Origin of the sequence: Pedobacter frigidisoli, assembly GCF_004331675.1 — a bacterium.
GTDB lineage: Bacteria > Bacteroidota > Bacteroidia > Sphingobacteriales > Sphingobacteriaceae > Pedobacter > Pedobacter frigidisoli.
This window is the reverse complement of sequence record NZ_SJSN01000011.1, coordinates 1-57671: the sequence shown is the minus strand read 5'-3', so window position 1 is coordinate 57671 and position 57671 is coordinate 1. Positions and strand designations below refer to the sequence as shown.

The window sequence follows — 57671 nt, the reverse complement described above, 5'->3', positions numbered from 1 at the left end:
TTTTCTAAATTGGGAGCGTACAACTGGTACAGATCTTGGTATTGAGGCAAGATTTTTGGATAATCGTTTAAGCATCGAAACAGGTATTTACAACAAAAAAACTGAACAAGCCATTTTTGAAATTCCCGTTTTAAGTTCTATTGGAACAGCAACAGGATCATTAATTGGCAATCAAGCAGATTTCCAAAACAGAGGATTTGAATTTTTAGCAACATTTACTGATAAAACAAAAAGCGGTTTTGGATATTCAATTAGTGGGAATATTGGAATTAATAACAACAAAGTTATATCTGTAGTAACTGGTTTAAATCCAATTTATGCAGGCGGTGCTGGAATAGCGAATGGTGCGTTAGCAACACGTACAATTCAAGGTGGTGCAATTGGAGAGTTCTTCGGTTACGATGTAGCTGGAATCTTTCAAAATACTGCTGAAGTTGCTGCATCAGCCCAAAAAACAGCTAAGCCAGGTGATTTTAGATACACAGATCAAAACGGTGATGGAATTATTGATGGTAAAGACCGTATTGTTCTAGGTAATCCTAATCCTAAATTCAGTTATGGTTTAAATACTTCATTCAACTACAAGAACTTCGATATGTCATTAGACATCCAAGGAGTTGCTGGTGTGGATGTATTCAATGCAAATGTTGCGTATCGCTTTGGTAATGAAAATTTTAGTAAAGATTTTTACGATAACAGATGGCATGGAGCTGGCACTTCAACCACCTATCCTTCGGCTGCTGTAGGCTCAACTGCAAATGCTGCCCCTAATTCATTTTATGTTGAAGACGGTTCATACATTCGTTTAAGAAATATTCAATTGGGATATGCTTTACCATCAATGTTAATGAGCAAATGGAAGATGCAAAGAATAAGAGTTTTTGTTGATGCGCAAAATGCCGTGAATCTTTTTGGTTATAAAGGCTTTACTCCTGAAATTGGAGGATCACCAACAAATGCTGGAATCGATGCAAGCGTTTATCCTTTATCAGCTACTTATAGATTAGGTCTCCAAGTTACTTTCTAATAAACATAGCCATGAAATTAAATTATAAAAATAATTATATACAAAAGATTGGACTTGTCGCTCTGTGCACAAGTCTATTCACACTGCCTGCATGTAAAAAAAGTTTTTTAGATGTAGATCCCCAAGCACAGCAACCCGCCATTACATTTTGGAAAACTCAAGATGATGCAACTAAAGCTGTTAATTCAATCTATGGTATACTGCGAGCCAATGATAACACAGGATTTCCGGCGATAGCAATAGAAAGTGTTGGTGGTGATGACGCCGAAAAAGGCAGTGATCCAAATGATGCGAGTTATTACAACAGTTATGATGATTTTAGTGTCTCATCTACAGAAGGTCAGCTACAAGGATTTTGGAATGGCCAGTACAAAAACATTAATTTATGTAACCAAGTTTTAGATAATATACCTGCAATTAGTATGGATGCAGGCTTAAAAGCTAGATATCTTGCAGAAGCTAAATTTGTTCGTGCTTACTCTTACTTTCGATTAGTTAGAGCCTATGGCGATGTACCTTTACGTTTAAATGTTCCTAAGGATGCTTCAGAATTTAATATCCCTAGAACACCTAAAGCACAAGTTTATGCTGCCATTGAGAAAGATTTAGATGATGCTGCCGCCGTATTGCCTCAAACTTATCCAGCAGCAGATTTAGGTAGAGCTACAAAAGGCGCAGCCCTTGCATTACATGCTAAAGTGGCTATGTATCAACAAAAATGGACTGATGTTCTTAGCCTAACGAACACTGTGATGACGATGGGTTACAGTCTATTTCCTAATTACGAGCAAAGCTTTCGCCTAAATAATGAGAATAATGTGGAATCAATATTTGAAATCCAATGTGAAATTATTCCAACTATTGATGGTTCAGCTACATCTCAGTATAGCCAAATACAAGGCGTCAGGGGTACAGTAGGTGGTTATGGACTGAATGTTCCTACCGCTGCTTTAGCTGCAGCATACGAGCCTGGCGATGTAAGAAGAGATGCAACTATTATCTTTAGAGGAGAAACTACGCCGCAAGGTGATGCCATTCCTGTTACGGTGCCAAATCCGATGTACAGCCAAAAACCATATGTACCTTTTAATTTGATTAATTCAAGCTACAACCAAGGTGCTCAACAAAACGTACGAGTTATTCGTTATGCAGAGGTTTTGTTAATGAATGCTGAAGCAGCAAACGAACAAGGAAATCCAACTTTAGCCAAGACTTCACTAAATCTTGTGCGAGCCCGTGCAAGAGGAGGTGTTGCTGGAGTTCTTCCTGATGTTACATCAACAGACAAGGAAGTAATTCGTCAAGCTATTTGGAAAGAAAGATTTGTCGAATTAGCAATGGAGTATGATCGTTACTTCGATGTTATTCGCCAAGGTCGTGGAACCGCAGTATTTGGTCCTAAAGGCTGGAAAGCTGGCAAAAATGAAGTTTGGCCAATTCCTTCAAACGAAATTGATAAAAGCGCAGGAACTTTAACTCAAAACCCAGGTTATTAATCGCTTAATTTTAAGATAAATGAAAACAAAATATTTTATATTAATAGCAATGGCAACCTTGGGGTTATCATCATGCCAAAAAGAATTTGATCCGAATAGCTATGCTCCACCATTAAACATTGGAGGATACACCAATTCGAAACAAATCGCCACAAGTAATTTAGTTGCCTACTGGGCATTCGATGGCAGCTTAATCGATAGCATATCGAACACTGCTGGTGTGAACACAGGAACAAGCTTCATTACAGGTATAAAGGGACAGTCTTTACAAGGTGGAATTGATAAGTACGCTTTAAGTGCTCCATCTACTAAGGTTACAAGTTTAAAGAGTTTTACATTAACAGAATGGGTAAATACAGCTGCCCCAACTACTGGAATTATTGGGCTTTTCAGTCTTTCTAATAAATCTCAGTTTTGGGGTAATTTAGAAGTATTTATCGAAAATGGTAGCACTAACGACAATGCAACTATAAAAGTCGTGTTTATAAATAATGGAACTGGCGACAAAACCTACAATGTTAGTAATGTGGCTAACTTTTTTGGTAAATGGAATGCGTTTTCTGTTTCTTATGACGAAACAACCTCAATGGTAAAAGTATACGTAAATGGCTCTAGACTAAGCGCTGGAAAACTAGATGGAATAACTGGACCTTTGAATTTTGTTAATTCTGGAAATTTAGTTTTTGGTACAGTTCAATTTATGACAACACCAAGTCAAACAACAAGCCATTCAAAAGAGCCTTGGGCAAATTTCTTGACTGGTCAATTAGATGAAGTCAAAATTTACAATAAAGCCTTAACTGATGATGAGGTTGGTTTCTTAGCCAAATTAGAAGGAAGAGGAAAATAAATAGCCTAATCCAAATAAGCAAATAAAAGGGTTGCCATACGGCAGCCCTTTTTAATCAACAAAAAAATGAAATCAATCTACTCCTATATTTTAATCCTTTCAGTTTTCTTTGGCTGTAAGAAAACAGATAATCCAGCTCCTGTTGATCCAACTCTACCTACAACAACTACCTACACTTTCTCCGATTTAAAAGTAAATGGCACTTTTAGTGGCTTTACCTATTATGGCTTAAACAATATTCCCATTGTTAAAATCACTTTTTCCTCTCCAATTAATCTCACTTCCGTTAGCGGAAACGTTACCTTAACTGATGTTGCTGGCACTTCAGTAGCATTTACTCCAACCCTAGAGAATAACGATAATACAGTTGTAATTACGCCATCGGTCTTGCAACCTATTACAAAATATATTTTAACCGTTAATACGGGATTACTTTCAAAAACCGGCAATAAATTACAAACCAGTATTGCTGTAAACTTAATAACAGCGGTAGACGATACCGACAAATTCGCCCGCATTACCGATGATGAACTTTTAACACTCGTTCAAAAACAAACCTTTAAATATTTTTGGGATTTTGGTCACCCGACAAGTGGTTTGGCTAGAGAAAGAAATACATCTGGCAATACCGTTACTTCTGGTGGTTCGGGCTTTGGAATCATGGCTTTGGTTACTGGTGTGAGTCGTAATTTTATTAGCAGAGCTGATGGACTTGCCCGCATACAAAAAATCGTAGCTTTCTTAAAAACCGCCGAACGTTTCCACGGCGCTTACCCACATTGGTTGGATGGAAACACTGGAAAAGTAATTCCTTTTAGCACCAAAGATAACGGCGGTGACTTAGTTGAAACTTCTTATCTAATGGCAGGTTTGATTACCGCTCGACAGTATTTTAATGGTGCAGATGCCAATGAAACTGCATTAAGAAATGACATTAATAACATTTACAACGGCGTAGAATGGAGCTGGTATCGCAAAGACAATAGTTCTACGCTTTACTGGCATTGGAGTCCGAATTATAACTGGGATATGAATTTGCCAGTTAAGGGTTGGAATGAATGTTTGGTTACCTATGTAATGGCGGCGGCATCCCCTACTTATTCCATACCGAAATCAGTTTACGATACGGGTTGGGCACAAAACGGGGCAATGAAAAATGGCAATACTTATTACGGAGTTCAACTTCCTTTAGGTCCAGCGAGTGGTGGTCCTTTGTTCTTGGCTCATTATTCTTTCATGGGTATTAATCCGACGGGCTTAACAGATGCTTACGCCAATTACGAAACGCAAACAAAGGCACATACCTTAATTAATTACAATTACTGCAAAGCAAATCCATTAGGCTATTATGGCTACAGCGAAAATTGCTGGGGTTTAACAGCTAGCGATATTCAAAATGGATACACGGCGAGTTCGCCAACAAATGATGTGGGTACCATTGCACCAACTGCTGCGCTTTCCTCAATTGCCTACACGCCAACGGAATCGATGCAAGCATTAAGATATTTTTATTACAAACTAGGAAATAAAACTTGGGGAGAGTATGGTTTTTACGATGCATTTTCTTTAAAAGACCAATGGTTCGCCTCTTCTACCCTAGCAATTGATCAAGGACCAATTGTGGTAATGGTTGAAAACTATAGATCAAAATTAATTTGGAACCTATTTATGAGTGCGCCAGAAGTAAAAGCAGGCATGAAAAACTTAGGTTTCAGTAGTCCCAACCTTTAAATATTACGCATCCCTAAATGAAATTTACATTCCACCACATATTCATTATTTCTTTTATCTTAATCTCCTTTTCATCTTGTACGCAAAAGGAAAGCAAAGTTTATAATCCCGATCTAGCGATTAAAAAGAACCTATCGGATGATGAACTTTTAGATTTGGTTCAGAAACAAACTTTTCAATATTTCTGGGATGGCGCAGAGCCCACTTCTGGTGCAGCCAGAGAACGCTTTCATGTTGATGAAATTTACCCTGACAATGATAAAAGTACGGTTGCAACAGGAGCTACCGGCTTTGGATTGATGGCGATTTTAAGCGGAATTGATAGAGGTTATGTAACCAAGAAAGAAGGCTTTGATCGTTTAAATAAAATCTTAGATTTCTTGGCTAAAGCAGATCGCTTTCATGGCGCTTGGTCGCATTGGATTTACGGCGAAACTGGAAAAGTAAAACCTTTTGGTAAAAAAGATAATGGTGGAGATTTGGTTGAAACTTCATTCGTTGCGCAGGCATTAATTTGTATCGAAGCTTATTACAAAAATGGAACTTCTGAAGAAAAAGCCTTAGCAAAAAAAGCCGATGGACTTTGGAAAGGAATAGACTTTAGTTGGTATCGCAACGGCGGACAAAACGTACTTTATTGGCATTGGTCTCCAGAATATAAGTGGGAAATGAACTTTCCTGTTAAAGGTTACAATGAATGTTTGATTATGTACGTTTTGGCGGCATCCTCTCCTACTCATACCATTCCTGCAGAGGTTTACCATGAGGGTTGGGGCAGAAGCGGTGGCATCAAAGCCAATTTTGAAGTATATGGTCATCCTTTTACAATGGATTATCAAGGTCAAAAAAATGCTGTGGGACCATTATTTTGGGCACATTATTCTTATTTGGGATTAAATCCGAAAGGTTTAAAAGATCAGTATGCGAATTATTGGGAAAACAATGTGAATCATACTTTAGCCATTCACGATTATTGTGTAGCTAACCCTAAAAAATTTAAAGGTTACGGAGAAAACAACTGGGGTTTGACAGCTAGTTATTCTGTAAAAGGTTATGCAGCACACAATCCACAAGAAGACTTCGGAGTGATCTCCCCCACCGCAGCCATTTCATCCATTCCCTATACCCCAAAAGAATCCATGAAAGTGATTCGCCATTTATATGAAGATTTGGGCGATAAAGTTTGGGGAAAATATGGTTTTTACGATGCTTTTTCTGAAACTGATAACTGGTATCCAAAAAGATATTTGGGGATAGATCAAGGACCAATGGTGGTGATGATCCAAAATTATAGATCAGGTTTATTATGGAAATTATTTATGAGTAATCCAGATGTGCAAAAAGGATTAACAAAGCTGGGATTTGAAAGCCCAGAAATAAAAAAGTAAGGGAGCCACAGATTCGCAGATTAAAAATTCTAATCATGTATAATATAAATAATCTGCGAATCTGCGGCCAATAATAAAACAACAATATGATAAAAACCATACTTACTCTTCTCTTACTAACATCGTTTCTGGCCGTATTTGCGCAAAAGCAGAAAACGTATTGCAACCCTATTAACGTTGATTATGGTTACACGCCTTTCGAATCGTTTACCGAATGGGGAAAACACCGTGCTACTGCCGATCCTGTTATCGTAAACTATAAAGGCGAATTTCTGTTGTTTAGCACCAATCAATGGGGATATTGGCACAGTTCTGATATGCTGAATTGGAAATTCATAGAACGTAAATTTCTTCGCCCTTGGAACAAAACCAAAGATGAACTTTGTGCACCAGCTGTAGGAATTATTGGCGATACGGTTGTTGTTTTTGGAAGTACGTATACCAAAAATTTTACCCTTTGGGGAAGCACCGATCCATTGGGCAATAAATGGTTTCCGTTAGTTGATTCATTGAAAATTGGTGGTTGGGATCCTGCATTTTTTACCGATGATGACGGCAAATTCTACATGTACAATGGCAGTAGCAACAATTATCCGATGTATGGTGTAGAGTTAGATCGTAAGACTTTTAAACCAAAAGGAACACGTACGCCTATGTATTTGCTGCAAAGTTGGAGATACGGATGGCAGCGTTTTGGAGAATATATGGATGATACTTTTCTAGATCCTTTTTCGGAAGGTGCTTGGATGACCAAACATAATGGTAAATATTATTTCCAATATGGCGCTCCAGGAACCGAATTTAGCGGTTATTCTGATGGTGTGGTCGTCGGTACTAAACCTTTATTTTACGATAGTCCATCAACGCCACAATCTGATCCTTTGAGTTATAAAGGCGGAGGATTTTCTCGTGGTGCGGGTCATGGAGCAACTTTTCAGGATAACAACCAAAATTATTGGCATATCTCTACGAGTATTATTTGCGTAAAAAACACTTGGGAGCGCAGAATGGGAATCTGGCCTACGGGTTTTGATAAAGATGATGTAATGTGGACCAATACAGCTTTTGGCGATTATCCACTTTATCTTCCAGCAGAGCGAAAGGAAAATGGACCCGCAGGACCAGGTTGGATGTTGATCAATTACAAAAAACCAGTAACCGTTTCCTCAACATTAGGTAGTTTTAACGCCAACAATGCGGTTGATGAAAGCATAAAAACCTATTGGAGCGCCAAAACTGCGAGCAATGGCGAATGGATCCAGACTGATTTGGGAAGTTTAGCTACTGTAAATGCGATTCAGATTAATTATGCAGATCAAGATGCTGAATTTATTGGGAAGCAGATTGGCATTTATCATCAATATAAAATCCTTTCCTCAATTGATGGTAAAAAATGGACAACCTTGGTGGATAAAAGTCAGAACAAAACCGATGTTCCTCACGATTATATCGAACTCGAAAACCCAGTCAAAACGAGATTCATCAAAATGGTTAACATCCACATGCCTACCGGAAAATTTGCTATCAGTGGCTTACGTGTTTTTGGGAATGGAAATGGAGAAAAACCATCAACAGTAAAAAACTTAATTGTGCTTAGAACCGAGAAAGATAAACGCAGTGCTTACATCAAATGGCAACCTGTAGATAATGCTTTTGCCTACAATTTATATTATGGTACGGCGCCTGATAAATTATATAACTGCATTATGATTCATGATTTTAACGAACATTGGTTTAAAGCGATGGACAGCCAAAAAGCTTATTATTTTTCCATTGAAGCGATAAATGAAAATGGCGTTTCAGCTAAAACTGAAGTGAAAAAAGTAGATTAAATTTTAAAAGAATAAAACACACATATAATGAAAAGAGCGAAAATCCTTATTGTTTTTTTAACATCCTTAGCGCTGAACATTTCGGCGCAAACCAAAAAACCGGTTTCGGCCGAAGAGGCGAAGATGAATACTTTCATCACTAACCTGATGGCCAAAATGACTGTCGATGAAAAAATCGGTCAGCTAAACTTGCCTAGTTCGGGTGATATTACCACCGGACAGGCAAACAGCAGCGATATTGGCAAAAAAATCAAAGATGGCCAAGTTGGTGGTTTGTTCAATATTAAAGGTGTTGATAAAATTAAAGCGGTACAGAAGGTAGCCGTTGAAAATAGCAGATTGAAAATTCCATTGCTTTTTGGTATGGATGTAATTCATGGGTACAACACTGTTTTCCCAATCCCTTTAGGTATGAGTGCTACTTGGGATATGGCTGCCGTTCAAAAATCGGCAAGAGTGGCTGCAATTGAGGCCAGTGCCAGCGGCATCAATTGGACTTTCTCTCCGATGGTTGATATTTCTCGCGATCCACGTTGGGGAAGAATTTCTGAAGGAAGTGGCGAAGATGCTTATTTAGGATCGCAAATCGCAGCTGCCATGGTGAAAGGTTATCAAGGTAAATTGCAAGCCAATAACGAAATTTTAGCCTGCGTAAAACACTACGCTTTATACGGAGCTGCTGAAGCGGGTAGAGATTACAACACTACCGACATGAGTAAGGTGCGCATGTATAACGAATATTTCCCGCCTTACAAAGCAGCTGTAGATGCTGGGGCAGCCAGTATCATGGCATCCTTTAATGAGGTGGATGGTATCCCTGCGACAGGCAGTAAATGGTTAATGACAGAGGTTTTGCGTAACCAATGGGGCTTTAAGGGTTTTGTGGTAACAGATTACACCGGAATTCCTGAGATGATTGCTCATGGGATGGGTGATTTACAAACTGTTTCTGCCTTGGCGATGAATGCTGGTGTAGATATGGACATGGTTGGCGAGGGTTTCTTAGGAACATTGAAAAAGTCATTAGCAGAGAAAAAAGTAAGTATCAGTGAAATTAACCGAGCTTGCCGTTTAATTCTTCAAGCAAAATATAAATTGGGTTTATTTACTGATCCATATAAATTTTGCGATCCAACTAGAGCAGAGAAAGAAGTTTTTAGTCCAGAAAACCGCCAAATTGCAAGAGAAATTTCTGCAGAGAGTTTTGTATTATTAAAAAACAACAACAATATTCTTCCTCTTAAAAAATCTGGAACAATTGGTTTGATCGGTCCATTGGCAGATAATACAGCCAATATGTATGGCACTTGGAGCGTTGCAGCATTGTTCGATCAATCGGTTACGGTGTTACAAGGTTTAAAAAATGCTTTGGGTAACGATGCTAAAATTTTAACCGCTCGTGGCTCAAACTTTTTAGCTGATTCAGTCGCCGAACACCGTTATGTAAACGTTCACAATCCTACCTACAAACGCGATCCAAGAACTGAAGAAGAAATGATTAAGGAAGCTTTAAAAGTTGCCGAAAAATCGGATGTGATTGTAGCAACCATGGGCGAAGGTTCTGAATTTACGGGCGAAGCAAGTAGTGTTACTGATATTCAAATTCCTGAAACCCAGAAAAACCTGTTGAAAGCTTTGGCTAAAACTGGCAAACCAATCGTTTTGGTATTATTTACAGGTCGTCCATTGGCTTTAAAATGGGAAGAGGAAAATATTCCAGCCATATTAAATGTTTGGTTTCCTGGCAGTGAGGCAGGAAATTCCATTGCCGATGTGCTTTTTGGTAAAGTAAATCCATCAGGTAAATTAAGTGCGACTTTCCCTCAAAACGTTGGTCAGGTGCCACTTTATTATGCACACAAAAACACTGGTCGCCCATTGGCTGAAGGCAAATGGTTCGAGAAGTTCCGTTCTAATTATTTAGATGTGAGCAACGATCCATTATATCCATTTGGTTTCGGTTTAAGTTATACCACTTTCAATTACAGCGATGTGAAATTGAGCTCGAATACTTTAACAAAAGGCAAAACCATAACTGCATCCGTTACTTTGAGCAATACAGGCAAATATGATGGTAAAGAGGTGGTTCAATTGTACATTCGCGATTTGGTTGGCAGCATTACTCGTCCTGTTAAAGAGTTAAAAGGGTTCCAAAAAGTAAGTCTGAAAGCTGGAGAAATCAAAACGATCTCTTTTAATATTTCCGATAATGACCTTAATTTTTACAATTCAGATTTAAAATTTGTTGCTGAGCCTGGAGATTTCCAAGTATTTATTGGTACAAATTCAAGGGATGTAAAAACTGCTGCATTCACATTAAAATAATCGAGGTTAGGTTCGATTATAAACCCTGTACTATTGTAAAATAGGCAGGGTTTTCTATTTTTGTTGTATGAATAAAATATTTCTAACCATTTGTATTCTCTTTTCTGCATTATTTTTAAATGCCCAAGATTTAAAAAAGTATGATCGAGGAAGTTTCATTAAGGGTAAGGATTCAATTTATTATAGAGTTTTATTTCCCGAAAATTTCAATCCTGCCGAAAAATATCCAATTGTTTTCTTCTTACATGGAAGTGGCGAGAGGGGAAATGACAATGAAAAACAATTGGCTCATGGGGGTAAATTATTTTTAAAGGCCGATGTGCGCAAAAATTTCCCAGCTATTGTTGTTTTCCCTCAATGTCCTGAAAATGATTTTTGGGCAAACATTAATATTACCAACGATGAAAAAGGCAAGCGAAAAATAAGTTTTGTTGAGGGCGGAAAGCCAACCAAAATTATGCATGCCGTGCAAGGAATGGTAAAAGATTTCCTCAAAAAACCTTTCGTTAATAAAGAGCAGGTTTATATTGGTGGCTTATCTATGGGCGGAATGGGTACTTACGAGTTGTTGAGAAGACAACGCAAAACATTTGCCGCCGCTTTTGCCATCTGTGGTGGCGATAATACCAATAACATTAAAAAATATCAAACGATACCGCTATGGATATTTCAGGGTGCAAAAGATGATATCGTTGATCCTGCTTTTTCGATGGCGATTGCCGAAAGATTAAAAACTGTTGGTGATGAAGTGAAGTTTACGCTTTACCCTAATGCAAACCATAATAGTTGGGATAGCGCATTTGCCGAGCCAGAGTTATTGCCTTGGTTGTTTAGCCACAATAAGAACTAGTTAAGTCACTTTCGGTAAATTTAAAGAATAGATCTAAATTTAATTTGAAAAGCAAGGGCTGGTAATAATCGGTTACGATAGCCCTGCCATTCGCTTTACTCACCCGAAGAAAAATCGGGCTCGTGCTCGCTGCTGTCAGGTTTAATTTACTTCGGTTAACCCAAGTAAATTAGCCCCGACATAAATGGAAAGCCCGCATTCCGATTCTTCATCGGGAGAGGACTTGAAATGTTGGCGGGACAGCTACAACCGATGAGCATTGGTTTTGCGCTCCAAAAAATTTAATGATCATTTCAAAAAATGTGTTCTCTAAATTTTAAGACAACAAAAAAGGCTCGTAGAAAAATCTGCGAGCCTTTGCTATAAATATTCAATTTCAATTATTCAGCCATATTGTGATACACAGCTTGTACATCATCATCTTCCTCCAATTTATCAAGCAACTTTAAAACGTCTGCAGCTTGTTCTTCGGTAACCTCATGATGCGATAATGCTATACGCTCCAGTTTTGAGCTCGTTAGTTCTATTCCTTTTTCCTCCAAAGCTTTCTGTAAAGAGCCAAAATTTTCGAAAGTGCCTTGTGCTACTGCTACATCATTGCCCTCTTCATCTGCCTCTACATATAATTCTTCCAAACCTGCATCGATTAGTTCAAATTCAAGCTCTTCTAAATCTAGGCCCTCAGCCGGCTTAAATCTGAAAATAGATTTGCGGTTGAAGATAAAATCCAGCGAGCCTGTTTTACCTAAAGATCCATCGGTTTTATTGAAATAACTACGCACATTTGCTACGGTACGATTGGTGTTATCGGTAGCCGTTTCTATTAAAATGGCAACACCATGCGGCGCATAACCTTCGTACACAATCTCTTCATAACCAGCCATAGATTTATCAGAAGCACGCTTGATTGCCGCCTCTACCCTATCCTTAGGCATATTTACTGCTTTGGCATTTTGCATTGCAGTACGTAAACGAGAGTTGGTTTCTGGATGAGGTCCGGCGTCTTTAACTGCCATTACAATATCCTTACCTATACGCGTAAACTGAACGGCCATTTTCGCCCAACGCTTAAATTTTCTTTCTTTTCTAAATTCGAATGCTCTTCCCATTTTTAGTAGTAATTGTATCCTCCCCCAACCCCTCCAAAGGAAGAGAGCGCAAAATGATCCTCCTACCCTTTGGGGAGGCTGGGAGGGGATTTATTTCTTTAAATTATTTAACATGTCAATTGTGAGTTTCGATAAATCGAACTCTGGTTTCCAGTTCCAATCTTTTGCTGCCGTACTATCATCAATAGAACGCGGCCAGCTGTTTGCAATTTGCTGACGAGGATCAGTTTCGGATGTGTAAGATAACGTAAAATCTGGAATATGTTTCCTGATTTCTGCTGCCAGAACTTCTGGTGTAAAGCTTACGCCGCCAAAATTATAACTGCTGCGAACTGTAATTTTATCGGCCGGAGCATCCATCAATTCTATCGTCCCACGGATGGCATCATCCATATACATCATGGGCAATTCAGTGCCTGCATTTAAGAAACTTTGATAACTTCCTTTTTTTAATGCATCGTGAAAAATGTGAATAGCATAATCTGTTGTTCCACCTCCTGGAGCAGCTTTCCAACTGATTAATCCAGGGTAACGGATACTGCGTACATCCAATCCGTATTTTTGATTATAATACTCGCACCAACGTTCTCCAGCTAACTTACTAATTCCATAAACCGTATTCGGGTCCATTACACAATACTGCGAGTTATTATCCTTTGGAGAATTCGGTCCGAAAACAGCAATAGAACTTGGCCAGTAAACCTTTGCCGTTTTATATTCTAAGGCTAAATCCAAAACGTTTAGCAAACCATTCATATTTAAATCCCAAGCTAACTTTGGATTTTGCTCTCCAGTTGCTGATAACAATGCGGCTAAAAGATAAACCTGCGTAGGTTTATACTTCTTAAATATGCCGTTAATCATCTCCTTATCTAGAACATTAACAAATTCAAAAGGTGCCGAATTTTTAATGTCGTAATCGGGCCTACGAATATCGCATGCAACAACATGATCATCACCATATATTTTACGTAACATGGTAACCAATTCGGTACCAATTTGCCCATTTGAGCCCAATACAACAATATTTTCCTGCATAATTTCTTTAGAGATTGAGCAAAGGTAAAAAAATGAGGTAAAAAGGCATATAAAATATTTTCACTCCAATAAAAATGTGTTGCGTTAATTTTTATGCTGAGTACAAATACGCTTAAATTTTAGCAAAACTTTTATCGGGTCAAAGTCAAGAACAAATAATTCATTACATTTACCTTACTCATCCGCATAACCAAATAAATAATGACTCCCCAAGAGCCTGAAAAATCTATCGATTTACTTAATCTCCTAAAACAAGGCGACAAGCGGGCTTACGAAAAAATTTATTTTGCCTATAGTAAAGAACTGCTTTATGCCGCCTATAAAAAAACTGGTGATAAAATTATTGCGGAGGAATTGGTTCAAAATATTTTCATCTCCCTTTGGGAAAAGCGAATGACTTTGGAGATTAATAACCTCCAGGCTTATTTATTCGGTGCCTTAAAGCTGAGTGTAATTAATCACATCCGCAGTTTGGTAATGGAGAATAAATATATGGCCTATCAAACGCTTACCTACTCCGAAGATCATCAAGATACCGCAAACCTTGTCGATCTCCATGATCTATCTTCCATTATAGAAAAAGGAATTAATTCGTTACCCGAAAAAACGCAAGAGGTTTTTAGGTTAAGTCGTTACCAGCATCAATCTACCAAAGATATTTCAACTGAACTCAATCTCTCCGAAAAAGCTGTTGAATACCATATCACCAGATCAATTAAAAGAATAAAAGAATATATTAAAAATTTTTATATATTTTTTTAACTGATAATCAATTACTTAACATATTTATTCAATTAATTGTAATTAGGCTTTAGGGTTTCGCCTAGGTTGTGTTACTTGTATATTATAAGCCAAATATTTTATTATGAATCAAAAATCATTTCACGATTTACTAGCCCGTTATCAAGATGGTAATTGTACTGAAGCAGAAAAGCTTTGGGTAGATAAATGGTATCATAACTTAAATCATAAAAACTTCGTAGATCTTTCTTCAACTGATCTTGAAGAAATGCAAGACAACATTTGGCTTAAAATAAATGGCGAAAAAACAGTCACTCAATCTGCTCTAAAAATTAAAAAACTTTGGCCGAAATTGGCTATCGCAGCATCAATAGCTGTGGCATTTTTTATCGGCGGTTTATACCTTACAAACTATAACCGAGCCGAACAATCTTTTCTTGATGACAACAGCGAGCTAAGTTTTATTGAGAAAACCAACGATACCGATCGTCCAATGATTATTTCGTTGAGTGACGAAAGTAAAATCACATTAAATCCAAATGCAAGTATTACATATCCTCAGGTTTTTGCTTCAAATGAAAGAAAGGTTTTTTTAAACGGAAACGCATTTTTCTCAGTAAGCAAAAATCCTAAGAGGCCCTTTTATGTTTACAATAAACACTTGGTGATTCGGGTTTTAGGAACAAGTTTCTTCGTAAAGGAATGTGCAAATGCCCAACCTGCACAGGTAGCAGTGAGAACGGGCAAGGTTCAAGTAAACGAGAATGAGAAGACAACTATTTTTTCTTTGTCAGATAAAAAAAATGCTCAGCCTATTTTACTCACACCAAACCAAAAAGGTGTGTTTGCCAATCATAACTTAAAGAAAACGCTGGTAGAAAAACCTGTTCCACTGGCTGTTGCTTACAATATTCCAAGTAACATCTCCTACAACTTTAAGGCGGAGAATTTAAAGGAAATTTTTAGTGTTTTATCCGAAGCTTATGGCATTGAGATAAAAGTGCAAAATGAGCAGATTTCAGCTTACACCTTTACAGGAGATTTAAGTAAAAAGGGGCTATATGAGCAGCTAGATCTTATCTGTGGATCAATATCAAGCAAATATTACATACAAGGAACCAGCATTATGGTTTCGAATAACAACTAACCAAAATATATAAAATTATGAAGAAAAACCTGACCTCTTACAGCCCGTAATCGCGGCTCAATTTTCCATAATATTTTTCTAAAAAACAAAGCCGACAATGTGGGGCATTGCCGGCGAGTTAAATACAATAGAATGTATTCATGGTATTTCTATGTCCAATAAATCCAATCATTTAATGAACAATAACCAAATTTATGAAAAAAAATCAACTTATTTCGCTGGCTATATATGCAATGAGAGTTTCGATTTACCAAATACTTGCAATAATAATTTTTACTTGTGGTGCATTTGCCAAAAATGTCGATGCCCAAGATTTCTTGAATAAACCAATTTCGATCAAAGCTGATCAAACCGATATTAAAACCATTATAGAAAAAACGGAAATGCTGGCAAACGTGAAGTTTGTTTATAGTCCGCAATTAATTAATTCTGATAGAAAAGTTTCTATCAATGTAGTTAACCAAAAACTTAAATACTTTCTTGAGAATTCGCTAAAACGTTATGACGTGGGATATAGGATAGTTAAAGATCAAATTCTGCTCTATTCTATACCCGCTAATAACAATTTAGAACTTTTAAAAGCCTTTGATGGCACCGTTACAGGAAAAGTAACTGATAGCAAAGGTGAAGCAATTCCTGGAGTATCCATCACCGTTAAGGGAAAAACAATCGGTACCACAACCGATGTAAATGGAAATTTCTCTCTTAAAGGCTTAACCGTAGATAGTCGTGTTTTAGTAGTCAGATTTGTGGGCTTCATTTCAAAAGAAGTAAATTTATCTCCTGGCAATGCCGATGAAAACTTAACCATAAGCCTTTCTGAAGATAATCTTCAGCTGGAAAGTGTAATGGTTACGGGTGGTAATCCGAAGAAAAAATTGGAAAGTAGCGTTGCGTTAACATCGGTAAGCAATAAAGACATTACCAACCGGGCGCCATTAAATAGTACCGATTTACTTAAAGCCATTCCTGGATTAACCGTTGAAAGTACAGGTGGCGATGGTCCGGGTAATGTATGGGTGCGTGGATTTCCGCAACAAGGTGGTTATATTTTCTTAGGGATTCAAGAAGATGGCTTGCCGCTTTTACCTACAGGATTTAACACCAATCCATCTATCGATCAATACTATAAAACAGATTTAACGATCCAAAATATCGAAGCTGTAAGAGGTGGTAATGCATCTATCATCCAATCGAACACGCCTGGTGCGGTTGTAAACAATATCAGTTATGTTGGTGCAGATAAGCAATACGGTCAGGTTAAGTTTACTACTGGTTTTTCTCAGGGGCTATATCGCTTTGATGGAAATACTGGTGGAAAAATAAATGATCTAATTAAATACAACATTGGTGGTTTCTACCGTACAGATAATGGTGTTGTAGATCAAGGTTTTAAACCAGCCAACCAAGGTGGACAAATTAAAGGCAACATGACTTTTAATTTCAAAAACAACAAAGGTTTTATTCGTGTGTATGGTAAGTATCTGAATGACAAGGTTCAGTTTCTGTTAACCAGTTACTATCCTTATGATGGAACAGGCAAGCCTACAACTTATCGCGATTACGATATGGCATCGCAGTCTGTTGTTCCACTACAAACAGAGTGGAGTTATAACGATCCTGCAACTGGCAACCACAATTTTAGCTTAACAGATGGTATCCATACCAAATTAGGATCTGGTGGTTTCCAATTCAATTATTTAACAGATGGCGGATGGCAAATTGTAAATAATTTCCGCTACCAAAATACGCATACAAACTCTACCTATACTGTACCAAGCGGAATTACAGCCAGAACTGCTGCAACACCTTATTACTACCCTGGGGGTACAGTAGCTCCATTTGTTGCAGGTGATTATGTAATTACTTCCTCAGCCAATGGACAAATCAATAGCGATGTTCAAATTGTAGATTACCTCGATTTGAAAAAAACAATTAAAAATCATAGCCTAGGCATTGGTGGTGGAATTCATCAATATAATCGTGATGATTTACGTTATGCTTTCCGCTCATTCTCGGAGTTTAAGGAACATCCAAGCATTATTCTTCAATCGCCAACTGCTTCAGAAAGAACTGTTCAAACCAAAAATACCTTTATTGGCGATACCAGAACTTTATCGCTTTATGCCACTGATGAGATTAAGTTAACTGAAAAATGGCGTTTGGATATTGGTGCAAGGATTGATAATCAAAATGTTAAAGGCGATAGACCATATTATGCACTGAATACAAATGGAACTGTAAACACAACTGCGGCTGCAACGGCTACAATTTTAGGTTATACACCTTATGATGAAACGCTAACCAACTGGGCCGCATCATTAGGAGCAAATTATAAAATAAACAGTACTTCTAGCATGTTTGCTCGTATAACCAAAGCTTATAATGCACCAAATATTGGAGATTATAACGCAGCAGCATACAATTCGGCGAACATTAAGAAACGCCCAGTTTATTTAGCTGAAGTTGGTTTTAAATATGCTAAAAACAACTTGGCAATTTTCGCTTCGGGAAGTTACTCAGCAATCAAAAACACATCGTTAACCATCAATGTGCCTACAACTGCAGCTGGCACACAGGCATTGGTTGCTTTCGGTTCTACCCGTACATTTAGCGCTGAATATGAGGTTTCTTATAAAATAGCTAAACCACTAAGCTTGCGTTTAACTGGAACATTACAAGATTCTAAATACACAGATTATGAAGCTAATACGAGCGGCAATGCAGCGGTAGTGGCAGAATTTGGAGACCGTACATACAGCTTTACGGGCAATAGAACGGAAAGGGTTCCTGTTTTAAATACAGAGCTTGGTGCAAACTACGATTATAAAAACTTTAATTTATATGTGGCGGCTAACTATGTTGGCAGTCGTTTCACTTCTCCAAGTGATAGCTATAAACTTCCAGCTTATGTAGTAATGAAAGCTGGTGCAGGCTATAACTTCACAAAGAAACTATCTATAAGATTTTGGGCAGACAACCTGTTAGATGCAAAAGTGTTAACCGAGGGTGATGTTCGCGGAGATCAATTCAGGAATTTCGCAACAGTTACTCCAGGTCAATTAATGATTGGCAGAACTTTACTTCAACGTACTTTCTGGGGATCATTAGCTTATTCATTTTAACAATAAAGCCGGGGTTTAAACTCCGGCTTTTTAATTCAACCATCATGACAACCAGAAGATCATTTTTACAAAAAGCAGGTTTAGCAGGCGCTGCCGCTTTTATAAGTCCATCAATCATTACATCCGCACTAGCACATTCTCCCAAAGTTTCTAAAATAGGAATTGGATTATTTACCCTAAGAGAACAATTAACCGCCGATGTTAAGGCAACCATAGAGCATGTTGCCAAAATTGGTTACAATCAGGTAGAAACCTACTATGGCTATCCAGGAAAATATGAAGTGAAAGGCTTTTGGGGATTAGAAGCCAGAGATTTCAATGCCTTGCTTAAAGCCAATAACCTTACCTCGCCAAGCGGCCACTACAACGTAACAGAATTTCTTTCAACCGGAGATGATAAGGTTTTAAAAAGCCACATTGAGGTAGCCACAAGCGTTGGTCAAAAATACTTTGTAATTCCTGCCCTACCGACTGATATCAGGACAAATGGCACCTTCGATGACTATAAAAAAATGGCCGCAAGATTTAATACCGTAGCAGAACTTTGTAAAAAGTCGGGTTTAAAACTGGCTTACCATAACCATAACTTCGAATTTAAAGATCAAGGCAAAGGCATCACAGGTTATGAAATTTTATTATCAGAAACTGATACCAAACTTGTCGGTTTCGAGCTTGATATTTTTTGGGCAGTAAATGCAGGCTTAAATCCAGTTGATATGTTTAAGAAAAACCCTGGTCGCTATAAAATGTTTCATGTTAAGGATATGGATAAACAAGATAAGGCTATTTTTACAGAAGTTGGATCTGGAAGGATTGATTTCAAGAGCATTTTCGCCGCCTCTAAAACAGCTGGTTTAGATTATATTTTTACTGAACAAGATCTGATTACCAAAGAGCCTTTCGAAAGCATCACTGAAAGTTATAACTACGTAAAAAATCAACTTATTTAAAAGAAAAAATCTTATCTTTCTTATCCAATTAAGAGCAGGCCACTTATTTATTACTAAATGTACTTTTTACACGAAGTATTTGAAGAAGAAAAATCAATTTTAAACGTATTTAAGACGCATAAAAACACTTTATTTAGAATAATTCTATGTAGTAACAATCGCATTGCAGACCATATTTTAGACATTCAAATTTGATTTTTACGCCATAATTTTTCTAATATTACAATTCAACGCATATTAACCAAATCAAAATAATCATAAAAAACGATGCACAGAAGAGAAGCACTGAGAAACGTTGCATTTTTGCTTGGAGGAGCAATATCCGCCAGCACAATGGGCGTTTTATTTGAAAGTTTTACGCTCCCTGAAAACGAAAAAAACTTCGTATCATTTGCTGTTGGCGATGAAAAGATTTTTGCAGAATTTGCCGATGTTATTGTTCCAACCACCAAATCATCTGCTGGTGCTAAAGCTGCAGGGCTTGGTAAGTTTATCCCGATGATGATGCAAGATTGCTATCCAGCAACTTTGCAAACCTCATTTGCTCAGGGTTTCAAAGACTTACAAGCTAAATCAATGAAAGATTTTGGCAAAAACTATTTGGCATTAACTCCAGCCGATAGAACAAAATTAATGATCGATTTAAGAGCGATGGCGATTGCTCAGAAAGAAACAAAATCCGAAGAAAATAAAGATTTAGTTTACTTTTTCACCACGGCAAGAGATTTAACTTTATTAGGCTATTACGCATCAGAAATTGGTTGTACCAAAGCCCGTGAATATGTTCTTGTTCCAGGAAGATATGACGGCAATGCCAAGTTAAAACCTGGTCAAAAATCTTGGGCAACCTAATTTCAAAATCAACTACAAAACATCATGAATTTAAATACCAATTTAAAAGAAGAAAATACTTACGATGCTATTGTAATAGGATCGGGAATTAGTGGTGGCTGGGCTGCGAAAGAATTAACAGAAAAAGGCTTGCGTGTGCTTATGCTCGAGAGAGGAATGAATATTGAGCACATTACTGGTTACGAAACCGCAATGAAAAGCCCTTGGGAGTTTAAGCATGCTGGTAAACTTACCGAAGAGCAAAAACGTACTCACCCTGTTCAAAAAAGAGATTATCCATATCAAGAAGCCAATGAAAAATGGTGGGTAAATGATTTGGAATGTCCATATACCGAAGATAAACGCTTTGACTGGTATCGTGGTTTTCACGTGGGTGGAAAGTCGCTAATGTGGGGCCGCCAAAGCTACCGTTTTAGCGATCATAACTTTGAAGATAACAAAAAGGACGGTCATGGAAATGATTGGCCAATTCGTTACGCTGAACTTTCTCCATGGTACGATTACGCAGAAAAATTTGCGGGCATCAGCGGATCTAAAGAAAACTGGCCACTTTGTCCGGATGGAGAATTCTTACCGCCTATGGACATGAACATTGTTGAAAAATCGGTTAAGAAACGGATTGAAGAACATTACAAAAGAGAACGCATCATGATGATTGGTCGTGTGGCCAATCTTACTGTTCCACATAAAGGCCGCGGCAATTGCCAATATAGAAATTTGTGCAGCAGAGGCTGTCCTTTTGGTGCTTATTTCAGTACACAATCTTCTACCCTACCTGCTGCAATGGCAACCAAGAGGTTAACGGTTAGGCCATACTCTATCGTAAATCATATCATCTACGATAAAGACACCAAAAAAGCAAAAGGTGTGATGGTAATTGATGCAGAAACAAACAAAGAAATGGAGTTTTACGCCAAGATTGTTTTCGTAAACGGTTCAACTCTAGGTTCAACTTTCGTTTTGTTAAATTCAACTTCAGAAGCTCATCCAAACGGATTAGGTAATGGAAGTGGTCAATTAGGTCATAACCTAATGGATCATCATTTCCGTTGTGGAGCAAATGGAGAAGCAGAGGGATTTGAGGATAAATATACTTATGGTCGTCGTGCAAACGGAATATATATCCCTCGTTATCAAAATATTAATAATGATAAACGCGATTATCTCCGCGGATTTGGTTATCAGGGCAGCGCTAGCAGAAGCAACTGGCAGAGTGATGTAGCCGAACTTTCATTTGGAGCTGGTTTAAAAGAAAAAATGACCAAACCAGGTAAGTGGAGCATGGGCTTAGGTGGTTTTGGAGAAATGTTGCCTTACTACGAAAACAGGGTTTACATCGATAAAACCAAAAAAGACAAATGGGGTCAACCGGTATTGGCAATTGATTGTGAATACAAGGAGAATGAGAAAAAAATGCGTGTTGATATGATGAATGATGCGGCTGAAATGTTAGAGGCTGCTGGCTTGAAAAATATCAAAACGTTTGATAATGGCTGCTATCCGGGTATGGCCATCCACGAGCAAGGAACAGCAAGAATGGGTAACGATCCCAAAACTTCTGTCCTTAATAAATGGAACCAGATGCACGAGGTGAGTAATGTTTTTGTAACTGATGGATCTTGTATGCCATCAATCGCTTGCCAAAACCCATCGTTAACATTTATGGCATTAACAGCCCGTGCATGCGACTATGCAGTAAAAGAATTAAAGAAGAAGAACATCTAGACGAGGTAAAAGGCGTAGGGTTTAAGGTATCAGGGAAATCGCCCTATGCTCTACGCCTTACGCCTCACACCTTTTATAAAAATGAGAAGAAAATTAAGAATGGGCATGATTGGCGGCGGAAAAGACGCTTTCATAGGTGCCGTACATCGCCTTGCCGCCAATATGGATGGATTAATCGAACTTACAGCTGGAGCTTTAAGTGTAAATCCTGTAGTCGGCTACGAATCGGGCAAAATGCTTTTCCTGCCAGATAGCAGAATCTATAAAACCTATGAGGAAATGCTCACCAAAGAAAGTGAGTTATCTGCCGATGAAAGAATAGATTTCGTAACCATTGTAACACCCAATTTTGCACACTTTGCACCAGCAATGATGGCTTTAGATCTTGGCTTTAATGTGGTTATCGAAAAACCAATGACATTAACCTTAGAGGAAGCGAAGCAGTTAAAAGCCAAGGTTGATGAAACTGGTTTAACACTTTGTTTAACGCACACTTACTCGGGTTATCCAATGGTTAAGCAAGCCAAACAAATGGTTAGCGAGGGCGCTTTGGGAGCAATCAGAAAAATCATCGTAGAATATCCTCAAGGCTGGTTAAGTACCTTATCAGAACGCGAAGGAAATGCGCAAGCCGCATGGCGCACAGATCCTGCTAAAACTGGTAAAAGTGGAAGCATGGGTGATATTGGTACTCATGCAGCGCATTTAGCTGAATATATTTCTGGATTAAAAATCACTAAAATTTGCGCCGATTTAAACATCGTTGTCCCTGGAAGAGCCATTGATGATGATGGTAATGTTCTTTTGAAATTTGATAATGGATCTAACGGTATATTAATTGCATCGCAAATTGCTGCAGGAGAAGAAAATGCATTAAAAATCAAGGTTTATGGCGAAAAAGGTGGCATGGAATGGCACCAGATGGAACCCAATACCTTAATCGTAAAATGGTCTAACGCTCCTGCCCAGATATACAGAACTGGAAACGGCTACATGGGAAGTTTCGCTCAACACAATTCTAGAACACCAGGCGGTCATCCCGAGGGATATTTAGAAGCCTTTGCAAATATTTACAAAAACTTTGCGTTAACAGTTGATGCAAAGCTAAATAATGAGCAACCCACACCTGAAATGTTAGATTTTCCAGGAACGGCAGATGGAATTAGAGGAATGGCGTTTATTGAAAATGTCGTGGCATCTAGCAATTCTGATCAAAAATGGACCGATTATAAAATTTAAGAATAACAATGACTACAATAAAAGGACCAGCGGTTTTTCTAGCCCAGTTTATTAGTGATGAAGCACCGTTTAATTCATTAGATAGCATTTGCGAATGGGCGGCTGGTTTAGGGTTTAAAGGTATTCAAATGCCAACTCTAGATAGTAGATTTATTGATTTAAAAAAAGCTGCAGAAAACAAAACCTATGCCGATGAATTAAAGGGTAAAATTGCCGCTTACGGATTAGAAATTACTGAATTATCTACGCATCTTCAAGGTCAGTTAGTTGCTGTTCATCCCGCTTATGATGATTTATTTGATGCATTTGCACCAAAAGAACTACATAAAAACCCTAAAGCAAGAACTGAATGGGCCGTACAACAAATGAAGTATGCGGCAAAAGCTTCTCAAAACTTGGGGCTAAATGCGCATGCTACTTTTAGTGGATCATTATTGTGGCAATATTTTCATCCATGGCCGCAACGCCCTGCTGGCTTAGTAGAAGAGGGTTTTGCAGAGTTAGCAAAACGTTGGACACCAATCCTTAATGAGTTTGATAATTGCGGAGTTGATGTTTGCTACGAAATACATCCCGGAGAAGATTTATTTGATGGCGAAACTTATGAAATGTTCCTCGCTGCAGTAAATAATCATCCTCGGGCATGCTTATTGTATGATCCTTCTCACTTTGTACTGCAACAATTAGATTACATCCAATACATCGATATTTACCACGAAAGGATAAAAGCTTTCCATGTAAAGGATGCAGAATTTAATCCAACAGGTAAACAAGGCACATTTGGTGGTTACCAAAGTTGGGCAAATAGAGCGGGTAGATATCGTTCCCCTGGAGATGGACAAGTTGATTTTAAAACCATTTTTAGTAAATTGGCTCAGTATGATTTTAAAGGTTGGGCCGTTATGGAATGGGAGTGCTGCATTAAAAATCAAGAAGATGGTGCTCGTGAGGGTGCAGAATTCATTAAGAAAAACATCATCAATGTAACTGATAAGGCATTTGATGATTTTGCAGCATCAGGTAGTGATAGCGCTTTCAATAAAAAAATATTAGGTTTACAAGATTAACAAAACAACACACACACATGAAAACCTGCATAAGCAACAACTAATAAATAAAACAGCTTATGCAAGCTTGAATACCAATAAAAACAATAAACACACATGAAAAAAACATTTTTAATTTTAGGCGCTGTAGTCATTTTTATGGCGTCGTTTACAAAAGCAGATTTAGGGAAAAAGAAAACGGTTATTGCTACGGCAACAGTTACAAACCACGCTTTGCAAATGAGCGCAGGTGAAAAATTGATCAACAAATCTGATTGTATCGGTTGCCACAATAAGGTTAATAAAATTATCGGCCCAGCATACATGGATATCGCAAAAAAATATCCTGCAACTGAAAAAAACATCAACATGTTATCAGATAAGATTATTAAAGGTGGAACTGGCGTTTGGGGCACTATGCCAATGACTGCTCATGCATCCTTAAAGCCAACTGATGCAAAATTAATGGTAAAATATATCCTTTCATTGAAAAAGAAATAGTCAAACCAAATCAGCAAATCGATTTACTAATATGAAAACAGAGCAAGACAATAAGACCGCGAGTAACCGCCGTGATTTTATCAAGACTACAGCTATTGCAGCAGCTGCGTTTATGATTGTGCCACGCCACGTTTTAGGCGGACCGGGCTATTTAGCGCCAAGCGATCGTTTACTTGTTGCAGGTATAGGCGTTGGTGGAAAAGGCCAAAGCGATTTAGATATGTTTAACAAAAGCGGAAAGGCAGATATTGCCTTTCTATGTGATGTAGATGATCGCCGTGCAGCCAATAGTATCAAGGCTTTTCCTAAAGCAAAATATTATAAAGATTGGCGTGAAATGTTAGATAAGGAGCACAAAAACTTCGATGCTGTTTCTGTTTCAACTCCCGATCATAATCATGCAATCCAAGCTTTGGCGGCTATGCAGTTAGGTAAACATGTTTATGTTCAAAAGCCATTAACACATGATATTTACGAAGCTCGTATTTTAACAGCGGCTGCAAAAAAATATAAAGTAGTAACCCAAATGGGTAATCAAGGTGCATCAAACGATGGACCTCGCCAAATGAAAGAATGGTACGAAGCTGGATTAATCGGCGATGTACATACTGTTTACGCTTGGACAAATCGCCCGGTTTGGCCACAAGGTATTCCTTGGCCTACGAAAAAGGCAGATATTCCAAAGGAATTAGATTGGAACTTGTGGTTAGGTACCGCTCCAGAAAAAGATTTCGTGGATAAATTAGTTCCTTTTAACTGGCGTGGCTGGTGGGATTATGGAACTGGCGCATTAGGCGATATGGGTTGCCACTTAATTGAGGCACCTTTTAGCGTTTTAAATTTAAAATATGCTAAAGAAGTTGAGGCTAGCGTTGGCTCTGTTTATGTAGATGAATTTAAACGTGGATATTTCCCGGAGAGTTGTCCTCCATCTAGTCACGTTACCTTAAAATTTCCTAAAACGAATAAAACTAAAGGAGATGTTACCTTACATTGGATGGACGGTGGTATTCAACCAGAACGCCCTGAAGAATTAGAAGCAAACGAAACTTTTGGTGATGGTGGAAATGGTACATTATTCATCGGTACTAAAGGTAAAATGATGTCTGAAACTTATAGTGCAAATCCGAAATTATTGCCTTTAAGTAGAAACAAGGATATTAAAGTAGCACCAAAATATGCCCGTGTTCCTGATGGTGCAAACGGCCACTATAAACAATGGGTAGAAGCTGCAATTGCTGGTTATGGCAAACAAGAAGTAAGCTCTCCATTCGAAATTGCTGGTCCGCTGACAGAAGCTTTATTAATGGCCAACTTGGCGATTAGAAGTTTCGACATCCAAAAAACAGTTGGTGGCAAAACTACTTATCCTGGCAGATATTCAAAAATGCTTTGGGATAACGACAATATGAAAGTGACCAATTTCGATGAAGCCAACCAGTTCGTAAAACGCGAATACCGTAAGGGCTGGAATAATTTAACGCTTTAATTAATAACCATATTCGTCATTGCGAGGCACGAAGCAATCCTACAACGGCTAAAAGATTTAAATGTCTTTACTCTAGCATTAGGATATTTCCGTTCCTCACAATGATCTTAAATAAAAAAAAATGAAAAAAATCTTCCTTTCTGCATGCATCCTACTTGCAGTAACACAAATATCAAAAGCACAAAAAGGCTTCAAGCCATTATTCGATGGCAAAACCACAACCGGATGGCATACTTACAACAAAACGACAACTGGTAGCGGTTGGCAAGTTCAAGATGGTGCTTTACACCTAGATTTAGTTGCCAAAGGAAAAGATGGCGGAGGTGATTTAATTACCGATAAGGAATATGGCGATTTCCATTTAAAATACGATTGGAAAGTTGCTCCAAAAGCAAATAGTGGATTAATTTTCTACGTAAATGAAGCTCCAAAATATGGCGCTACCTATTCTACAGGATTGGAAATGCAGGTGATTGATAATGATGGCCATCCAGATGGAAAAATTCAAAAACACCGTGCTGGAGATTTATATGATTTGGTAAAAAGCTCATCAGAGCCAGTTAAACCTGTTGGCGAATGGAACAAAGCAGAAATTATCAGCAAAAAAGGTAAATTAACACTAATTTTAAATGGTGTAACCGTCGTTAAAACTACCCTTTGGGATGAAAGCTGGAAAACAATTGTTGCCGGAAGTAAATTTGCTACCTGGAAAGATTGGGGAACATTTAAAACTGGTAAAATCGCCTTACAAGATCACGGCGATGAAGTTTGGTACAAAAATATTTCCATTAAAGAACTATAATTTAATGGAAGATGGAAGAGGTATGATGGTTGATGTTATTAAAACATCAGCCGTTTTACAACTTTAATTTTACATCCCATAATACCTAAACCATTTTATATAATTAACTAGCCAAATGAATAGCACTACTCGCTTTAAACTTTCTGCCATGATGTTCCTAGAATTTTTTATCTGGGGCGCTTGGTTTGTAACAATGGGAACATTCCTGGGAAAAAACTTATTATCCGATGATGTTCAAATAGGCTCAGCTTATAGTACACAATCGCTGGGCGCTATAATCGCCCCTTTTATTATTGGGCTAATTGCAGATAAATTTTTCTCCGCTCAAAAGGTACTGGGTATCTTACACCTTGTTGGCGGAGTATTACTTTGGGTGGCAGGAACGTCATTAAATTTTGATGCTTTTTTCCCATTTATTTTGGGTTATATGATTGCATTTATGCCTACCCTCGCCCTAGTTAATTCAATTTCGTTTAAACAATTAAAAGATCCAGGGAAAGAATTTCCATCTATAAGAGTTTTTGGAACTATTGGATGGATAGTTGCAGGCTTGTTAATTGGATGGTTAAATTGGGAGCAATCAGGAAATCTAATTTTAACTTTCAAGACTGCATCAATAGCATCAATTATCTTAGGCGTATTTAGTTTTTTTCTGCCAAATACCCCTCCAATCAAAAAAGGAGAAAAAACTTCGATTGGTGATATCCTAGGATTAGATGCCATTGGTTTGCTTAAAAACAAATCTTATTTATTATTTTTTATTGCATCAGTAGCTATATGTATTCCATTAGCCTTTTACTATAACTTTACTAATCCATTTTTAAATGAGGTAGGTATGAAAAAAGCTGCTGGAGTTCAATCTTTAGGTCAGGTTTCCGAAACACTTTTCATGATATTAATGCCTTTATTTTTTGCTAGACTAGGCGTTAAGAAAATGCTTGCTATTGGAATGATTGCTTGGGTTGTAAGATACTTATTCTTCGCTTTTGGTAACGCAGAAAGTAATTATTGGATGCTTATTGGTGGAATCGTTTTACATGGAATTTGCTATGATTTTTTCTTTGTTACTGGCCAAATCTATACAGATAGGCTTGCAGGAGAAAAATTTAAAAGTGCAGCTCAAGGATTTATTACGCTTGCAACTTACGGGGTTGGAATGTTAATAGGATCTATCATTTCAGGTATGGTTGTTAATAAATATTCGTTAGACGGGGCACATAATTGGTATGCAATATGGCTCATACCAGCTGGTATTGCGGCAGTAGTAGCTTTATTATTTATTTTATTTTTCAGAGATAAAAACAAACCAGAGGTAGAACCAAAAATAGTTTAGATAAACAACACTAATAGATAAGCAGGACCTCAAGAGCCTGCTTATCTGCTTAAAATAAAGAATATGTTATCAAGAAGAAGTTTTATATTAAGTAGTAGCATGGCTGCAGCAGCAGCACTTTTAATCCCGTCTTTCGCCTGTATGGGAGATAAAAAGAATGTTGGCTTGCAGTTATGGTCGTTAAGAGATGAACTGCCTAAAGATGTAAAAGGAACAATTGAAAAAGTAGCAAAGGCCGGTTTTACTCAGGTAGAGCCTTATGGATTTTCTATAAAAGATCAATATTGGGGCTTAAATCCTATAGAATTTAAAAAGCTTTTAGATGATAATAGTCTTTATGCACCAAGTGGACATTACAGTTTAACCAATTATTTAGCTAACGGAGACACAGCAGAATTAGAAGAGGCAATTGTTGCAGCCAAAGTATTGGGAAGCGAATATATTACCATTCCATGGCTAGATCCAAGTATTAGAAAAAATGCAGATGATTACATGGAACTGGTAAAGAAAATAAACCAAGCTGGCAAAATGTGTAAAGATGCAGGTATAAGATTGGCCTATCATAACCACGATTTTGAGTTCGAAAAACAGGGCGATACCACTGGTTACGAAATTTTGTTAAAAGGCACTGATAAAAACCTGGTTGATTTTGAATTGGATTTATATTGGGTGGTGCGCTCTGGAAATGATCCGATAAAGCTATTTAAAGAAAACGCAGGACGTTTTACCATGTGGCATGTTAAGGATATGGATAAAAAAGACCCTATATTAAATGCCGAGGTGGGAACAGGCTCAATAAACTTCAAAACTATTTTCGCTGATGCTAAACTATCAGGAATGAAATATTTCTTTGTTGAGCATGAAACCAATTACAAGCCAAACCCAATGGAATCGGTGGCGGCAAGTTGCGCATACATAAAAAAGAACTTGTTTAATTTTAGTATATGAACTCTAGAAGAACTTTTATAAAACAGGCTGGCTTAGCGGCTGGTGCTGCAGTACTAATTCCATCATTTGCTTTCGATAAGGCTACCAAAAATGTTGGCTTACAATTATATACACTGCGTGATGAATTGCCAAAGGATGTAAAAGGAGTAATTGAAAAGGTAGCTCAAGCGGGATATAAAGAAGTGGAGACCTACGGTTTCTCTGATGGGAAATTCTGGAATCTATCGACTAAAGAATTTAAGGCTTTACTAGATGCCAATGGCTTGAAAGCACCAAGTGGGCATTATGGAATGGATGAATTTTCTAAAACTGGTAAAACCGATAAACTAAAAGCAGATATTGAATCTTGTGCGGCACTTGGCGGTAAATATTTCACTATTGCAGGTGCGCATGTAGACATGAGCAAGGGTGCTGATGGCTTCAAAAAAACTGCTGATGATTTTAATAAGGTGGCAGAAATTGCGAAAGCATCAGGACTAAAGTTTGCCTACCACAACCACGATTTTGAGTTCAAAAACTTAGGCGATACAACAGGTTATGAAGTTTATTTAAAAGAAACCGATAAAAAATTAGTGAACTTCGAAATGGATATTTACTGGGTTGTTCGTTCTGGAAATGATCCATTAGCATTAATTAAAAAATACCCAGGTCGTTTTCCAATGTGGCATGTTAAGGATATGGATAAAGCAAAGCCAGAATTAAATACCGAAGTTGGCAAAGGATCAATCGATTTTAAGGCCATTTTTGCCGAAGCTAAACTATCTGGTATGCAGCACTTCTTTGTAGAACATGAAAGCAATTATTACCCAAATCCAATTGGTTCAATTAAAACCAGTTGCGATTATATTAAAGCGAATTTGATATAAGTTTTCCCGCAGATTAAAATGATTCAGGCTAAAATCTGCCTCAATCACTTCAATCTGTGGGATAAATCACTTTATTATTAGTAATTTATCTCTTAAGAAAATCCTTAATTCAACTTTCCAGCCAACACACAAGTGTTTTTAAAACGTTTTGTATTTCCATTCAAATCGAAAACATCAAACAGAACAACATAAATTCCAATAGCTGCTTTTTGCCCATCATCATTTAAACCATCCCAAGTTAAGGCTCCATTTGTACCGATGGTTTGATTTTTAAGCAACTTTCTAACCAATCTTCCCTTATCGTTATATACGTTAACATTTGCCAGGCTAGCGTTTTCAGCAACCTGATATTCCAAAGTCATCAAATCCTCAAAATTATCTCCATCAGGAGAAAATGTCTTCGATAATAAGCGAGCATAATTTTCACCGCCATTTAGTTCTTGAGAATTCTTGTAAGTTGGTGATGCATAACCAACCGTTGCAGCAGCCGATTTAAAGTTACCCGATTCATTAGCGCCTACAGAGAAAGAAACACGCTCCAAAGAAATTCCATCTTCATCTTGAATTAATGGATGATGAATCTTTGCGTTGTAGTCTAACCTATCCAAGATCTGATTATTGCTCAATAGAATTACCGAGCCCTTATCATTATTGTAAGCTGGCAAACTGCTTAATTGAACAAATTGATTCGGAAATTTAGCTTGGTAATTCTGTTTGATATTGGCTTGATTTATAGTAATCACCCAGTAAGTACTGGGCGCAATCATCAATTTTACTGCAGAAACGTTTTTAATGCTTGCCGGTTCCCCAGCGGTATTTGCATTTGCGAGTTGCAATTCTTTCAAATCGATTTCATGGCCAGAGTTATTGTAAATCTCTACAAAATCCACTCCACCAGTTTTTGGATTAAACAAAACTTCAGAAATAAGAATATCGCCCCTATTGATAATTTGGTAAGCGAAAGTAGCCATTCGACTTTCATTTCGAATGCCATTCATTGAGCGGTTTATTGGGATGGATGAGCACACAATACCTATCCTTTTTTCGGTTATCGAATGAGGATTTAAAATAATGGATGCAATTTTAATGGGTAACAATAGGGATATAAGCGTAATTTTTACCATATTTGGGCTTATATCAAATGTTTAATAAATATAATAATTAAAATTTAAAATGAAAGTAGCAGTTGTAGGTGCAACCGGTTTGGTTGGTACCGTAATGTTAAAAGTATTGGAGGAAAGAAATTTCCCTTTAACAGAGTTAATTCCCGTGGCATCAGAAAAGAGTGTTGGTAAGGAAATTACTTTTAAGGGTAAGAAGTTCCCAATCGTTAGCATGGATACTGCAATTGGCATGAGACCAGACATCGCTTTGTTTTCTGCTGGTGGAAATACTTCATTAGAGCATGCACCACGTTTCAAAGAAGCCGGAACAACGGTTATCGATAACTCTTCTGCGTGGAGAATGGATCCTAATGTTAAGCTAATCGTTCCGGAAGTAAATGCTCACGAACTTTCTATTGATAATAAAATTATTGCAAACCCAAACTGTTCTACCATTCAAATGGTGGTGGTTTTAAAACCTTTGCACGATAAATATAAAATTAAACGTGTGGTGGTTTCTACGTATCAATCGGTTACCGGAACAGGTGTTAAGGCTGTAGAGCAGTTGATGAACGAGCGTAAAGGTATTGATGGCCCTAAAGCTTATCCTTATGAAATTGATCTTAATGTTCTTCCTCATATCGATGTTTTTATGGAAAACGGATATACTAAAGAGGAGATGAAAATGGTTAATGAAACCAATAAAATCATGAGTGATAACAGCATTAAGGTTACCGCAACTACTGTTCGTATTCCTGTGATGGGTGGCCACTCAGAATCGGTTAATATCGAGTTTGAAAACGATTTCGATTTAGCCGAAGTTCGTAGCATTTTAGAAAAGGCGCCAGGAATTATCGTTGTAGATGATGTTGCGAACCTTAAATATCCAATGCCGAAAGACGCACATGAAAAAGATGAGGTTTTTGTTGGTCGAATTCGTAGAGATGAATCACATGCAAGAGCGCTAAACCTTTGGATTGTAGCCGATAATTTGCGTAAGGGCGCCGCAACTAATGCGGTTCAAATTGCAGAATACTTAATTCAGAAAGAATTAGTTTAAGAGAAATAAAAATTAAAACCTGTGAATCTCAAAACTCACAGGTTTTTTTATGCGCTCCAATTATGAAAAATATTCCAATCGCCTTAATTTATTCTAGGTTACTTATTGGTTTTGGAATTATTTTGCTAAGTGTAATCGATGCAAATCATTATTCGTTTTGGGCAATTACACTATTGTCGATTGGCTTGTTAACCGATGTTTTCGATGGAATAATAGCAAGAAGGTTAAATATTTCCTCAGAGATATTAAGGCGCCTAGATTCAAGCATTGACCAGGTTTTTTTCATATCCGTAACTGTTGCCACCTATATTCAATGTCCCGATTTTTTTAAGGCAAACCTAATGAAGCTAGCGGTGCTTATTGGTGCCGAAGTGCTCATTTATTTTGTTAGTTATCTAAAGTTTAAAAAAGAAATTGCCACTCATTCTATCGGGGCAAAAATATGGACGCTAATTTTATTTGCTACGCTAGTAGAAATCATGGTTCACTGTAAATCTTTGGTCCTATTCGAGCTTTGCTTGTGGGTTGGCTTAGCAACTAGGTTGGAGATTATAGCCATTACACTTGTTCTTAAAAAGTGGACAAACGATGTTCCAACAATTTATCATGCAGTTAAACTAAGGCAAGGTAAAGAGATTAAACGCAATAAACTTTTTAATGGATAATGCTTACACAAACGGTTTCTCTTTAATCAATAATCTTTTTTTTGAGAAAGCAGTTTGAGTAGCTTTTAGGTTATACCCGCCCCGCTCCCGCTTCTGCCAATGAAGAATTGGCATCTCGCTTTGATCGGGTTTAGGTGGCTTAGATACAACTTCAAACTGCATAAATAAACCCGACTGGCAGCGGTATCCTGATTTAAGCATCTGTCTTTATTTATTATCAGGTATGCTTGCCTGTTGCACAGGTTTTCTATCAGGATTTAGCAAAAGGCGGGACTATCGAAACCCAAGAAGCACAGGTTTCGCTTTCCAAATAAAATAGCTATATCTATTTATTATTGGGTATGGGTTTTCAAATAATTTTATCTTTGTTTATCATCAAGAGATAAAAATCTATGCGTTCAAAAATATTTTCCCTATTCGTTCTAATCATTGTTTCAAATATTGTTAATGCTCAAACCAGAATCCAAAACCTCGAAAAAGCGTTTAACAATCTATTAAATGATGAACAGGCAAAACATGCCATTACATCGCTTTGCATTTTGGATGCCAATACTGGCAAAACGCTATTTGCGAAAAATGAGCAAATTGGTTTAGCTACCGCTTCTACCTTAAAAACCATTACTGCCGCAACTGCATTTAGCATTTTGGGCAAGGATTTTCGATTTCAAACTACGCTAGCTTATACAGGAACTATTACAGGCGACGGAACCTTGAAAGGAAATCTCATCATTATGGGAAGCGGCGATCCGACATTGGGTTCCTGGCGGTATCAAAACAAAGAAAATGCAGTTTTAACGCAGTGGGTTGCGGCTATAAAATCAGCAGGAATTAAAAAAATTGAGGGCACTATAATTGGCGATGATAGAATTTTCGGAACACAAACAACGCCAGAAGGCTGGGTTTGGCAGGATATTGGGAACTATTACGGTGCCGGAACCTCGGGCTTAGCTTGGCGGGAAAATCAATTCGATATTCATTTACGTCCGGGTTCTAGCACAGCTGATGGCGTGAAAATTGTAAAAACCGTTCCAGAAACCCCTTATGTGCAAATTGTGAATGAACTTAAAACAGGAAGTTCTGGAACTGGCGACAGAAGTTATGCCTTTCTTCCACCCTATAGCAATGTTGCGTATCTGCGAGGAAGTTGGGGAATGGGAATTAGTAAAACGGGTATTTCTGTTGCACTCCCCGATCCTGCTTTTGATTGTGCCTATCGTTTACAGGATACTTTAAAAAGATTAGGTATTCAAACCAATCTCCAAGTTACTACAACCAGATTAATGGCATTAAACAATCAACCAATTCCTACAGTTACTCAAAAAATAAGCACCATCAGTTCTCCTCCCTTAAGTGAAATAACTTATTGGTTTTTAAAAAAGAGCATCAATTTATATGGCGAAACCCTGCTAAAAACTATTGCGTTAAAATCTGGGAAACCAGCTACAACTTCAAAAGGTGCCGAAACTGAAATAGATTTTTGGGCAGCTAAAGGAATTGACAAATCAGCCTTGAACATTATTGATGGAAGCGGACTTTCGCCCGGCGATAGAATTACAACTTCGGCTATGGCCAATATTTTGTTTCAAGTACAAAAGGAAAACTGGTTTGCCGATTATTATAAAGCATTACCTGAATATAATGGAATGAAGATAAAAAGCGGCACCATAAACGATGTTTCTGCTTTTGCAGGTTATCACACTGATTCGGCAGGGAATAAATATGTAATTGTTATCAATATTAATAATTATAGCGGCAGCGGAATAAACAAAAAGCTATTTAAGGTGTTAGATGAACTTAAATAACTATTTAAATTATGCCATATTTTATTAAAAATCTTCAAACTGTAGATGGTTTGATTTCAAATTTATACGGAAATGTTTCAGTTGAAGAAATGACCAAAACGATTGTTTATCATTTGGGACGTCAAGGCTACAAAGTTATAGATCAAGGATTTGGTAATTTAATTCTGGAAAAGGGAAGTAGAATCAAACGCCTTTTACTTGGAGCCTTTGTTACTTATTACAAATTTAGTGTAACCATGACACCGAGTGGTGAAAACGAGCTTATGGTAAATATTTTTCAACAAACTAGTGGCTTTTCTGGAGGTTTGATTGGCATGAACCAAGTAAAAACAGAATTGGCAAGATTAAACTTTGTGTTTGCTAATATTTGATTTTCGCTTGAACAAATATGCTAAGATTCTGTTTGCGTTTACGATGGAAGCGGCATCCTCCGATTTTTCTTCGGAGATACAGTGTACAGCGTGTTAAAACGCCCAAATCCTATTTAAAAACTTTATTTAACTCAAAGGCCTAACCTGCAGATTAATTCCTGCTCCACTTAGCGCACTTTTCACATCAATCATGGCTTCGGTTCGTACTTCGCCTGCAATTGATAAATCGGCAACCCAGATTAAAGTTCTGATGCCAATTGCATACTCTCCAAAATCATAGCTGCCAATGCTCCTAATTGCATAAATGAAATCTGATGCAGAGATTACCAGTAAATCGTAAAGGGTAATATTCCTCACAAAAGAGATGAAGAAAACAACTGAAGCAATTACCCATAAATAGCGCTGCAAGCGATGTTGCAATTCTTTATAGTTGATAAAATCGGAAAACCTGCTTGATTGATAAGCCTCAGTTTGTAAATAAATTGCCTCCAAAACAATGGTGCAGAAAACTTTTAGGGTAATGCCTAACATTAAACATTGAATGGCACTTACACCAAAAATTTTGGCCAAAGATAGTCTTCCCGTAAAGTTAAAAATTAACAATAAAGAAACCTGAACGATGGTAAAAACCACCAATGCTTTTGTAGCTGGCGATGTTAAACACCTTATCACCGTTATTGCATTAATGAACAATCTTAATGAAAATAGTTTTTCCTAAAAATTATGAAAGCCAAACCAAAATTCATTGGTATTAAACTCCATCCATATCCAAATAAAATAATGATATAGAATATGCTTAGTAAAAAGAAAATGGTTATCAAAAAACCTTTTATACGCATTCCTAAATAGAGAATACTCCTAAATAATAGCATTGCAGCCAATATGAACAGAATAAGTATCCCAGATTTTTCAATGCCGAATTTGGTTATTAGCCAGAAAATCTCTGGCAAAAGAATAACAATATAATTTAAACAAAAGCCAAAAAATAATTTAAAATACGAGTATGGAAAATTTTTAAGGAAATTTAAGCTCGTATCATTAAAATCTCTCTCCCGATAAATTAAAAATGCATGAGATATTGCAATAAACGAAGAGATCAAAAGTAGCAAACGCAAATCATTCTGCAAATCGATAAACAAAAAAAATACACTCCAGATTAACACCCATGATAAAGCTTTAGTTAACAGATAACCCAGTTTTGCTTGATTAAAAATCATCAAAGTATAAAGTAGAAAAATAGGTTTACTGATTCTCTTAAACAGTAGTACAGTAAGTGGCTTTTCATCTACACTATATAACTTATTAATTTGATACACATACAGTACTGCACTAACATAAGCTAATAAAAAAACGAAGAGTAAAATGCAAGCGGAAATTAAATAATAATGAAATATTAGCCCTATTACTGCAGCATAAATAGTATAAATCAAAATTGGAGTAAATACTTGTAACTGAACCAAAAACCAACTTTTTAACTGAATGTTTTTACTATAAGTATTTACACTATAATATAAAAACTGATGATTAGGTTGGGTAAATTGAAAAATAAAATACTGCCAGCTTTTATAGGTATATATTAGGCAGATGAGCAAGTAGCATATCATTATGAGTGGATTGCTAACCAAACCTATTGTAAAAAAGAATTGCCAAAAATCAATCTCCTCTGATCGTACAGTACCTAAAGTATTGATAAAAAAACAATAGCTTATAAGCATGATAAAGATGAAAGCAAGCATACCTGCATGCGAGCGGTAAAAACCAAAAACAAAAATCTTTCTTAAAATAGAATTTAGAGCAGAATTCATTACATTTCAATTTTTAAGCTATTATCCTGAAGCAACGCCACTTTAAATAATATCCTTTTAACATCAACTTGCTGATGTGAAGAGAGAAAGAAACTTGTATTATCTGCAAGGTGTTTTTCTTCAATCCATTTATATAGCACCTCCAGCGATTCTACATCAATTGTATTTAAGGGTTCATCAAGCAAAATTAATTTTGGTTTACCTAAGAAAGCAAGAACTAATGATAGTTTCTTTAACATTCCACTGGAGTAAGTGCCTAATGGATTGTTAATATAGGCCTGCATATTCATTTCGGATATATATTTCTCCTCCTGGTGTCTTTCCGCAGCCTTGGCAGCAGCAAAAAGTTTTATCATTTCATATCCCGTTAAAAAATCAGGGTAAACAGGCTCTGCATCAGCAAAATTTACAAGCTTTCGATATGCAACACCATCTTTTTTTAAATTGAGTTCATCCAAAAAAATACTGCCTTTAAATGAAAAAAAACCTGCAATTGATTTTAGTAAAGTACTTTTACCTGAACCGTTAGCGCCTTTTATCCAATACACGCCCCGCTCTATTGTCAAATTATCAATTTTTAAGATTAGGTGACTCCCATAAGATTTCGCGAAAGAATTGAATTTCAGCATTATGAATTATTTAACTTAAGACTATTTGAGATTAAAAATGTTACCATCAAAAAAATAATCGGTTGTAACCCTTTCGAGCTGTTTTTATTTAAATTAGATTTAAAATCAAAATGATGCGATTTACTTTACGCCCTTTCCACCTCAACGATGTTAATGCTTTGGTGAAATATGCCAACAATTTCAACATCGCTAAAAACCTCACCAATAAGTTTCCATTTCCATATCAGGATGAAGATGGTGAAGCTTTTATCGAATTGGCGCTAAGTCACCGGCCCTTACAAATCAAGGCCATTGTTATTAATGATGAAGTTGTAGGTTCAATTGGTGTTCATCCCCTGTCAGATATTTATTCAAGGAGTGCTGAAATGGGTTACTGGATTGCAGAGCCTTTTTGGGGCAAAGGAATTGTTCCATTAGCGGTAAAGGAAATGCTGAAGTATGGCTTTGAGACATTTGACATTGAGCGCATTTTTGCAAGAACTTCTCATGTAAACCTTGCATCGCAACAGGTATTAAAAAAAATCGGGTTTATTTTAGAAGCTGAATTAAAAGGAACTATCTTTAAATATGATGAATATTTCGATGAGTTGATTTTCAGTTTCAGGAAGCATCAATTAAATTTATAATATGCCAAATAAACTATTATTTATCGCCTTAATATTTCCCCTCTTTTTATCAGCCCAGATTAAAGTTGATTTAACAATTCATATTCCGAAGAAAACTTCGGATAGTTTATTTATATCTGGAAATTTCAACGATTGGAATCCAAACAATAACACTTTCAATTTGAAGCAAAAGGATAGCTTAACTTATTTTATTTCGATGAATTTACCACAAGGCAATCAAGAATTTAAAATTACCCGTGGAAGCTGGGATAAAGCAGAATCTAAAATTGATGGCAAACCTATTGCAAACAGAACGATAAATTTGAATGTTGATACCACAATGAATATCGATGTAGCAAATTGGAATGATAATTTTAAACAAGTAAAAGAAGAATATCACTTCGGCGACCATGTTCATGTTGTTGATTCTGCGTTCTTTATGCCACAATTGAACAAACATCGCCAGGTTTGGATTTATTTACCAAAGGATTATTCAAAATTGAAAAAGAAATATCCTGTAATTTATATGCAGGATGGTCAGAACTTATTTCACGCAAACCCGCCACGAGCTGATGAATGGGCCGTTGACACGGTTATGGATAGTTTGATTCGCGAGGGTTCGAAAGAGATGATTATTGTTGGAATTGACCATGGTGGAAAAGACAGATTGAAAGAGTATAATCCATACGACAGTCAATACGGTAAAGGCGAGGGAAAAGCTTATGTACAATTTTTAGTTGAAACATTGAAACCATATATCGACTCAAGATACAGAACATTAAAAGATGTCAAAAATACGTCGATTGCAGGTAGTTCTATGGGTGGATTAATTTCCATGTACGCCATTGCAGAATACCCAAAAGTATTTGGCTCGGCTGGAGTTTTTAGTCCAGCGTTTTGGTTAGCGCCGAAAATTTATGATGAGGTTACGGCAAGATTAACAAGCTTGAAAAACAGCAAGGTGTTCTTTGTTGCTGGAGATAAGGAAGGGGCGGCAATGGTTCGTGATATGAAAAAGGTTTATGATATTTTGAATCCGGATGGCAAGAATAAAAATATAGTGCTGTTAGAGAAAGAAGATGGCAAGCATACTGAATGGTTTTGGCATCGGGAATTTGTGCCTTTTTATAAGTTTATAGCCAAATAGTTTACCGTTGACTGAAGTCAACGGTAATGAAATGGAGATTACTCGGGTTCATTACCGTCAGTTTCAACTGACGGAACATGAAATTGTAAGTTTAAATCCAAAAACATTGAATTATTTTGAGTTTGATGATTTTCGTCCCAAGCATTACAATACCTGAGTTATATAAACCCGATTGCTGTGGAAACCAAAAGCTTTTTCTGCTTTTGTTGTAACAAAAAGCGGGACTGCTTTAGCCGAAAAACCACTGCAATTGATTTCCAAAACATCAATATTAATTTAAAATTAAGAACTGATTAAACCTAAATTACTATCGTAACATTAACGCCTTAAACACTTTATTTATTTAAAAAATATACTAACTTTGATGTTACGCTTAGTAATTGTACTTTATACACTAAGCAGTTAAAAAAATCAACAAAAATCAAATAAAATGAGCATAATTGTTAATGTCCATGCCAGACAAATTCTCGATTCGAGAGGCAATCCAACACTAGAAGTAGAAGTAGTAACAGAAGCAGGCGCTTTTGGGCGTGCAGCTGTACCAAGTGGTGCATCTACTGGCCAACACGAGGCTGTTGAATTACGCGATGGAGATAAATCTACATATTTAGGTAAAGGTGTATTAAAAGCTGTAGAAAATGTAAATACTAAAATTGCTGATGCATTAAGAGGTATTGATGTTTTTGAACAAAATACGATTGATAAAATAATGTTAGACATAGATGGTACCGAAAACAAAGGTAATTTAGGTGCTAATGCTATTTTAGGTGTTTCTTTGGCTGCTTCAAAAGCTGCTGCAGATGAAATCGGTCAACCTTTATACCGCTACATTGGTGGTGTAAATGCAAATACTTTACCGATTCCGATGATGAATATTATTAACGGCGGTTCTCACTCTGATGCGCCGATTGCGTTCCAGGAATTTATGATTATGCCGGTTGGTGCTCCATCTTTCTCTGAAGCATTACGTTGGGGAACAGAAGTTTTCCATACTTTAAAAGGCATTCTACATGATAGAGGTTTAACTACAACTGTTGGTGATGAAGGTGGATTTGCTCCTACTTTTGATGGTACTGAAGATGCGATTGAAACAGTTTTAAAAGCAATTGAAAAAGCAGGTTACAAACCAGGTTCTGATATTTATTTAGCTTTGGATTGTGCGTCATCTGAGTTTTACAAAGATGGTAAATACGATTATACCAAATTTGAGGGTGATAAAGGCGCAATTCGCACTAGCGAAGAACAAGCTCAATATTTAGCTGATTTATCTGTAAAATATCCAATTATTTCTATTGAGGATGGTATGGATGAAAACGACTGGACGGGTTGGAAAGCTTTAACTGATAAAGTTGGCGATAAAGTACAATTGGTTGGTGATGATTTATTTGTAACGAATGTTACGCGTTTGCAACGTGGTATTGATGAGGCAATTGCGAATTCAATTTTGGTAAAAGTTAACCAAATCGGTTCTTTAACTGAAACAATCAACGCTGTTTCATTAGCACAAACGAATGGCTATACGTCTGTAATGAGTCACCGTTCCGGCGAAACTGAAGATGTAACCATTGCTGATTTAGCTGTTGCATTAAACTGCGGACAGATTAAAACCGGTTCTGCATCTCGTTCTGATAGAATAGCAAAATACAATCAGTTGTTACGTATTGAAGAAGAATTGGGTGAAAACGCTCGTTTCATCGGTAAAAACTTCAAATACGCAAAAAAATAAACCCCTAAATCCCCTAAAGGGGACTTAAGGAAATGCCGTAAAGCCCCTTTAGGGGTTTGGGGTGTTAAGAAGTTGAAAAACTTATTTGTAGAACATCCGGAGATTTTAAATCTTCGGATGTTTTTTTATACATTTACGTCGTTGCGAAGTACAAAGCAATCTTACTCAACAGATTTCTTCGTGCCTCGCAATGACGATTTTTCGAGAAAATTATGACACGTTTAATAGACCTTTTCCGCAATAAATATTTCCTTGCAACGGTTGCTTTTGCGCTGTGGATGTTATTTTTCGATAAAAACGATATGATGTCGCAATACGAATACCGCAGTCAGGCGAATAAGTTGCAAGAAGAAAAGGAATATTTCGAAAAAGAAACCGCTCAGGTTAAAAACGATTTAAACGAACTGAACACCAATCTAAATACAGCAGAAAAGTTTGCTCGTGAAAAATATTTCATGAAAAAAGATAACGAAGATGTTTTTGTTATTATTCGTGAGGAGAAGAAAGATTAAACCAGGATTTTGGAACAGGATTTTTAGGATTTAAGGATAAGGTAGGATTAAGGAGCAGATAAAATTCATAATTGGTTTTTAGATTTAATAATAAAGCATTTTAATTCGCAGTTTGGTTTTTTTAGTTAACCAATTCAAACAATTAACCACCTCTCTATGCTCCACATTTTATATATCATCGCCATTACTGCCGAAGCCATGACTGCTGCACTTTCTGCTGGCCGTAGAGATATGGATTGGGTTGGTGTTTGTATTATCGCTTGGGTTACTGCCCTCGGCGGCGGAACGGTTAGAAACGTACTTTTTGGTCATTACCCAATGAGCTGGGTTGAGCATCCTGAATATTTAATTATTACTGCCGGAGCTGCTTTACTAGCTGCTTTTATTGCCTCTGTTATGACCAAGTTGAAAAGGCTATTTCTTTATCTTGATGCAATGGGCTTAGTGGTATTTACGATTATCGGCTGCCAAGTTGCACAGCAAATTCATCTGCCTTACCTCATCGTATTATTTAGCGGAATGATTACAGGTTGTGCTGGCGGTGTTTTACGTGATGTACTCTGTAATGAAGTTCCATTCTTATTCCGCAAGGAGATTTATGCCAGTGCAGCCATTGTAACAGGAGCTGTTTATATTGGCGTTGAACATTTCCACGGAAGTGAATTAATGGCCACCGTAATAGCCGCTGTTGTTGGTTTAACCATTAGATTATTATCTATAAAATACGAATGGCAAATGCCGAAGTTTGTTTATAAGGATGAGTGGCACTAAAGGATGGAAAATGGATGAGGGAAAATGAATCAATAAGCACAAATTTTACGCACTAAACATTGTCCATCTTACATATTTACATCTTACATTACAACTCTCCATTTCTCTTCCGTAAAAACCATTCCACGCTAAGCAAAACCAAAATCAATCCGAATAACCATTTGATATTAATAAGCTCATCGAATTTACGGTCTTCGTAGCTAATGGTTTTGATGTTTTCGTTTTTCAGGATTTCATCAGCAATTTTTAGCAAATCTGCAGGCATGAAAAGTTTGCCGCTGCTTTGTTTAGAAATGGTATTCAGCAGTTGATGATTGGCTGTAGTCTGTTGATATTCTGCAACTAGCGCATTTACATAGAAACTACCAGTGGCAGTAAATTTCTTGCCTCCCAAAGTTGTGTTAGCTACATAAGAATAATTACCTGCAGGCATTGAACCGGCATCTAACTGATAACTATTTTCAGTTTTGGAAAACACATAATTAAAGACTTTCCCTGCATCATTTTTTACTTGTAAGTTAACTTCCGATTCATTTACAGGTTGATAGCTTTCGTTATAAAGTGTTCCATTAAATTGAATAGATTCATTTTCATCATAAGCAGATTTGGAAGTAAAAACCTTGAATCTTCTTTTATCATCCTTTACAGACAGATATTGAACGGTTTTGGAAATCAAATCATTTAAACTCGATTGTTGGTTTTCATTCTCAGCTTCAGATAATTTCCAACGCCACAAACCCTCTCCCATTAAATAACCAGCTTTTACACCGTTATCATTTGTGAAAAATAACAATGGTTGTTGCGTACTTACTTTCCCAACACGTTGATTAAAAACCGGGGTTGCACTTGCATTAACGGTTAACCTGCCGAAAGGCGTTAGTAAAGGGTCGAAAGTAGAGAACTGTTTTTTATCTTCTTCTGATAAGTTGAAACTCGTAAATCCACTCGCTAAATCAGGATAAACCTCTTGAATAGAACCATTAGCTGAACTTAAATTAACTTGATTTTGAATTTGATTAAAAGCACTCACATTACTTTGCGCACCCAAAACATACCAAATGGGTTTCTTTAAAGTCATTACTTTCTGTAAAAAAGTAGTCGAAATATTTTGAACATCGGGTAACTGATACAAAACAATTAAATCAAATTTAGAGGGGTCTGTTGAGTTTAAATCATCAGCCAAAGCCAGTTTCGCTTCATAATGTTTGTTAAGGGAAATGGCTTCCTTTAACACCGCCAAATCTGGATGTGGAGCCGCTGCCGCTAACAATACTTTTTGCCTGCCATCAATTACTTCGACATAAAGAGTTTGAACATTATTCTTGGTGGTAATTTCATTTGGGAGCACACCAAGCTGAACGGTATATTTCTGAACGCCAATTTTACCCGCGTGTAATTTCACAGGAACGGTTTTCACAAAAGAATTTCCATTAATTGCGATGTTTTGCTGCTCAACTTTCGCTCCATTTTGGTTAACTGTTAATGAGGTGTTTTCTCTATCACTTTGGAAAGCTTGAATCTGAACTTCAATGGTAAAATCATCATCCAAATAAACGATGTTATTGTAGTTTACATTTGAAATAAGTACATCTCGTTTCGGAATACTATCACCCAAAGCAATGCTATATACTGGTGCATTGATTTGGTTGATGCCGTATAAAGGATTGCCACCGTGATTGAAAATTCCATCCGTGGCTAAAACAATTGCGCCAACGTTTCTATTCGTGTATTCATCTCTAATCTTTTGGAAAAAGGCAGAAGCATCTGTTAGCTTTCCTTGATTTTTGAAATCAAATCCGTCGCCAACAGAATCACCGAAATTGTAGGTTTTTACTTCGTATTTATCTGATAGTTTTTCCTGTAATTTTTTAAGATTCTGCTCGTACAATTTTTGGTCGAAACCAGCAGCCTTAACCTGACCAACTGAAAGGGAATTATCTTGACCGATGATGATAACAGGTTTATCTAAAGTATAATTTAGGGTTTTTATTAATGGCCCAAATATCAGCCAGGCAATAGCCGTGACAGCAATTATCCGGATGGCAGTTAATCCATAAAGTAACTTTTTATCGAGATTTTTATTACTGCGATAAAGCAACCACGCATATAAAATACCCAATGCAAGGCAACCCAGAAAATACAAAATAGAAGTACCAGCAAAAAAGCCATTCATATTTTATAAAGATGCTAATTTTGTTATTAACCGCAAAGGCCGCAAAGTAAATACGCAAAGAAAGGATAAGGTTTGGCAATTAACGAACGAGTGAAAAAAGATAGATATAAAAGGCACACACATATTTTTTAAAATCCAACCTAGCGTTCTTTGCGACTTAGTGCTTAGAAAATCTTGGCGACCTTTGCGGTTAAATCGATAATTTATTTAGCTTTAACCAAACCAAATTTTATGAAATTAATCTGTTTAACGTTTTTATTATCCCTTAGCATCATGGCCAATGCACAAAACAATTTCAAGGCAACTCAAATTAAATTCGAGCGAGTAGAAAAAGCTTATGCGGAGAAATGGGAAACTTTACAAAAATTCATCAAAGCAGCTGGTTACGACAATGATTTTTCGATGGTAATAAATGCCTATAAAACTGAGGGTAAGTTGGAGGTTTGGTTGAAATCTAAATCAGACAAAAAATATTCTTTATTCAGAACTTACGATTTTTGTGCACATTCGGGCACATTAGGTCCGAAAGTGATGGAGGGCGATGGACAAACACCCGAGGGATTTTATTTTATCAATGTTTTCAATCCGATGAGTAGTTTTCTTTTATCGCTTGGTGTTAATTATCCAAACTCAGTTGACTCTGCCAGAACAGGAAAAGACAGAAAAACCGGTGGAGACATTTACATCCATGGCAAGTGTGTAACGGTTGGTTGCATTCCGCTAACGGATGAAAAGATTAAGGAAGTTTACGTTTTAGGTGTGGAGGCTAGAAATGCTGGTCAGGATAAAATTCCTGTTTACATTTATCCATTTAAAATGACAGATGGAAATATGAAAAAATATGCAGCTCAATTTCCTGCACAGATTAACTTTTGGAAAACTTTACAGCCGGGCTATTTGGCTTTTGAGAAGAATAAAACTGCCCTAAATATTAAGGAAGTTAAAGGAAAATATGTTCTGAAATAAAAAACCTACTAGACTTTTAGAACTAGCAGGTTTTCGCTTTTATCTTTGGTCTTTAAGCTTTAAGCTTAAATTATAGCATTCCGCCGCAAACCGATAAAGTTTGTCCGGTAACATAAGCGCTCATATCTGAAGCTAAGAACACACAAACATTGGCAATATCTTCTGTTTCGCCGGCACGCTTAAGTGGGATATCTTTTTCCCAACCCGCAACCACGGCAGGGTCTAAAACTTCAGTCATTTCGGTACGGATGAAACCCGGAGCAACCACGTTAGCACGAATATTTCTCGAGCCTAATTCCTTAGCTACAGACTTTGTGAAACCAATAATACCAGCTTTTGATGCGGCGTAATTTGCTTGTCCTGCGTTACCCGTAACACCAACCACCGAGCTCATGTTAATGAAAACACCTTTACGGGCTTTCATCATTACTTTAGATGCAGCTTTAGTCACGTTGAATACAGATTTCAAGTTGATGTTAATTACGTCATCCCAATTTTCTTCACTCATGCGCATCAACAGACCATCTTTGGTAATACCTGCGTTATTTACAACGATATCTATCGTTCCGAAATCGGCAACAATATCATTGATTAATTGCTCTGCCTGGTCGAATTTTGATGCATCAGAACGGTAACCTTTAACCTTTGTTCCAAAGCTTTGCAATTCTTGCTCTAAGGCCTCGCCTTTTTCTACTGATGATAAATATGTAAAAGCAACGTTAGCACCTTGCTCCGCAAATTTTTCAGCTATTTTACGACCAATACCTTTCGATGCGCCGGTAATTAATGCTGTTTTTCCTTCTAGTAATTTCATAACCCCTAAATCCCCTAAAGGGGACTTCTATATAATGTATAAAAATTTAAACTGTTGTAAAGTTAATATTAATTGTGAATGTTTAACACGATGGGTTTTATTCCCCCTTCAGGGAGGTTAGGGGGTTGGCTCCTGCTGACTCAAGCAATGGAAACTTCCCAATCCCCAAATAATATCTACAGAGTTAATCCCAATCACTTTTCTATCCGGAAAACAACCTTGAATAATATCTAAAGCTTTTTGGTCGTTCACATCATTAAAAATTGGAACAATTACAGCAGCGTTAGCGATATAAAAGTTAGCATAAGATGCAGGTAAACGCGTATCTTCATGAATTACCGGCGATGGCATTGGCAACTCCACAATATTAAGTGAGCGACCGTCTTTCAGTTTCATCGCTTTCAAAGCTTCCAAATTCTCTTGCAGCAGAATATAGTTTTCATCCAATGGATTGCTTTCTACAACCGTTAAAACAGTATCTTCATTTACAAAGCGAGTAATATCATCAATGTGACCGTCAGTATCATCGCCTACGATTCCGTCTCCCAACCATAAAACCTGCTCTTGTCCGTAATATTCAAGCAAGTATTTTTCAATCTGCTCTTTCGTTAAATGTGGATTACGATTTTTGTTCAATAAACAAGCTGTTGTGGTTAAAATCGTTCCAGCTCCATTAAATTCTACCGAACCGCCTTCCATCACTATATCAGGTGTAAATAAAGGCAAGTCAAAAGCCTTTGCAATTTTCGTCGGAACTACATCATCCAAATCAAACGGCGGATATTTTCCGCCCCAAGCATTATATCCCCAATCAACAATTGCTTTTTCATTTCCTTTCAGCAAAAATGCAGGACCGTGGTCTCTACACCATGCATCGTTAGTTTCGTTGAAATAAAATTCAATTTGCGATAAATCAGCATCAACTTTTGTTAATTCAGAAACAGCAAAAGCTTTCATTTCTTCATCCTTAACATTGATTCGCACCTTTTCGCCCTCGGCCACAGCTTTAATAAATCGGCAATAAGGCTCATAAATGGTTTCGATTTTATCAGGCCAGCTTGCTTCTTTATGTGGCCAACTTAACCAGGTTGCTTCATGTTTTGCCCATTCGGCAGGGAAAGCATAGCCTTGTTGATTTGGAGAGTAATCGAATTGATTAATATTTAAATGTTCTTTAGGAGGAAAATTTGACATTTGTGTATTGTTATTTTTAGTTTTCGTCATTGCGAGGCACGAAGCAATCTATTTTCACTTATCGAATAAGATTGCTTCGTGCCTCGCAATGACGATCGCTTATGAAGTTTTTCGCTTTAAGCTTTGGTCTTTAACCTTTCGACAACTAATCGTTATCTATATATCTTTTTGTAATCGGCTGGTAAGAATCAATTCTTCTATCTCTTAAAAACGGCCAATGTTTACGCATAAAATCGCTTTGGTCTAAGTCTAACTCCACAACTTCTGTTTCTTCCTTATCGTGAGATGCTAAATAAAGCAACTTGCCTTGTGCATTCGTAGCGAAACTTCCGCCCCAGAATTTCATAGCGCCATCTTGCTCAAAGCCAACCCGATTTACACTTACAACCGGAACGCCGTTAGCAACCGAATGCGAGCGTTGAATCGTTTGCCAAGCATCGTACTGGTCTTTGTTAGTTTCTTCAACTTGCGTAGTATCCCAACCAATTGCCGTTGGATAAAACATGATATCTGCACCCATCAAAGCGGTAATTCGCGATGCTTCTGGGTACCATTGGTCCCAACAAATTAAGATGCCGATTTTAGCAAACTTCGTTTCGAAAACCTTATAACCTAAATCGCCGGGCGTGAAATAGAATTTTTCATAGAAAGCTGGGTCATCAGGAATATGCATCTTGCGATACTTACCCAAATATGAACCATCGGCATCTAAAACAGCAGTAGTGTTGTGGTATAAACCTTCAGCACGTTTTTCAAATAAAGAGGCGATAATTACTACACCCAATTCCTTTGCCACCACTTGCAAAGCATCTGTAGATGGACCAGGAATTTTTTCAGCTAGATCGAAATTATCGTAATCCTCAACATCGCAGAAATACAACGAAGTAAAAAGCTCTTGCAAACACACAATTTGTGCTCCTTTTGCCGCCGCTTCTCTTACTTTTACAATCGCTTTCTCTAAATTTTCCTGCTTATCTTTAGTACAAGTCATTTGTACCAAGCCAACTTTTACTTTCTTCATGTTTTTCAAAATGATTGAATTAATGAATTTTGAATGAGTGAATGATTTTGTACGTTTCGCAAATCCAATCATTCAAAATTAATGCGCAAAGTTACTATTTTGTTTAAAAGTAGAACGGCATAATTATGTAATTGTTTTTTGGAAAGCAATTGAAGTGTTTCTGATTAGTTGTCAGTCGGGCTATCCGTTTTAGCTCCGATAGAAAAAATCGGAGGCTGCCACTTCTATCCCGTTTAGGTGGGAAATCCTTTGCAAATATTTTGGGTTGCAGAGTTTATTAATTTGGCTAAAGTCGATGGAAATTTATTTATGATCAAGCAGTTAAAGCAGCCTGCAATGAGCGAACAGCAGATTGCCCTATCGCATTTCATTGCCGTTTAGCTTCAGCCAACGGAACAAAAAAAAGCCCCGATTTTCATCGAGACTTCCACTATTAAATTCAAACTAGGGATTAATATTATCCCTTTTTGGTTTCGGTTTCGTTTCTACAATTTCCGCAATGGCAACCACTTCTTTACGTTTTTCGGGGTCCATTAGTTCCATTAATTTCAGACCTAATAACCCATCCATTGCCGAACCACCATTATTTCCATTGCCACCAATCAACACATCAGGAATTAATTTTACATTACCTTTTGATAACTCTTCAGTGATTTTATAACGGGTGAAGTTTTCTCCACCTAAAGCCTTTACAGCAAGTTCGTAAGCTTCGGCAGTAGATTTACCAACAGCTAGAATTTTACCAGCCTCGGCACTACCCGTTAGCGTAATTTGTTCTGCCTCTGCCGATGCCCTTAATTTAATCGCCTCAGAATCTGCTTGTGCTCTTGCTTTGGTCGATTCTGCTTCTGCGTGAGCCCTCATTTTTGTAGCCTCAGCTTCTGCACCAACTGCCAATTTTACACCAGCTGCATCGCCTTCTGATTTTTTAACCGTTGCACTTGCAGTACGTTCTGCAATCTCCACACTCTGTTGTGCTTTCACAATATCCTTTTGCATATCGGCGATAGCAGTTTCTTTCTCCATCCCCTGACGTGTTTCCTGCGCCTGTTTCTGGGTTTCGTAAGTTATCTTTTGCTCTTCCGCAATTTTACGGTCGGTTAAGGTTTTCATTAACGATTCTGGCGGAACAATATCACCAATTAAAGTATCAACCGCATTTACATTATATTCATCAAGCACTTTGCGAATATGTTCTTTTGCCGATTCCTGACGTTCTTTACGGGTGCTTAAAAAAGCAATTACATCACTTCCTTGTGCCGAGTTACGGAAATAGTTACCGATTGTTGGCTCTAGAACCTGCGAAACCAAATTCACCATGTTACCAAACCGGGCAATTACTTTTGGTGCCTCAGTTGTTGGAACGTGAATAATCTGCGCCACATCCAAGTTGAAAGGGAAACCATCTTTCGAACGAACCGTAATCGTAGATAGGTTTTTATCCAGATTATGTGCCTCGCTTCGAGCCGATGCCCAATTTAAAACCAGATTGGTTGTTGGCACCAATTCCACTTTCATAATGTATTTGTTAATGGCGTATTTACCTGGACCAAGTGGCTCCAGCCAAACACCTTTCGAACCTTTGCCAACGATGTTACCGTGTTTAAAATCGGCACCAGTTAAATCATTCCCATCAGTACCAATAAATGAAATAACCACACCAACATAACCAATTGCAATCTCCGTCATCGGGATTTCTTCTAACTGAATGGCCCAAGGATTAAGGTTATAAGAACCAGCCAAAATTACCTGAGGCTGCAAACCACGATTACCACCATTTTTGATAAAGTTATCGAAGTTTTGGAAGTTGTTATGCCCTTCAACCAGTTTACCGGCAATTTGATTTGCTTCAATCGGTAAACCATCCAAAGTCGTTACAATACCAACCATGCTTTCCTGAATACGAATCATATCGGTAACCGAAACCTGAAATAACATGATATTGATACGATAAGAGCCCGAAGTGATGTAGGAAGTCTGTCGGCCTCGCTGACCGCCGTTATCCAGAAACTTCACGGCATCCTGAAAGTTATCCGATTCTACCCTTTGTCCGAGAATATTTCCCGTCGGGATTTCAGCCCCGTCTTTGGCCATAATCAACCCAATTTTACCCTCTGGAATGATGGTAAACTGTTCCATGGTTACGCTATACTGCCAAAACCACATCCCGAAATATAGTCCTGGAGCTAAGGTTTTACCTTGGAAACCAGCTTCGCCTTTTACGGCAATAATTCGCCCATCAGGCAACTCCTTGTCTGAACCAAAGAGCACGAATTTTTTGGTAATCAACCCGATTCTATCTTCGGGGACGATAACCATCCCAAATAAGAAACGTAAAATATATTTGTATAAAACTACGCACAACAGTGCCACTAAAACCCACCAGTAACTAGAAATGAGCGCTTCCATAATATTATGTATTTTCTGTTTTTTTAACTTAATAAACCATTTATTAAGCATGATATTGATAGCAAATGAAGTGCTTTGTTACGAGATTTAACACCTATTTTCAATATATATTTTCATCGATTTTAAGGCCTCAAGGATGATTTGAGTTTGATTTAAGCAGAAATACCAACTGCACTTGACATTTTCTGAAATGACTAATTAAACGCAATAAAAAGCACCAAAACTAACGTTTTAGGTTTCCACATAAATACGCTGCAATAAATAAACAATATTTGTTAATAAGTCTGGAAAAGATGTCCTGTTTCGGACCTAGACACTTGGCTCAAAAATGATACATGTTTAGGGTTATAAGATAGGTGTTGAGATGAGCAGCGCATTCTGTTTATTAAACCCGATTGAATGGCTGCCAATTTTTTTTCTAATTGGCAGGAAGAAAAGCGGGACTGATACAGCCCAAAAGTGCAGAACCTTGATTTTCAAAAAATTAAACCAGATGGGTTTTCTTGAACAAATGCCTGAGGGATTTTGCAAGTTAATTATACTCCTATCTCTTCTCTATATTCTTGTTGTAACTCAAACAAACATTTAGCACATAAACAGCCATCGTACAATTCGGAGATGTATTGCACTTCATTGATGCTAAGTTGCACCACACTACATTGGCATTTGGTATAAGAGTTTGCCTTGCATTCAATAGCCGTTCCGCATCTTTCGCAGGGAATGATTTCGTGTTTGCTATGTTTGTGAGTGTTCATTGGTTCGTTGGTCATTAGTTCATTGGTGTTTGGCGCACTACACTAATGAAATATTGAGCTAAGAAACAAAAGTATAAACAAAAAATAAGGTTTTGAGCGTTTGCCCAAAACCTTACCTATTTTATTGCTTTGCAATGTTCATTGGTTCATTAATCATTAGTTCATTGGGAAATGGCGCTTTAGAAACTAATGAACCATTGTCTAATGAACTATTGAACCAATTTTTAACCTGAACAGCTAATACAACCTTCTTCCATTGAACAAACTGGTCCGTCAACGATTTCTTCTGCAACTTGGTCTTGTGTCATTTCAGCTGGAATAACTGCTTCAATGGCTTTACCACCTTGGTTTTCTACAGTAAATTTAACAGCTTGCGATGCTGCCTGAGTACGCAGGTAATACATACCTGTTTTCAAACCTTTCTCCCATGCGTAAAAGTGCATTGAAGTTAATTTTGAAGTATTCGGTGCATTGATAAATAAGTTTAACGATTGCGATTGACAGATATAAGCACCTCTATCGGCAGCCATATCGATGATGTTACGCATTTTAATCTCCCAAACTGTTTTATACAATTCTTTAATGTAATCTGGAATTGCATCAATTGCCTGAACTGAACCGTTGGCCAATATGATTTTGTTTTTCATATCGTTATCCCAAAGGCCTAACGCTACTAAATCTTTTAACAAGTGTTTGTTCACCACTACAAATTCTCCACTCAATACACGGCGAGTGTAGATGTTTGAAGTATATGGCTCAAAACATTCGTTGTTACCCAAGATTTGAGAAGTAGATGCTGTTGGCATTGGCGCAACCAATAAAGAGTTGTACACACCATCTTTAACTACTTTCTTACGTAATGCGCTCCAATCCCAACGACCGCTATCTGGTGTTACATTCCATAAATCGAATTGGAATTGACCTTTCGATAATGGCGAACCTTTGAAAGTTTGGTAAGGACCATTTTTCACAGCTAGATCATGCGAAGCCGTCATCGATGCAAAATAAATCGTTTCGAAAATATCTTTATTTAAACGTTTTGCCTCATCACTTTCGAAAGGTAAACGCAATAAGATAAACGCATCAGCTAAGCCTTGTACACCTAAACCAACCGGTCTGTGGCGCATGTTTGAATTTTCTGCCTCAACAACCGGATAATAATTATGGTCGATGATTTTATTTAAGTTTAATGTAGCTTGGTAAGTTACATCGTATAATTTTTGGTGATCAAACTGTCCGCCGATTACAAAACGTGGCAATGCTAATGATGCCAAGTTACAAACTGCAACTTCATCTTTTGATGTATATTCGATAATCTCTGTACACAAGTTAGAACTCTTAATGGTACCTAAATTCTGTTGGTTAGATTTGCTGTTCGCTGCATCTTTAAACAACATGTAAGGTGTACCGGTTTCAATTTGAGAATCTAAAATGGCAAACCAAAGTTCTTGCGCTTTAATGGTTTTACGACCACGACCTTCAGCTTCGTATTTAGTGTATAAAGCTTCAAATTCTGCTCCGAAACAATCTGCTAAACCTGGTGCCTCATGCGGACAGAATAAAGTCCATTCGCCATTATCTTTAACGCGTTGCATAAACAAATCGTTAATCCAAAGGGCATAGAATAAATCACGGGCACGCATTTCTTCTTTACCGTGATTTTTACGCAAATCTAAGAATTCGAAAACATCTGCATGCCAAGGCTCTAAATAGATTGCAAAGGCACCTTTACGTTTACCTCCACCTTGATCTACGTAACGAGCGGTATCGTTAAATACACGTAACATTGGTATAATACCGTTACTTGTACCATTTGTACCACCGATGTATGAACCTGTTGCACGGATGTTATGGATGCTTAAACCAATACCACCAGCACTTTGAGAAATTTTAGCGGTTTGTTTTAAAGTATCGTAAATCCCTTCAATACTATCATCTTGCATGGTTAACAAGAAACATGATGACATTTGAGGTTTTGGCGTTGCTGCATTAAATAAAGTTGGTGTAGCATGTGTAAACCAACGCTCGCTCATTAAGTTATAGGTTTTGATGGCGCTATCGATATCTTCTTTGTGGATACCAACAGAAACACGCATGAACAAATGTTGAGGACGCTCTACAATCTGACCATTTACTTTTAAAAGGTAAGATTTCTCTAACGTTTTGAAACCGAAATAATCGAAACCGAAATCGCGATCGTAAATGATGGTACTATCTAAAATATCCTTATTTTTTTCGATAATCTCATAAACATCATCAGCGATAAGTGGTGCTGCTTTCTGCGCTTTCGGGTCGTAATATTCGTACAACATTTTCATCGTACCCGAGAATGATTTAATGGTGTTTTTATGCAAGTTAGAAACCGCAATACGCGAAGCTAGCAAAGCATAATCAGGGTGTTTTGTAGTTAACGATGCAGCAGTTTCTGCAGCAAGGTTATCCAACTCTGATGTAGTTACACCATCATATAAACCCTCAATTACCTTTTTGGCAACATCAATTGGATCTACAAGGTCAGCGTTTAAACCATAGCACAACTTTTGAATGCGGGCAGTGATTTTGTCAAATTGCACCGCTTCTTTGCGGCCATCTCTTTTGTGTACGAACATAATTTATGAGATTTGTTTTTTAATGATTGAATGAGTGAGTTTTGAATGAGTGGATGTTTTGCTATCCGTCCTTTAAACCAACTCGTAATATTTTATTTATTTTATGAATGATAAAAGAGCATTCACTCATTCCATCATTCCTAAATTCAAAATTTCAGTTTAAAAGTCTTCATCTAAAGAAAATGCTTGTTTATTATTATCAGCAGAGGTTAAGACACCACTTTTTTGATAATCACCAACACGTTTCTCGAAGAAGTTGGTTTTGCCCTGCAACGAAATCATTTCCATAAAATCGAATGGATTGGTTGCATTGTATATTTTTGTGTAACCCAATTCCTGCAACCATCTATCGGCTACAAATTCGATATACTGACTCATTAATTTTGCATTCATACCGATTAAGGCAACTGGCAATGCTTCGGTAATAAATTCTTTTTCTATTTCTACAGCATCGCTGATAATTCCGTGAACTGCTTCTTCGCTTAATTTATTGCTTAACATACTGTAAAGCAAGCAGGCGAACTCGCAGTGAGAACCTTCATCTCTTGAGATTAACTCATTACTGAAAGTTAACCCTGGCATTAAGCCGCGTTTCTTTAACCAAAAGATAGAACAGAAACTTCCGCTGAAGAAAATACCTTCAACCGCAGCAAATGCTACTAAACGTTCTGCAAAAGTTCCATTATCAATCCAACGTAAAGCCCATTCTGCCTTTCTTTTTACAGCCGGAACTGTATCAATTGCATGGAAAAGGCGATCTTTTTCTTCTGGATCTTTAATATAAGTATCAATTAATAAGGCATAGGTTTCGGCATGAATGTTTTCCATCATAATTTGGAAACCGTAGAAACAACGAGCTTCTGGCAATTGAACCTCACTCATGAAGTTTACAGCAAGGTTTTCGTTAACAATACCATCACTAGCAGAGAAGAAAGCAAGAATATGAGAAATGAAATGTCTTTCGCCATCGTTTAAGTTATCCCAGTGTTTTTGGTCATCAGAAAGATCAATCTCTTCTGCAGTCCAGAAACTAGCTTCGGTTTTCTTATACATTTCCCAAATTGCCGGGTATTTGATTGGCAATAGCACGAATCTATCTTTGTTTTCTTGTAGTAGTAACTCCTGTTCCATATCCTGATATTATTTTAAGCTTCAATTTGCACAGAGCCGACAAAGGCACGCATCCACCAATTTTATATGGTGATTGTAATGTCTTTTATCAAAACGCTGTAGTGAAAGTGCTAACCTCGCCGCCTGGCAAACAACTTAGATTTTAGTTAGGTAAATTTAAACTTTCAATCAGAGAGATTGACTTATAAATTACTAAAAACTAAGCTTTTATATTTGTTTTAAAGCGCAAGAAGTTAAAGAACTTTGTTAAACAAATATATAGAACAGAGGTACTTTTTGTGAACCAAAGTTGTTAACACTACCTTAAAATCAGTGGAGAATTCAATCAGCTAAATATCATTTTCAAGCGAAAAAAAAGCTAATCATTTCTTTTTAAGGGTTTAGCAAACAAAAATCAGTGTTAATAACTTAAATTTGAGGTGTATAATAACTATAAAATAGAGCAAAATGGAATACTACTCTAAGGTATAACTTAGCTTTACACGAGCTACCCCTTTTGTGTAGATACCAATCTGTTTTGCAGCACTTTCCGAGAGATCAATTGCCAATCTTTTTGAGAAAGGACCTCTGTCATTAACCTTAACAATTACGGATTTTCCGTTATCTGGGTTGGTAACGGTGATCATTGTGCCGAATGGTAAGGTGCGATGAGCGGCGGTAAGTTTCTTTGCTCGGTATTTTGCGCCGCTAGTGGTACGGCGACCTTCGAATTTTCTGTGGTAATAAGTTGCTAGAACTGATTTTTTTATACTATCTGGTTCATTTGATGAATCAGAATTCTGTGCGTTGCTCTGCAAAAAAAGAAAGCAAAAACTTAATAACAGAAAATATTTCATAGGCTAAAATTTCTTTATCGAGCCTGCAAATATAAGCATTTAGTTTATAATCAATATTTTGTGGAAAAGTCGGGAGTATGAGGTCTAAGCTTCAATGACTAAAACCTACAAATTAGTGCGCCAAAACAAGTTCGTTTTTTAAAAAATTAAGCAGGTATAGCTAAAAAAAAAAGGCGTACAACTTATCGTTGCACGCCTCTACCTAACCCAACTCTATCCACCTTATTCTTTATCTGCCACGAAGTTCATCGAGATAGAATTTACACAATGGCGAGCATCTTTATTTGTAAATCCCTCACCTAAAAATACGTGACCTAAATGTGCTCCGCAGTTTGTGCATACAATTTCTGTACGAGAACCATCTGCATCGGGAATGCGTTTTACAGCTCCCTTAATTTCATCATCGAAAGCGGGCCATCCGCAATGCGCATCGAACTTGCTTTCCGAACGATAAAGCGCCGCGTTACAACGTTTGCATGTGTAAGTTCCTTTATCTGTTGTATGTTCATATTTGCCGGTACCTGGGTACTCGGTTCCTTTATTTACGATTACTCTTTCTTCTTCGGGTGTTAATGGATTCCAGTTCATTTTTTTCTTGGCTATAACTTGTTCTGCTTCCTGTGTTTGTTTCGTCTCTTTCTTGTCTTGCTTTTGCGCACAAGCCGAAAGCACCGTGACTAAAACAACAGTAGAAATCAAAAATAGTTTATTCAACATCGTTTTCATAATACAATATACGCTAGTTATTTTGTTTTGGTTTGTAGGGTATTAGTGTTTACAAAGGAATGATAAAAGAGCAGAAGCCTCACCCTTTGAAAGTTTGAGGAATAACTTCTATTCTGTTAATCCCTCTCCGAAGGAGCTAATCTTTACACACATCTTTATATTTCATTATTTCGGCATACACTACAAATTGTAGGTTGAATTTATCGAAGCCATCTTTGATGGTAATGTATCCAGGTGGACCGTGAGATTTGTATCCGCTCCATCCCGCCAATCTGGCTAATAACCAAGTTCCCCAGGCAAGCGTATGCTTTTTGTAGGGGTTTTTCTGCAACTCGGTTGCGCCTTCTACCCGCTGCCTTACTACGTCTAGATAATCCAATTGGTGAGGTGTGAATACTTCTTCCACCTGCATCATCTGGTCGTTTAGCGCA

49 protein-coding genes and 1 pseudogene (1 of these 50 running past the window's edge) are annotated in these 57671 nt (G+C 37.3%); 32 read left to right on the top strand and 18 right to left on the bottom strand.

Annotated features, from left to right (window positions below):
* From EZ449_RS14735 to EZ449_RS14700, 8 genes are all read left to right on the top strand, one after another.
* On the top strand, positions 1–1027 hold the final stretch of the coding sequence (locus EZ449_RS14735; protein WP_131560156.1) for a SusC/RagA family TonB-linked outer membrane protein. 1988 nt of this gene lie to the left of the window's left edge; 1027 of the gene's 3015 nt are visible here — the last part of the coding sequence; the start codon falls outside the window, past its left edge; its stop codon occupies positions 1025–1027.
* Positions 1028–1038: 11 nt separating this feature from the next.
* Entirely contained in the window at positions 1039–2523 is a 1485-nt protein-coding gene (locus EZ449_RS14730; protein ID WP_131560154.1) for a RagB/SusD family nutrient uptake outer membrane protein, read from the top strand.
* Between the two features lie 19 nt (positions 2524–2542).
* On the top strand, positions 2543–3373 hold the full coding sequence (locus EZ449_RS14725) for a LamG-like jellyroll fold domain-containing protein (RefSeq protein WP_131560152.1): 831 nt from the start codon (positions 2543–2545) through the stop codon (positions 3371–3373).
* 66 nt (positions 3374–3439) lie between these two features.
* Complete coding sequence (locus EZ449_RS14720) at positions 3440–5104, top strand: glucoamylase family protein (RefSeq protein WP_131560150.1); 1665 nt, start codon at positions 3440–3442, stop codon at positions 5102–5104.
* A gap of 17 nt (positions 5105–5121) precedes the next feature.
* Positions 5122–6492, top strand: coding sequence for a glucoamylase family protein (locus EZ449_RS14715; protein ID WP_131560148.1), 1371 nt, complete (start codon positions 5122–5124; stop codon positions 6490–6492).
* 86 nt (positions 6493–6578) lie between these two features.
* A complete protein-coding gene (locus EZ449_RS14710; RefSeq protein WP_131560146.1) occupies positions 6579–8324 on the top strand; it encodes a discoidin domain-containing protein in 1746 nt (581 codons plus the stop codon).
* Positions 8325–8351: 27 nt separating this feature from the next.
* A complete protein-coding gene (gene bglX, locus EZ449_RS14705) occupies positions 8352–10649 on the top strand; it encodes a beta-glucosidase BglX (protein WP_131560144.1) in 2298 nt (765 codons plus the stop codon).
* Between the two features lie 67 nt (positions 10650–10716).
* Complete coding sequence (locus tag EZ449_RS14700; RefSeq protein WP_131560142.1) at positions 10717–11499, top strand: carboxylesterase family protein; 783 nt, start codon at positions 10717–10719, stop codon at positions 11497–11499.
* Positions 11500–11879: 380 nt separating this feature from the next.
* On the opposite strand, the gene EZ449_RS14695 is transcribed toward EZ449_RS14700, so the two are convergent.
* Together EZ449_RS14695 and EZ449_RS14690 are read right to left on the bottom strand one after the other, a co-directional pair.
* Positions 11880–12608, bottom strand: a complete 729-nt coding sequence (locus EZ449_RS14695; protein ID WP_131560139.1) for a YebC/PmpR family DNA-binding transcriptional regulator — start codon at positions 12606–12608, stop codon at positions 11880–11882.
* Positions 12609–12698: 90 nt separating this feature from the next.
* Positions 12699–13646 (bottom strand): NAD-dependent epimerase/dehydratase family protein, encoded by a 948-nt coding sequence (locus EZ449_RS14690; protein WP_131560137.1) that lies wholly within the window; start codon positions 13644–13646, stop codon positions 12699–12701.
* A gap of 201 nt (positions 13647–13847) precedes the next feature.
* On the opposite strand from EZ449_RS14690, the gene EZ449_RS14685 reads away from it, so the two are divergent.
* The 14 genes from EZ449_RS14685 to EZ449_RS14620 all read left to right on the top strand — a co-directional run bounded on the left by EZ449_RS14685 (position 13848) and on the right by EZ449_RS14620 (position 30410).
* Positions 13848–14408 (top strand): sigma-70 family RNA polymerase sigma factor, encoded by a 561-nt coding sequence (locus EZ449_RS14685; RefSeq protein WP_131560135.1) that lies wholly within the window; start codon positions 13848–13850, stop codon positions 14406–14408.
* A 103-nt stretch (positions 14409–14511) separates the two neighbouring features.
* Positions 14512–15534 carry a FecR family protein gene (locus EZ449_RS14680; RefSeq protein WP_131560132.1) on the top strand — a complete coding sequence of 341 codons (1023 nt, stop codon included), beginning with the start codon at positions 14512–14514 and terminating at the stop codon, positions 15532–15534.
* Between the two features lie 194 nt (positions 15535–15728).
* Complete coding sequence (locus tag EZ449_RS14675; protein ID WP_131560129.1) at positions 15729–18659, top strand: TonB-dependent receptor; 2931 nt, start codon at positions 15729–15731, stop codon at positions 18657–18659.
* 44 nt (positions 18660–18703) lie between these two features.
* Positions 18704–19609, top strand: coding sequence for a TIM barrel protein (locus EZ449_RS14670; RefSeq protein WP_131560127.1), 906 nt, complete (start codon positions 18704–18706; stop codon positions 19607–19609).
* Between the two features lie 267 nt (positions 19610–19876).
* Positions 19877–20461, top strand: a complete 585-nt coding sequence (locus EZ449_RS14665; RefSeq protein WP_131560124.1) for a gluconate 2-dehydrogenase subunit 3 family protein — start codon at positions 19877–19879, stop codon at positions 20459–20461.
* A gap of 24 nt (positions 20462–20485) precedes the next feature.
* Positions 20486–22186, top strand: coding sequence for a GMC oxidoreductase (locus tag EZ449_RS14660; protein ID WP_205943011.1), 1701 nt, complete (start codon positions 20486–20488; stop codon positions 22184–22186).
* Positions 22187–22267: 81 nt separating this feature from the next.
* Positions 22268–23425 (top strand): Gfo/Idh/MocA family protein, encoded by a 1158-nt coding sequence (locus EZ449_RS14655; RefSeq protein WP_131560120.1) that lies wholly within the window; start codon positions 22268–22270, stop codon positions 23423–23425.
* Positions 23426–23433: 8 nt separating this feature from the next.
* Positions 23434–24492: a sugar phosphate isomerase/epimerase family protein gene (locus tag EZ449_RS14650; RefSeq protein ID WP_131560118.1), complete on the top strand. Its 1059-nt coding sequence runs from the start codon at positions 23434–23436 to the stop codon at positions 24490–24492.
* A 96-nt stretch (positions 24493–24588) separates the two neighbouring features.
* The gene (locus EZ449_RS14645) at positions 24589–24972 is read left to right on the top strand and encodes a c-type cytochrome (protein WP_131560116.1); all 384 of its coding nucleotides are present in this window, start codon (positions 24589–24591) and stop codon (positions 24970–24972) included.
* A gap of 31 nt (positions 24973–25003) precedes the next feature.
* Positions 25004–26461: a Gfo/Idh/MocA family protein gene (locus EZ449_RS14640; protein WP_131560114.1), complete on the top strand. Its 1458-nt coding sequence runs from the start codon at positions 25004–25006 to the stop codon at positions 26459–26461.
* A gap of 121 nt (positions 26462–26582) precedes the next feature.
* Positions 26583–27263 carry a 3-keto-disaccharide hydrolase gene (locus EZ449_RS14635; RefSeq protein ID WP_131560112.1) on the top strand — a complete coding sequence of 227 codons (681 nt, stop codon included), beginning with the start codon at positions 26583–26585 and terminating at the stop codon, positions 27261–27263.
* Positions 27264–27378: 115 nt separating this feature from the next.
* Positions 27379–28596: a nucleoside permease gene (locus EZ449_RS14630; RefSeq protein WP_131560109.1), complete on the top strand. Its 1218-nt coding sequence runs from the start codon at positions 27379–27381 to the stop codon at positions 28594–28596.
* Between the two features lie 63 nt (positions 28597–28659).
* The gene (locus EZ449_RS14625; protein ID WP_131560107.1) at positions 28660–29544 is read left to right on the top strand and encodes a sugar phosphate isomerase/epimerase family protein; all 885 of its coding nucleotides are present in this window, start codon (positions 28660–28662) and stop codon (positions 29542–29544) included.
* The gene (locus tag EZ449_RS14620; protein ID WP_131560104.1) at positions 29541–30410 is read left to right on the top strand and encodes a sugar phosphate isomerase/epimerase family protein; all 870 of its coding nucleotides are present in this window, start codon (positions 29541–29543) and stop codon (positions 30408–30410) included. Before EZ449_RS14625 ends, EZ449_RS14620 begins: the two co-directional genes overlap by 4 nt.
* 104 nt (positions 30411–30514) lie before the next feature.
* Here EZ449_RS14620 and EZ449_RS14615 read toward each other — a convergent pair whose 3' ends face one another.
* Positions 30515–31408, bottom strand: coding sequence for a lamin tail domain-containing protein (locus EZ449_RS14615; RefSeq protein WP_165499772.1), 894 nt, complete (start codon positions 31406–31408; stop codon positions 30515–30517).
* Positions 31409–31583: 175 nt separating this feature from the next.
* Between EZ449_RS14615 and EZ449_RS14610 the strand changes: the two genes are divergently transcribed.
* A complete protein-coding gene (locus EZ449_RS14610; RefSeq protein ID WP_131560100.1) occupies positions 31584–32573 on the top strand; it encodes an aspartate-semialdehyde dehydrogenase in 990 nt (329 codons plus the stop codon).
* A gap of 62 nt (positions 32574–32635) precedes the next feature.
* Complete coding sequence (locus EZ449_RS14605) at positions 32636–33238, top strand: CDP-alcohol phosphatidyltransferase family protein (protein ID WP_131560098.1); 603 nt, start codon at positions 32636–32638, stop codon at positions 33236–33238.
* A gap of 3 nt (positions 33239–33241) precedes the next feature.
* Here EZ449_RS14605 and EZ449_RS14600 read toward each other — a convergent pair whose 3' ends face one another.
* Positions 33242–33439 carry a hypothetical protein gene (locus EZ449_RS14600; RefSeq protein ID WP_131560096.1) on the bottom strand — a complete coding sequence of 66 codons (198 nt, stop codon included), beginning with the start codon at positions 33437–33439 and terminating at the stop codon, positions 33242–33244.
* 191 nt (positions 33440–33630) lie between these two features.
* On the opposite strand from EZ449_RS14600, the gene dacB reads away from it, so the two are divergent.
* Positions 33631–35040, top strand: a complete 1410-nt coding sequence (dacB, locus tag EZ449_RS14595; RefSeq protein ID WP_131560094.1) for a D-alanyl-D-alanine carboxypeptidase/D-alanyl-D-alanine endopeptidase — start codon at positions 33631–33633, stop codon at positions 35038–35040.
* 11 nt (positions 35041–35051) lie between these two features.
* A complete protein-coding gene (locus tag EZ449_RS14590) occupies positions 35052–35411 on the top strand; it encodes a hypothetical protein (RefSeq protein ID WP_131560092.1) in 360 nt (119 codons plus the stop codon).
* Between the two features lie 126 nt (positions 35412–35537).
* Here the strand turns inward: EZ449_RS14590 and EZ449_RS14585 are convergent, their stop codons facing one another.
* Genes EZ449_RS14585 through EZ449_RS14575 form a run of 3 tightly spaced genes read right to left on the bottom strand, consistent with a single transcriptional unit; the run spans position 35538 to position 37845 of the window.
* Positions 35538–36083 carry a hypothetical protein gene (locus tag EZ449_RS14585; RefSeq protein WP_131560090.1) on the bottom strand — a complete coding sequence of 182 codons (546 nt, stop codon included), beginning with the start codon at positions 36081–36083 and terminating at the stop codon, positions 35538–35540.
* Between the two features lie 23 nt (positions 36084–36106).
* A complete protein-coding gene (locus EZ449_RS14580; protein ID WP_131560088.1) occupies positions 36107–37216 on the bottom strand; it encodes a hypothetical protein in 1110 nt (369 codons plus the stop codon).
* On the bottom strand, positions 37216–37845 hold the full coding sequence (locus EZ449_RS14575; protein ID WP_131560086.1) for an ABC transporter ATP-binding protein: 630 nt from the start codon (positions 37843–37845) through the stop codon (positions 37216–37218). Before EZ449_RS14575 ends, EZ449_RS14580 begins: the two co-directional genes overlap by 1 nt.
* A gap of 110 nt (positions 37846–37955) precedes the next feature.
* Between EZ449_RS14575 and EZ449_RS14570 the strand changes: the two genes are divergently transcribed.
* The 5 genes from EZ449_RS14570 to EZ449_RS14550 all read left to right on the top strand — a co-directional run bounded on the left by EZ449_RS14570 (position 37956) and on the right by EZ449_RS14550 (position 42606).
* The gene (locus EZ449_RS14570; RefSeq protein ID WP_205943010.1) at positions 37956–38471 is read left to right on the top strand and encodes a GNAT family N-acetyltransferase; all 516 of its coding nucleotides are present in this window, start codon (positions 37956–37958) and stop codon (positions 38469–38471) included.
* A 1-nt stretch (position 38472) separates the two neighbouring features.
* A complete protein-coding gene (locus tag EZ449_RS14565; protein ID WP_131560084.1) occupies positions 38473–39597 on the top strand; it encodes an alpha/beta hydrolase in 1125 nt (374 codons plus the stop codon).
* 430 nt (positions 39598–40027) lie between these two features.
* Positions 40028–41323, top strand: coding sequence for a phosphopyruvate hydratase (gene eno, locus EZ449_RS14560; RefSeq protein ID WP_131560082.1), 1296 nt, complete (start codon positions 40028–40030; stop codon positions 41321–41323).
* A gap of 212 nt (positions 41324–41535) precedes the next feature.
* A complete protein-coding gene (locus EZ449_RS14555; protein ID WP_131560080.1) occupies positions 41536–41835 on the top strand; it encodes an FtsB family cell division protein in 300 nt (99 codons plus the stop codon).
* 156 nt (positions 41836–41991) lie between these two features.
* Positions 41992–42606, top strand: coding sequence for a trimeric intracellular cation channel family protein (locus tag EZ449_RS14550; protein WP_131560078.1), 615 nt, complete (start codon positions 41992–41994; stop codon positions 42604–42606).
* A gap of 88 nt (positions 42607–42694) precedes the next feature.
* Here EZ449_RS14550 and EZ449_RS14545 read toward each other — a convergent pair whose 3' ends face one another.
* Positions 42695–44779 carry a hypothetical protein gene (locus tag EZ449_RS14545; RefSeq protein ID WP_131560076.1) on the bottom strand — a complete coding sequence of 695 codons (2085 nt, stop codon included), beginning with the start codon at positions 44777–44779 and terminating at the stop codon, positions 42695–42697.
* Between the two features lie 231 nt (positions 44780–45010).
* On the opposite strand from EZ449_RS14545, the gene EZ449_RS14540 reads away from it, so the two are divergent.
* Positions 45011–45745 (top strand): L,D-transpeptidase family protein, encoded by a 735-nt coding sequence (locus EZ449_RS14540; RefSeq protein WP_131560074.1) that lies wholly within the window; start codon positions 45011–45013, stop codon positions 45743–45745.
* A 70-nt stretch (positions 45746–45815) separates the two neighbouring features.
* On the opposite strand, the gene fabG is transcribed toward EZ449_RS14540, so the two are convergent.
* The 10 genes and pseudogenes from fabG to EZ449_RS22700 all read right to left on the bottom strand — a co-directional run.
* Positions 45816–46559 carry a 3-oxoacyl-[acyl-carrier-protein] reductase gene (gene fabG, locus EZ449_RS14535; protein ID WP_131560071.1) on the bottom strand — a complete coding sequence of 248 codons (744 nt, stop codon included), beginning with the start codon at positions 46557–46559 and terminating at the stop codon, positions 45816–45818.
* Between the two features lie 117 nt (positions 46560–46676).
* Positions 46677–47753, bottom strand: coding sequence for an agmatine deiminase family protein (locus EZ449_RS14530; protein ID WP_131560069.1), 1077 nt, complete (start codon positions 47751–47753; stop codon positions 46677–46679).
* A gap of 145 nt (positions 47754–47898) precedes the next feature.
* The gene (locus tag EZ449_RS14525; protein ID WP_131560067.1) at positions 47899–48774 is read right to left on the bottom strand and encodes a carbon-nitrogen hydrolase; all 876 of its coding nucleotides are present in this window, start codon (positions 48772–48774) and stop codon (positions 47899–47901) included.
* A gap of 444 nt (positions 48775–49218) precedes the next feature.
* On the bottom strand, positions 49219–51183 hold the full coding sequence (locus tag EZ449_RS14520) for an SPFH domain-containing protein (RefSeq protein ID WP_131560065.1): 1965 nt from the start codon (positions 51181–51183) through the stop codon (positions 49219–49221).
* Positions 51184–51719: 536 nt separating this feature from the next.
* Positions 51720–51953, bottom strand: coding sequence for a cysteine-rich CWC family protein (locus EZ449_RS14515; RefSeq protein ID WP_225872334.1), 234 nt, complete (start codon positions 51951–51953; stop codon positions 51720–51722).
* Positions 51954–52162: 209 nt separating this feature from the next.
* A complete protein-coding gene (locus EZ449_RS14510; RefSeq protein ID WP_131560061.1) occupies positions 52163–54547 on the bottom strand; it encodes a ribonucleoside-diphosphate reductase subunit alpha in 2385 nt (794 codons plus the stop codon).
* Between the two features lie 159 nt (positions 54548–54706).
* A complete protein-coding gene (locus tag EZ449_RS14505) occupies positions 54707–55678 on the bottom strand; it encodes a ribonucleoside-diphosphate reductase small subunit (RefSeq protein WP_131560058.1) in 972 nt (323 codons plus the stop codon).
* A gap of 455 nt (positions 55679–56133) precedes the next feature.
* A complete protein-coding gene (locus tag EZ449_RS14500) occupies positions 56134–56514 on the bottom strand; it encodes a septal ring lytic transglycosylase RlpA family protein (RefSeq protein ID WP_131560056.1) in 381 nt (126 codons plus the stop codon).
* A 222-nt stretch (positions 56515–56736) separates the two neighbouring features.
* Complete coding sequence (locus tag EZ449_RS14495) at positions 56737–57240, bottom strand: methionine-R-sulfoxide reductase (RefSeq protein ID WP_205943009.1); 504 nt, start codon at positions 57238–57240, stop codon at positions 56737–56739.
* A 136-nt stretch (positions 57241–57376) separates the two neighbouring features.
* Positions 57377–57671, bottom strand: a pseudogene (locus tag EZ449_RS22700) (hypothetical protein); the annotation flags it as partial.

What these genes read in the sequence shown, in the direction of transcription:
- EZ449_RS14730 (WP_131560154.1), top strand. Translation starts at nt 1,039, where the DNA reads ATGAAATTAAATTATAAAAATAATTATATACAAAAGATTGGACTTGTC.
- EZ449_RS14725 (WP_131560152.1), top strand. Translation starts at nt 2,543, where the DNA reads ATGAAAACAAAATATTTTATATTAATAGCAATGGCAACCTTGGGGTTA.
- EZ449_RS14720 (WP_131560150.1), top strand. Translation starts at nt 3,440, where the DNA reads ATGAAATCAATCTACTCCTATATTTTAATCCTTTCAGTTTTCTTTGGC.
- EZ449_RS14715 (WP_131560148.1), top strand. Translation starts at nt 5,122, where the DNA reads ATGAAATTTACATTCCACCACATATTCATTATTTCTTTTATCTTAATC.
- EZ449_RS14710 (WP_131560146.1), top strand. Translation starts at nt 6,579, where the DNA reads ATGATAAAAACCATACTTACTCTTCTCTTACTAACATCGTTTCTGGCC.
- bglX (WP_131560144.1), top strand. Translation starts at nt 8,352, where the DNA reads ATGAAAAGAGCGAAAATCCTTATTGTTTTTTTAACATCCTTAGCGCTG.
- EZ449_RS14700 (WP_131560142.1), top strand. Translation starts at nt 10,717, where the DNA reads ATGAATAAAATATTTCTAACCATTTGTATTCTCTTTTCTGCATTATTT.
- EZ449_RS14695 (WP_131560139.1), bottom strand. Translation starts at nt 12,608, where the DNA reads ATGGGAAGAGCATTCGAATTTAGAAAAGAAAGAAAATTTAAGCGTTGG.
- EZ449_RS14690 (WP_131560137.1), bottom strand. Translation starts at nt 13,646, where the DNA reads ATGCAGGAAAATATTGTTGTATTGGGCTCAAATGGGCAAATTGGTACC.
- EZ449_RS14685 (WP_131560135.1), top strand. Translation starts at nt 13,848, where the DNA reads ATGACTCCCCAAGAGCCTGAAAAATCTATCGATTTACTTAATCTCCTA.
- EZ449_RS14680 (WP_131560132.1), top strand. Translation starts at nt 14,512, where the DNA reads ATGAATCAAAAATCATTTCACGATTTACTAGCCCGTTATCAAGATGGT.
- EZ449_RS14675 (WP_131560129.1), top strand. Translation starts at nt 15,729, where the DNA reads ATGAAAAAAAATCAACTTATTTCGCTGGCTATATATGCAATGAGAGTT.
- EZ449_RS14670 (WP_131560127.1), top strand. Translation starts at nt 18,704, where the DNA reads ATGACAACCAGAAGATCATTTTTACAAAAAGCAGGTTTAGCAGGCGCT.
- EZ449_RS14665 (WP_131560124.1), top strand. Translation starts at nt 19,877, where the DNA reads ATGCACAGAAGAGAAGCACTGAGAAACGTTGCATTTTTGCTTGGAGGA.
- EZ449_RS14660 (WP_205943011.1), top strand. Translation starts at nt 20,486, where the DNA reads ATGAATTTAAATACCAATTTAAAAGAAGAAAATACTTACGATGCTATT.
- EZ449_RS14655 (WP_131560120.1), top strand. Translation starts at nt 22,268, where the DNA reads ATGAGAAGAAAATTAAGAATGGGCATGATTGGCGGCGGAAAAGACGCT.
- EZ449_RS14650 (WP_131560118.1), top strand. Translation starts at nt 23,434, where the DNA reads ATGACTACAATAAAAGGACCAGCGGTTTTTCTAGCCCAGTTTATTAGT.
- EZ449_RS14645 (WP_131560116.1), top strand. Translation starts at nt 24,589, where the DNA reads ATGAAAAAAACATTTTTAATTTTAGGCGCTGTAGTCATTTTTATGGCG.
- EZ449_RS14640 (WP_131560114.1), top strand. Translation starts at nt 25,004, where the DNA reads ATGAAAACAGAGCAAGACAATAAGACCGCGAGTAACCGCCGTGATTTT.
- EZ449_RS14635 (WP_131560112.1), top strand. Translation starts at nt 26,583, where the DNA reads ATGAAAAAAATCTTCCTTTCTGCATGCATCCTACTTGCAGTAACACAA.
- EZ449_RS14630 (WP_131560109.1), top strand. Translation starts at nt 27,379, where the DNA reads ATGAATAGCACTACTCGCTTTAAACTTTCTGCCATGATGTTCCTAGAA.
- EZ449_RS14625 (WP_131560107.1), top strand. Translation starts at nt 28,660, where the DNA reads ATGTTATCAAGAAGAAGTTTTATATTAAGTAGTAGCATGGCTGCAGCA.
- EZ449_RS14620 (WP_131560104.1), top strand. Translation starts at nt 29,541, where the DNA reads ATGAACTCTAGAAGAACTTTTATAAAACAGGCTGGCTTAGCGGCTGGT.
- EZ449_RS14615 (WP_165499772.1), bottom strand. Translation starts at nt 31,408, where the DNA reads ATGAATGGCATTCGAAATGAAAGTCGAATGGCTACTTTCGCTTACCAA.
- EZ449_RS14610 (WP_131560100.1), top strand. Translation starts at nt 31,584, where the DNA reads ATGAAAGTAGCAGTTGTAGGTGCAACCGGTTTGGTTGGTACCGTAATG.
- EZ449_RS14605 (WP_131560098.1), top strand. Translation starts at nt 32,636, where the DNA reads ATGAAAAATATTCCAATCGCCTTAATTTATTCTAGGTTACTTATTGGT.
- EZ449_RS14600 (WP_131560096.1), bottom strand. Translation starts at nt 33,439, where the DNA reads ATGCTTAAATCAGGATACCGCTGCCAGTCGGGTTTATTTATGCAGTTT.
- dacB (WP_131560094.1), top strand. Translation starts at nt 33,631, where the DNA reads ATGCGTTCAAAAATATTTTCCCTATTCGTTCTAATCATTGTTTCAAAT.
- EZ449_RS14590 (WP_131560092.1), top strand. Translation starts at nt 35,052, where the DNA reads ATGCCATATTTTATTAAAAATCTTCAAACTGTAGATGGTTTGATTTCA.
- EZ449_RS14580 (WP_131560088.1), bottom strand. Translation starts at nt 37,216, where the DNA reads ATGAATTCTGCTCTAAATTCTATTTTAAGAAAGATTTTTGTTTTTGGT.
- EZ449_RS14575 (WP_131560086.1), bottom strand. Translation starts at nt 37,845, where the DNA reads ATGCTGAAATTCAATTCTTTCGCGAAATCTTATGGGAGTCACCTAATC.
- EZ449_RS14570 (WP_205943010.1), top strand. Translation starts at nt 37,956, where the DNA reads ATGATGCGATTTACTTTACGCCCTTTCCACCTCAACGATGTTAATGCT.
- EZ449_RS14565 (WP_131560084.1), top strand. Translation starts at nt 38,473, where the DNA reads ATGCCAAATAAACTATTATTTATCGCCTTAATATTTCCCCTCTTTTTA.
- eno (WP_131560082.1), top strand. Translation starts at nt 40,028, where the DNA reads ATGAGCATAATTGTTAATGTCCATGCCAGACAAATTCTCGATTCGAGA.
- EZ449_RS14555 (WP_131560080.1), top strand. Translation starts at nt 41,536, where the DNA reads ATGACACGTTTAATAGACCTTTTCCGCAATAAATATTTCCTTGCAACG.
- EZ449_RS14550 (WP_131560078.1), top strand. Translation starts at nt 41,992, where the DNA reads ATGCTCCACATTTTATATATCATCGCCATTACTGCCGAAGCCATGACT.
- EZ449_RS14545 (WP_131560076.1), bottom strand. Translation starts at nt 44,779, where the DNA reads ATGAATGGCTTTTTTGCTGGTACTTCTATTTTGTATTTTCTGGGTTGC.
- EZ449_RS14540 (WP_131560074.1), top strand. Translation starts at nt 45,011, where the DNA reads ATGAAATTAATCTGTTTAACGTTTTTATTATCCCTTAGCATCATGGCC.
- fabG (WP_131560071.1), bottom strand. Translation starts at nt 46,559, where the DNA reads ATGAAATTACTAGAAGGAAAAACAGCATTAATTACCGGCGCATCGAAA.
- EZ449_RS14530 (WP_131560069.1), bottom strand. Translation starts at nt 47,753, where the DNA reads ATGTCAAATTTTCCTCCTAAAGAACATTTAAATATTAATCAATTCGAT.
- EZ449_RS14525 (WP_131560067.1), bottom strand. Translation starts at nt 48,774, where the DNA reads ATGAAGAAAGTAAAAGTTGGCTTGGTACAAATGACTTGTACTAAAGAT.
- EZ449_RS14520 (WP_131560065.1), bottom strand. Translation starts at nt 51,183, where the DNA reads ATGGAAGCGCTCATTTCTAGTTACTGGTGGGTTTTAGTGGCACTGTTG.
- EZ449_RS14515 (WP_225872334.1), bottom strand. Translation starts at nt 51,953, where the DNA reads ATGACCAACGAACCAATGAACACTCACAAACATAGCAAACACGAAATC.
- EZ449_RS14510 (WP_131560061.1), bottom strand. Translation starts at nt 54,547, where the DNA reads ATGTTCGTACACAAAAGAGATGGCCGCAAAGAAGCGGTGCAATTTGAC.
- EZ449_RS14505 (WP_131560058.1), bottom strand. Translation starts at nt 55,678, where the DNA reads ATGGAACAGGAGTTACTACTACAAGAAAACAAAGATAGATTCGTGCTA.
- EZ449_RS14500 (WP_131560056.1), bottom strand. Translation starts at nt 56,514, where the DNA reads ATGAAATATTTTCTGTTATTAAGTTTTTGCTTTCTTTTTTTGCAGAGC.
- EZ449_RS14495 (WP_205943009.1), bottom strand. Translation starts at nt 57,240, where the DNA reads ATGAAAACGATGTTGAATAAACTATTTTTGATTTCTACTGTTGTTTTA.